This window comes from Rhodococcus sp. Q1 (genome assembly GCF_004153645.1).
Lineage (GTDB): Bacteria > Actinomycetota > Actinomycetes > Mycobacteriales > Mycobacteriaceae > Rhodococcus > Rhodococcus gordoniae.
In genome coordinates, this window is record NZ_SDMJ01000007.1 from 1 (window position 1) to 57,671 (window position 57,671).

The 57,671-nt window shown below is 67.9% G+C and carries 53 protein-coding genes and 2 tRNA genes (1 of these 55 running past the window's edge); 16 read left to right on the forward strand and 39 right to left on the reverse strand.

Annotated features, from left to right (window positions below; translation table 11 throughout):
- Positions 1-120: 120 nt before the first annotated feature.
- The 3 genes from EQ874_RS18610 to EQ874_RS18620 all read right to left on the reverse strand — a co-directional run bounded on the left by EQ874_RS18610 (position 121) and on the right by EQ874_RS18620 (position 1,888).
- Complete coding sequence (locus EQ874_RS18610; protein ID WP_026003667.1) at positions 121-318, reverse strand: hypothetical protein; 198 nt, start codon at positions 316-318, stop codon at positions 121-123.
- 244 nt (positions 319-562) lie between these two features.
- Positions 563-638: transfer RNA gene (locus tag EQ874_RS18615), tRNA-Thr, on the reverse strand.
- A gap of 62 nt (positions 639-700) precedes the next feature.
- Positions 701-1,888 (reverse strand): DNA polymerase III subunit delta', encoded by a 1,188-nt coding sequence (locus EQ874_RS18620; protein WP_129977718.1) that lies wholly within the window; start codon positions 1,886-1,888, stop codon positions 701-703.
- Between the two features lie 91 nt (positions 1,889-1,979).
- Between EQ874_RS18620 and EQ874_RS18625 the strand changes: the two genes are divergently transcribed.
- Complete coding sequence (locus EQ874_RS18625) at positions 1,980-2,372, forward strand: VOC family protein (protein ID WP_129977719.1); 393 nt, start codon at positions 1,980-1,982, stop codon at positions 2,370-2,372.
- A gap of 69 nt (positions 2,373-2,441) precedes the next feature.
- Here EQ874_RS18625 and topA read toward each other — a convergent pair whose 3' ends face one another.
- The 3 genes from topA to EQ874_RS18640 all read right to left on the reverse strand — a co-directional run bounded on the left by topA (position 2,442) and on the right by EQ874_RS18640 (position 6,463).
- The gene (gene topA, locus EQ874_RS18630; RefSeq protein ID WP_129977720.1) at positions 2,442-5,378 is read right to left on the reverse strand and encodes a type I DNA topoisomerase; all 2,937 of its coding nucleotides are present in this window, start codon (positions 5,376-5,378) and stop codon (positions 2,442-2,444) included.
- A gap of 117 nt (positions 5,379-5,495) precedes the next feature.
- Positions 5,496-6,101, reverse strand: coding sequence for a hypothetical protein (locus EQ874_RS18635; protein WP_129977721.1), 606 nt, complete (start codon positions 6,099-6,101; stop codon positions 5,496-5,498).
- Between the two features lie 158 nt (positions 6,102-6,259).
- Positions 6,260-6,463, reverse strand: a complete 204-nt coding sequence (locus tag EQ874_RS18640) for a cold-shock protein (protein ID WP_005515803.1) — start codon at positions 6,461-6,463, stop codon at positions 6,260-6,262.
- Positions 6,464-6,869: 406 nt separating this feature from the next.
- Here EQ874_RS18640 and EQ874_RS18645 point away from each other — a divergent pair, with 406 nt between their 5' ends.
- Positions 6,870-9,215 carry a DEAD/DEAH box helicase gene (locus EQ874_RS18645; protein WP_129977722.1) on the forward strand — a complete coding sequence of 782 codons (2,346 nt, stop codon included), beginning with the start codon at positions 6,870-6,872 and terminating at the stop codon, positions 9,213-9,215.
- A 7-nt stretch (positions 9,216-9,222) separates the two neighbouring features.
- On the opposite strand, the gene EQ874_RS18650 is transcribed toward EQ874_RS18645, so the two are convergent.
- The 11 genes from EQ874_RS18650 to ssd form a co-directional block, all read right to left on the reverse strand.
- Positions 9,223-10,893, reverse strand: coding sequence for an ABC transporter ATP-binding protein (locus EQ874_RS18650; protein ID WP_207213588.1), 1,671 nt, complete (start codon positions 10,891-10,893; stop codon positions 9,223-9,225).
- A 46-nt stretch (positions 10,894-10,939) separates the two neighbouring features.
- A complete protein-coding gene (locus EQ874_RS18655; RefSeq protein WP_242496808.1) occupies positions 10,940-11,881 on the reverse strand; it encodes an ABC transporter permease in 942 nt (313 codons plus the stop codon).
- Positions 11,882-11,886: 5 nt separating this feature from the next.
- Positions 11,887-12,810, reverse strand: coding sequence for an ABC transporter permease (locus EQ874_RS18660; protein WP_016934609.1), 924 nt, complete (start codon positions 12,808-12,810; stop codon positions 11,887-11,889).
- An 81-nt stretch (positions 12,811-12,891) separates the two neighbouring features.
- A complete protein-coding gene (locus EQ874_RS18665) occupies positions 12,892-14,463 on the reverse strand; it encodes an ABC transporter substrate-binding protein (protein WP_332307013.1) in 1,572 nt (523 codons plus the stop codon).
- A gap of 486 nt (positions 14,464-14,949) precedes the next feature.
- On the reverse strand, positions 14,950-15,309 hold the full coding sequence (locus tag EQ874_RS18670) for an Rv3654c family TadE-like protein (RefSeq protein WP_129977724.1): 360 nt from the start codon (positions 15,307-15,309) through the stop codon (positions 14,950-14,952).
- Positions 15,306-15,680, reverse strand: a complete 375-nt coding sequence (locus EQ874_RS18675; protein WP_242496809.1) for a TadE family type IV pilus minor pilin — start codon at positions 15,678-15,680, stop codon at positions 15,306-15,308. Before EQ874_RS18675 ends, EQ874_RS18670 begins: the two co-directional genes overlap by 4 nt.
- A 9-nt stretch (positions 15,681-15,689) precedes the next feature.
- The gene (locus EQ874_RS23370; RefSeq protein ID WP_129977725.1) at positions 15,690-15,908 is read right to left on the reverse strand and encodes a DUF4244 domain-containing protein; all 219 of its coding nucleotides are present in this window, start codon (positions 15,906-15,908) and stop codon (positions 15,690-15,692) included.
- A gap of 46 nt (positions 15,909-15,954) precedes the next feature.
- Entirely contained in the window at positions 15,955-16,530 is a 576-nt protein-coding gene (locus EQ874_RS18685) for a type II secretion system F family protein (protein WP_129977726.1), read from the reverse strand.
- Positions 16,527-17,330 (reverse strand): type II secretion system F family protein, encoded by an 804-nt coding sequence (locus tag EQ874_RS18690; protein WP_207213585.1) that lies wholly within the window; start codon positions 17,328-17,330, stop codon positions 16,527-16,529. The genes EQ874_RS18685 and EQ874_RS18690 overlap by 4 nt, the downstream gene beginning before the upstream one ends.
- The gene (locus EQ874_RS18695; protein ID WP_129977727.1) at positions 17,327-18,499 is read right to left on the reverse strand and encodes a TadA family conjugal transfer-associated ATPase; all 1,173 of its coding nucleotides are present in this window, start codon (positions 18,497-18,499) and stop codon (positions 17,327-17,329) included. The genes EQ874_RS18690 and EQ874_RS18695 overlap by 4 nt, the downstream gene beginning before the upstream one ends.
- Positions 18,496-19,566: a septum site-determining protein Ssd gene (ssd, locus tag EQ874_RS18700; protein WP_129977728.1), complete on the reverse strand. Its 1,071-nt coding sequence runs from the start codon at positions 19,564-19,566 to the stop codon at positions 18,496-18,498. Before ssd ends, EQ874_RS18695 begins: the two co-directional genes overlap by 4 nt.
- Positions 19,567-19,948: 382 nt before the next feature.
- Here ssd and EQ874_RS18705 point away from each other — a divergent pair, with 382 nt between their 5' ends.
- Entirely contained in the window at positions 19,949-20,782 is an 834-nt protein-coding gene (locus EQ874_RS18705) for an HAD-IB family hydrolase (RefSeq protein WP_129977802.1), read from the forward strand.
- Between the two features lie 412 nt (positions 20,783-21,194).
- Here the strand turns inward: EQ874_RS18705 and EQ874_RS18710 are convergent, their stop codons facing one another.
- The gene (locus EQ874_RS18710) at positions 21,195-21,944 is read right to left on the reverse strand and encodes an oxidoreductase (protein WP_129977729.1); all 750 of its coding nucleotides are present in this window, start codon (positions 21,942-21,944) and stop codon (positions 21,195-21,197) included.
- A 197-nt stretch (positions 21,945-22,141) separates the two neighbouring features.
- Here EQ874_RS18710 and acs point away from each other — a divergent pair, with 197 nt between their 5' ends.
- Positions 22,142-24,073 (forward strand): acetate--CoA ligase, encoded by a 1,932-nt coding sequence (gene acs / locus EQ874_RS18715; protein ID WP_129977730.1) that lies wholly within the window; start codon positions 22,142-22,144, stop codon positions 24,071-24,073.
- A gap of 65 nt (positions 24,074-24,138) precedes the next feature.
- Here the strand turns inward: acs and EQ874_RS18720 are convergent, their stop codons facing one another.
- Entirely contained in the window at positions 24,139-25,509 is a 1,371-nt protein-coding gene (locus EQ874_RS18720) for an MFS transporter (protein WP_064062807.1), read from the reverse strand.
- A gap of 205 nt (positions 25,510-25,714) precedes the next feature.
- Between EQ874_RS18720 and nhaA the strand changes: the two genes are divergently transcribed.
- From nhaA to EQ874_RS18735, 3 genes are read left to right on the forward strand one after another with little or no spacing between them, the layout of a single operon-like run.
- Positions 25,715-26,941 carry a Na+/H+ antiporter NhaA gene (gene nhaA / locus EQ874_RS18725; RefSeq protein WP_129977731.1) on the forward strand — a complete coding sequence of 409 codons (1,227 nt, stop codon included), beginning with the start codon at positions 25,715-25,717 and terminating at the stop codon, positions 26,939-26,941.
- A complete protein-coding gene (locus EQ874_RS18730) occupies positions 26,941-27,456 on the forward strand; it encodes a phage holin family protein (protein WP_016934631.1) in 516 nt (171 codons plus the stop codon). Before nhaA ends, EQ874_RS18730 begins: the two co-directional genes overlap by 1 nt.
- Positions 27,457-27,470: 14 nt before the next feature.
- Positions 27,471-28,406 carry an alpha/beta hydrolase gene (locus EQ874_RS18735; RefSeq protein ID WP_129977732.1) on the forward strand — a complete coding sequence of 312 codons (936 nt, stop codon included), beginning with the start codon at positions 27,471-27,473 and terminating at the stop codon, positions 28,404-28,406.
- A gap of 36 nt (positions 28,407-28,442) precedes the next feature.
- Here EQ874_RS18735 and EQ874_RS18740 read toward each other — a convergent pair whose 3' ends face one another.
- The 4 genes from EQ874_RS18740 to nth are packed head-to-tail and all read right to left on the reverse strand — an operon-like array spanning position 28,443 to position 31,789.
- Entirely contained in the window at positions 28,443-29,630 is a 1,188-nt protein-coding gene (locus EQ874_RS18740) for a MarP family serine protease (protein WP_129977733.1), read from the reverse strand.
- The gene (locus EQ874_RS18745) at positions 29,627-30,325 is read right to left on the reverse strand and encodes a CoA pyrophosphatase (RefSeq protein WP_129977734.1); all 699 of its coding nucleotides are present in this window, start codon (positions 30,323-30,325) and stop codon (positions 29,627-29,629) included. Before EQ874_RS18745 ends, EQ874_RS18740 begins: the two co-directional genes overlap by 4 nt.
- Entirely contained in the window at positions 30,322-30,990 is a 669-nt protein-coding gene (locus tag EQ874_RS18750; RefSeq protein ID WP_129977735.1) for a redoxin family protein, read from the reverse strand. Before EQ874_RS18750 ends, EQ874_RS18745 begins: the two co-directional genes overlap by 4 nt.
- A 4-nt stretch (positions 30,991-30,994) precedes the next feature.
- Positions 30,995-31,789: an endonuclease III gene (gene nth, locus EQ874_RS18755; protein WP_064062813.1), complete on the reverse strand. Its 795-nt coding sequence runs from the start codon at positions 31,787-31,789 to the stop codon at positions 30,995-30,997.
- Positions 31,790-31,861: 72 nt separating this feature from the next.
- Between nth and EQ874_RS22945 the strand changes: the two genes are divergently transcribed.
- A complete protein-coding gene (locus EQ874_RS22945) occupies positions 31,862-32,134 on the forward strand; it encodes a hypothetical protein (RefSeq protein ID WP_165369278.1) in 273 nt (90 codons plus the stop codon).
- 191 nt (positions 32,135-32,325) lie between these two features.
- The gene (locus EQ874_RS18765) at positions 32,326-33,000 is read left to right on the forward strand and encodes a Crp/Fnr family transcriptional regulator (protein ID WP_016934470.1); all 675 of its coding nucleotides are present in this window, start codon (positions 32,326-32,328) and stop codon (positions 32,998-33,000) included.
- Between the two features lie 60 nt (positions 33,001-33,060).
- Here EQ874_RS18765 and EQ874_RS18770 read toward each other — a convergent pair whose 3' ends face one another.
- From EQ874_RS18770 to EQ874_RS18780, 3 genes are all read right to left on the reverse strand, one after another.
- The gene (locus tag EQ874_RS18770; RefSeq protein WP_064062815.1) at positions 33,061-33,849 is read right to left on the reverse strand and encodes an MBL fold metallo-hydrolase; all 789 of its coding nucleotides are present in this window, start codon (positions 33,847-33,849) and stop codon (positions 33,061-33,063) included.
- 79 nt (positions 33,850-33,928) lie between these two features.
- On the reverse strand, positions 33,929-34,393 hold the full coding sequence (locus EQ874_RS18775; RefSeq protein WP_064062816.1) for a RidA family protein: 465 nt from the start codon (positions 34,391-34,393) through the stop codon (positions 33,929-33,931).
- Between the two features lie 3 nt (positions 34,394-34,396).
- On the reverse strand, positions 34,397-34,561 hold the full coding sequence (locus EQ874_RS18780; RefSeq protein ID WP_006552429.1) for a DUF4177 domain-containing protein: 165 nt from the start codon (positions 34,559-34,561) through the stop codon (positions 34,397-34,399).
- 47 nt (positions 34,562-34,608) lie between these two features.
- Between EQ874_RS18780 and EQ874_RS18785 the strand changes: the two genes are divergently transcribed.
- A complete protein-coding gene (locus tag EQ874_RS18785; RefSeq protein WP_064062817.1) occupies positions 34,609-35,628 on the forward strand; it encodes an ArsA-related P-loop ATPase in 1,020 nt (339 codons plus the stop codon).
- Positions 35,625-36,755: an ArsA family ATPase gene (locus tag EQ874_RS18790; protein ID WP_016934973.1), complete on the forward strand. Its 1,131-nt coding sequence runs from the start codon at positions 35,625-35,627 to the stop codon at positions 36,753-36,755. Before EQ874_RS18785 ends, EQ874_RS18790 begins: the two co-directional genes overlap by 4 nt.
- A gap of 46 nt (positions 36,756-36,801) precedes the next feature.
- On the opposite strand, the gene EQ874_RS18795 is transcribed toward EQ874_RS18790, so the two are convergent.
- Positions 36,802-37,125, reverse strand: a complete 324-nt coding sequence (locus EQ874_RS18795; protein WP_006552432.1) for a WhiB family transcriptional regulator — start codon at positions 37,123-37,125, stop codon at positions 36,802-36,804.
- Positions 37,126-37,418: 293 nt separating this feature from the next.
- Between EQ874_RS18795 and EQ874_RS18800 the strand changes: the two genes are divergently transcribed.
- On the forward strand, positions 37,419-39,845 hold the full coding sequence (locus EQ874_RS18800; RefSeq protein ID WP_064062818.1) for a transglycosylase domain-containing protein: 2,427 nt from the start codon (positions 37,419-37,421) through the stop codon (positions 39,843-39,845).
- 78 nt (positions 39,846-39,923) lie between these two features.
- Here EQ874_RS18800 and EQ874_RS18805 read toward each other — a convergent pair whose 3' ends face one another.
- A complete protein-coding gene (locus tag EQ874_RS18805; RefSeq protein ID WP_064062819.1) occupies positions 39,924-40,400 on the reverse strand; it encodes a GatB/YqeY domain-containing protein in 477 nt (158 codons plus the stop codon).
- A 66-nt stretch (positions 40,401-40,466) separates the two neighbouring features.
- Here EQ874_RS18805 and EQ874_RS18810 point away from each other — a divergent pair, with 66 nt between their 5' ends.
- Positions 40,467-41,420 carry a metallophosphoesterase gene (locus EQ874_RS18810; RefSeq protein WP_016934634.1) on the forward strand — a complete coding sequence of 318 codons (954 nt, stop codon included), beginning with the start codon at positions 40,467-40,469 and terminating at the stop codon, positions 41,418-41,420.
- Positions 41,421-41,474: 54 nt separating this feature from the next.
- Positions 41,475-41,548 (forward strand) — tRNA-Pro (locus EQ874_RS18815).
- Between the two features lie 52 nt (positions 41,549-41,600).
- Here EQ874_RS18815 and EQ874_RS18820 read toward each other — a convergent pair.
- Complete coding sequence (locus EQ874_RS18820) at positions 41,601-43,094, reverse strand: amino acid permease (RefSeq protein WP_064062894.1); 1,494 nt, start codon at positions 43,092-43,094, stop codon at positions 41,601-41,603.
- 365 nt (positions 43,095-43,459) lie between these two features.
- Between EQ874_RS18820 and EQ874_RS18825 the strand changes: the two genes are divergently transcribed.
- Positions 43,460-43,981 carry a YdcF family protein gene (locus tag EQ874_RS18825; protein WP_129977803.1) on the forward strand — a complete coding sequence of 174 codons (522 nt, stop codon included), beginning with the start codon at positions 43,460-43,462 and terminating at the stop codon, positions 43,979-43,981.
- Positions 43,982-43,991: 10 nt separating this feature from the next.
- On the opposite strand, the gene EQ874_RS18830 is transcribed toward EQ874_RS18825, so the two are convergent.
- The 10 genes from EQ874_RS18830 to EQ874_RS18875 form a co-directional block, all read right to left on the reverse strand.
- Positions 43,992-45,740 carry a cholesterol oxidase substrate-binding domain-containing protein gene (locus EQ874_RS18830; RefSeq protein WP_129977736.1) on the reverse strand — a complete coding sequence of 583 codons (1,749 nt, stop codon included), beginning with the start codon at positions 45,738-45,740 and terminating at the stop codon, positions 43,992-43,994.
- Positions 45,741-45,815: 75 nt separating this feature from the next.
- The gene (locus EQ874_RS18835) at positions 45,816-46,649 is read right to left on the reverse strand and encodes a metal-dependent hydrolase (RefSeq protein WP_016932507.1); all 834 of its coding nucleotides are present in this window, start codon (positions 46,647-46,649) and stop codon (positions 45,816-45,818) included.
- Between the two features lie 355 nt (positions 46,650-47,004).
- Entirely contained in the window at positions 47,005-48,465 is a 1,461-nt protein-coding gene (locus EQ874_RS18840) for a catalase (protein WP_129977737.1), read from the reverse strand.
- A gap of 94 nt (positions 48,466-48,559) precedes the next feature.
- Positions 48,560-48,994, reverse strand: coding sequence for a Fur family transcriptional regulator (locus EQ874_RS18845; RefSeq protein WP_064062821.1), 435 nt, complete (start codon positions 48,992-48,994; stop codon positions 48,560-48,562).
- A gap of 105 nt (positions 48,995-49,099) precedes the next feature.
- Positions 49,100-49,732, reverse strand: coding sequence for a hypothetical protein (locus EQ874_RS18850; protein WP_129977804.1), 633 nt, complete (start codon positions 49,730-49,732; stop codon positions 49,100-49,102).
- Positions 49,725-51,437 (reverse strand): GMC family oxidoreductase, encoded by a 1,713-nt coding sequence (locus tag EQ874_RS18855; RefSeq protein WP_129977738.1) that lies wholly within the window; start codon positions 51,435-51,437, stop codon positions 49,725-49,727. Before EQ874_RS18855 ends, EQ874_RS18850 begins: the two co-directional genes overlap by 8 nt.
- Positions 51,434-52,939: an NAD(P)/FAD-dependent oxidoreductase gene (locus EQ874_RS18860; RefSeq protein ID WP_129977739.1), complete on the reverse strand. Its 1,506-nt coding sequence runs from the start codon at positions 52,937-52,939 to the stop codon at positions 51,434-51,436. Before EQ874_RS18860 ends, EQ874_RS18855 begins: the two co-directional genes overlap by 4 nt.
- On the reverse strand, positions 52,936-53,514 hold the full coding sequence (locus EQ874_RS18865) for a TetR/AcrR family transcriptional regulator (RefSeq protein ID WP_064062824.1): 579 nt from the start codon (positions 53,512-53,514) through the stop codon (positions 52,936-52,938). The genes EQ874_RS18860 and EQ874_RS18865 overlap by 4 nt, the downstream gene beginning before the upstream one ends.
- Positions 53,515-53,653: 139 nt before the next feature.
- On the reverse strand, positions 53,654-54,715 hold the full coding sequence (locus EQ874_RS18870) for an aspartate-semialdehyde dehydrogenase (protein WP_064062825.1): 1,062 nt from the start codon (positions 54,713-54,715) through the stop codon (positions 53,654-53,656).
- A 2-nt stretch (positions 54,716-54,717) separates the two neighbouring features.
- Positions 54,718-55,983, reverse strand: coding sequence for an aspartate kinase (locus EQ874_RS18875; protein ID WP_016932516.1), 1,266 nt, complete (start codon positions 55,981-55,983; stop codon positions 54,718-54,720).
- Between the two features lie 444 nt (positions 55,984-56,427).
- On the opposite strand from EQ874_RS18875, the gene leuA reads away from it, so the two are divergent.
- Positions 56,428-57,671, forward strand: partial view of a 2-isopropylmalate synthase gene (leuA, locus tag EQ874_RS18880; RefSeq protein WP_129977740.1) — the 5' portion only. Its footprint extends 568 nt past the window's final position; only the first 1,244 of its 1,812 coding nucleotides appear in the window; the start codon lies at positions 56,428-56,430; its stop codon lies off the right edge, out of view.

Genomic DNA, 57,671 nt, shown 5'->3' on the forward strand with positions numbered 1-57,671 from the left:
TCGGCCCGGGTCGGTGTCCGTGTCGCTCTGACCTGGAATAAGTTACGCGAACATCTCCGAGAACACCAAATCGCCTGTTCAACGCGTGTTTCTGGGCCCGGAAAGGGTATCGGAAGGTGCTCAAGGCACCCAGTACTTGGCGGCAAGATGCTGGACGATCGGGTCGTCCTCCTCGGCCTGCTCGAGCATCGCGAGATCGCTGCGGATATCCATGAGCCGGGGGTCGTCCCCCTCGGCGTCGCCGATCGGCCGGCCTCCGTCCTCGGCGCGCTGCCGCAGGATCTTCTCCCGAACCCGGTCTTTCAACGACTCAGCCATGAGAGAAGCATGCTGCGCGGTCACCGCCTTGTCGAGGATTTCGACGCCGTGTCAACGGTCGCGGTCGCTCCGTCTCAACGGTCGCGGTTACGGAGGACCCGGATCGCCATGGGCAGCACCACAGCGAGAGCACCGATGATCAGGACCAAGGAGAACAGTTCCATCAACATGCCTCCATCATCCGCGCACGACGCGCAGGACGCAGAAAACGTCGAAGGCCCCTCACCGTGGTGAGGGGCCTTCGTGGAGCTGCCTGTCGGAATCGAACCGACGACCTTTTCATTACGAGTGAAATGCTCTACCGACTGAGCTAAGGCAGCGAGCCTTTCGGCGTCCGAAGTCTAGCGGACTACCCCCACCCCGATGCAAACCGGCACTTCGGCTACCGGAATGCTCCGCTCAGCCTGGCCGCGAGCGCCGCAAGAGCGAACCGGGGTTTGACGTTCTGAGCGAGCGCTTCCCGGCAGTCGAGGATGGCCTCGATGCACTCGAGCAGCGCTTCCGGCCGGGTTCTCGACGCGAGGTCGGCCGCGCGGTCCGACATGTCCGGATGATTGAGAGTGACCCGTGATCCGAAAGCGTGTACCAGCGCGTCCCGGTACAGGCCGGCGAGATCGATGAGGGCCCGGTCCATGATGTCGCGTTCGGTGCGCGTCTTCCGCGACTTCTGGGTGCGTTCGAGCTCCTTGAGCACCCCCGCCGAACCGCGAAGCGCGCCCGCGGCCCCCTTGCCGGTACCGCCGGCACCGAGCGCTGTCTTCAACTCTTCCGTTTCGCGTTCGTCGCGCTCGGCGCTGATCTCCTTCGCCTCGGTCTCGGCACTGCGGCCGAGTTCGTCGGCCGCGGCGTAGGTAGTGGCGGGCCGGAGGACCGCGCCTGCGACGGCCAGGGCACGCGCCCGGTTGTCGCGGGCGCCCTCGTCGACGGCGAGTCGCCGGGCCCGCCCCACGTGCCCCGCGCTGACGGATGCGGCCCACTGTGCCGTTTTCGGATCGATGTCGTCGGTGGCTTCGAGAACACGTGCGATGGCGTCGACGCTGGGCGTCACCAACCCGACGTGGCGGCAACGGGAACGCAGCGTCACCGAGATGTCCTCGGGATCGACCGACGGCGCGCACAGCAGGAAGACCGTTCGCTGCGGTGGCTCTTCGACCACCTTCAGCAAAGCGTTCGCGGCCCCCTCGGTGAGACGGTCGGCATCCTCGATCACTACGACCTGCCATCGCCCCGTGCTGGGGCGCCGCGACGCGACCTGCACGATGTCGCGCATCGACTTGACGCTGATCGTCAGTCCCTCGGGCACGACCCGCCGCACGTCGCCGTGCGTGCCGGCCATCGTGGTGGTGCATGCGTGGCATCGCCCGCAGCCGGGAGTCTTCTCGTCGGTGCACTGCAGCGCGGCCGCGAAGCACAGCGCCGCGACGGAGCGCCCGGACCCGGGAGGGCCGGTGAACAGCCACGAGTGGGTCATCGCCGACCCGGTTTCGCCACGACGGGCTGCGACCGCGGCAGCGACGAGTTCGGTTTCGACATCACGTTGACCGACGAGACGATCGAAGACCCCGGGCATGCGCTCAGCCTAACGATCGGCTCCGACCGATCCGGATCACGTGTCCGGAACATTCGAGACAGGCGTGGTTCCGGAGCCCTACCGTCGGGCCATGACCATTCACTTCTCCGCGGTGGGACTCGTCGTCGCCGACCTCGATCGGTCCTTCGCGTGCTATCGCGTGCTCGGCCTCGACCTGCCCGCCGAAGCTCCCGAGGTGCCGCACTTCGAGACCGTGCTCCCCGGTGGACTGCGCCTGATGTGGGACACCGTCGAGTCCGTCCGCAGCTTCGACCCGACGTTCGAACCGTCGCCCGGAAGCGGGGTGGCTCTGGCTTTCGACTGCAGCGCCCCGAGCGCGGTCGACGAGACGCACGCCGCCTTGATCGACGCCGGGTGCACCTCGACGAAGGCCCCGTGGGACGCGTTCTGGGGACAGCGCTACGCGAGCGTGCTCGACCCCGACGGCCATACCCTCGACCTGTTCGCCGCGCTTCCGGGGTGACGCCGGGCAGGCCCGACGGCCGTTCGCGATACACACCGTGAGGTCAACGGCGTGATCCGACGAGAACGGTCAGTCGGTCGTCTTCTTCGCTGCGGCCTTCTTCGTCGTCTTCTTGGCGGCCGTTTTCTTGGCCGCCGTCTTCTTGGCGGGGGTCTTCTTCGCCGCCGTCTTCTTCGCGGTCTTCTTGGCCGGGCCGCGCGCGCGACGGTCGGCGAGCAGTTCTGACGCCCGCTCGTCGGTGATCGTCGTGACCTCGTCGCCCTTACGGAGGCTCGCGTTGGTCTCACCGTCGGTGACGTACGGGCCGAAGCGGCCGTCCTTGATCACCATCGGCTTGCCGCTCACCGGGTCGGTGCCCAGCTCGCGCAGCGGCGGTGTGGCCGCGGCCTGCCGGCCGCGCCGCTTGGGTTCCGCGTAGATCTTCAGCGCCTCCTCGAGGGTGACGGTGAAGATCTGCTCCTCGTTCGCGAGCGACCGCGAGTCGGTGCCCTTCTTCAGGTACGGACCGTAGCGGCCGTTCTGAGCGGTGATCTCGTCGCCGGACTCCGGATCGGCACCCACCACGCGCGGCAGCGACAGCAGTTTCAGGGCGTCGTCCAGGGTGACCGTGGACAGGTCCATCGACTTGAACAGCGAACCCGTGCGCGGCTTCGGGCCGGCCTTCTTGGCGGCCTTCTTGGCCGGAGCCTTCTTCGCTGCCTTCTTCGCGACGGCCTTCTTGGTGGCGGTCTTCGTGCCGCCCTCCCCCTCGGACCCGAGTTCCTCGACGGGGATGGGCGTGACGTCGGGCTCGGGCTCGGGTTCCGGGTCGGGGATCAGTTCGGTGACGTAGGGACCGAAGCGGCCCTCACGCGCGACGATCTCGTAGCCGGTGGACGGATCGACACCGAGAACACGCCCTTCCTGCGGCGTCGAGAAGAGCTTCTCGGCGTACTCGAGGGTGAGCTCGTCCGGCGGAAGGTCGTCGGGCAGGTTGGCGCGCTGCGAGGTCGGCTCGGCCTCGGGATCGTCGGGATCGGTGATCATCCGTTCGAGATACGGACCGAACCGGCCCACCCGCACGTGGATCTCGCGACCCTCGGAGTCGTCGAACAGGCGGATGGAGTTGATCTCGCGGGCATCGATGTCCTCGAGGTTCTCCCCCACCAGCTTCTTCAGACCACCCTTGCGGGCGACCGATTCCTCGTGACCGTCGTCGCTGCCGAAGTAGAACCGCGTCAGCCAATCGGTGCGCTGCCGGTGACCGGAGGCGATCTCGTCGAGATCGTCCTCCATCCCGGCCGTGAAGTCGTAGTCGACGAGCTGAGCGAAGTGCGCCTCGAGCAGGCCGATCACGGCGAACGCCACCCACGAGGGCACGAGTGCACTGCCGCGCTTGTAGACGTAGCCGCGATCGAGGATCGTCTTGATGATCGACGCGTAGGTCGAGGGCCGGCCGATCCCGAGCTCCTCGAGCGTCTTGATCAGGCTCGCCTCGGTGTATCGGGCGGGCGGATTCGTGGAGTGACCGTCCGGATCGAGCTTCGTCGCGGTGACGGACGCGCCCTCGGACAGGTTCGGCAGACGCGACTCCGCATCGTCCGACTGTCCGCCGGCCTCCTCGTCGACACTTTCGACATAGGCCTTCAGGAAGCCCGCGAAGGTGATGGTGCGACCCGACGACGAGAAGGTGCACTCCTCGCCGGTGCCCGCGGTGCCGGTGATGCGCAACGTGAGCGTCGTGCCCCGCGCGTCGGCCATCTGGGAGGCGACTGTGCGCTGCCAGATGAGCTCGTAGAGCTTGAACTCGTCGCCGTCGAGACGCGAGTGCAGCTCGCCGGGGGTGGCGAAGACGTCGCCGGCGGGACGGATCGCCTCGTGCGCTTCCTGCGCGTTCTTGACCTTGCGGGTGTACTGGCGCGGCGTCGGGTGGACGAACTCGGCGCCGTACAACTGGGTGGCCTGTGCGCGGGCCGCCGCGATCGCCGACTCCGACAGCGTCGTGGAGTCGGTACGCATGTAGGTGATGTAGCCGTTCTCGTACAGGCGCTGCGCCGTGCGCATCGTGCGCTCGGACGAGAACCGCAGCTTGCGGCCCGCCTCCTGCTGCAGCGTCGACGTCATGAACGGGGCGTACGGCTTGCGCGTGTACGGCTTGCTCTCGGCCGACGACACCGTCAGCGCGGCACCGGCGAGTGCCTCCGCGAGGCGGCGGGCACGGTCCTCGTCGAGGACGACGACGCCGGTCGACTTCAGGTTCCCGTCGGCGCCGAAATCACGACCCGACGCGACCCGCGCTCCGTCGACGTTGACCAGGCGGGCACCGAACGAGCGGGGGCTTGCGCCGGCACCGGCGTCCATCGTGGCCGCGATGTCCCAGTACTCGGCGGACGTGAACGCCATGCGCTCGCGTTCGCGCTGGACGATCACGCGGGTCGCCACGGACTGCACGCGACCCGCCGACAGGCGGGGCATGACCTTCTTCCACAGCACCGGGCTGACCTCGTAGCCGTACAGGCGGTCGAGGATGCGGCGGGTCTCCTGCGCGTCGACCAGGTCGTTGTCGAGGTCGCGGGTGTTCTCGGCGGCCGCGCGGATCGCGGGCTCGGTGATCTCGTGGAAGACCATGCGCCGGACGGGCACCTTGGGCTTGAGGGTTTCGAGCAGGTGCCAGGCGATGGCCTCGCCCTCGCGGTCGGGGTCGGTGGCGAGGTAGAGCTCGTCGGCGTCCTTGAGCAGGCTCTTCAGTTCCGAGACCTTGGACTTCTTGTCGGCGCTGACGACGTAGAGCGGTTCGAAGTCGTGGTCGACGTCGACACCGAGGCGCGCCCACGACTCGCCCTTGTACTTGGCCGGGACGTCCGCGGCACCACGCGGCAGGTCGCGGATGTGCCCGACCGAGGCCTCGACGACGTAGTCGCGGCCGAGGTAGGGGGCGATCTTCCTCGCCTTGGTCGGGGACTCGACGATCACGAGCCGACGCGTGCCCGACGAACCGCCCGCAGTGCTCTTCTCCCGTGCTGCCACCGTGCCGCCCGCACCTTCCCTCATTGCCGACATGTCGCCTTGTTCGAAGACATGTATACCGACCCGCTCCCCAGACGCGGCCACACACAGGGTCGCACATCCTCGGGGAACGGCTCTTCACGAGTGATGATCACCCGGTTCCACGTACGGCCAGATCCGGCGTGCCGCGTCGGCGTCCGGAGGTGCGCCGATGTTCTCGACGAGCCTCGTCAGTCGCTTGCGACCGGAGATCCTCAACCCGGGACCACCGGTGCCGTGCGTACCGATGAGAGTCGGCGCGATTCCGGCGCGCATGAGCGCCTGCGCCAGGGAGGCGTGGGTCTCGGGAGCGGCCGGATCCAGACCGAGAACATACTGTGCTCCCTCGACCTCCATACGACCGGACGCGAGAAACCAGGCGCGCTGGGCCCGCGAGGACGGAACCCAGCCGTCCGGGACCGTCTTGGTGTGGTCACCGATCCACTGGGTGGCGAGCGGGACGAGAGAGCCGGCGGAGGCCGTGCCGACGGTGAACAGATCGCCGTCGGCGACGATGTCCGCCCCCACTCCTGTATCGGTCACGAGCTGGGCGATGGCACGAGCACGCCATTCGGCGTCGACCTCCACGGTCAGCACTGCGCCGTCCTCGGTGAGGCGCGCGCGTCCGTGCGCCGCGAGCAGACCGCTCAGGTCGGCCGGAGCCGGCGGCATCGTGTCGGCACCGAAGAAGGACAGTTGACTCACGGGTCCTCCTCTCGCGACTCCGCGAGCGCGACGAGCGAGGTCGTACGCTCCTTCGCGCACACCTCCCGGAAAATGCATCGTCCCCCATCACCTGAGGCGACGGGGGACGATCGGGCGAGGTTGTCGACCTTGCCCGGTTGCTCGCTCGAGCGGGTGGATCAGATTGCGCGCACGCCGGTGGCCTGCGGGCCCTTGGTGCCCTGACCGACCTCGAACTCGACTCGCTGGTTCTCCTCGAGGGTGCGGAAGCCGGAACCCTGGATCTCGGAGTAGTGAACGAACACGTCGGCGGAGCCGTCCTCAGGAGCGATGAAGCCGAAGCCCTTCTCCGCGTTGAACCACTTCACAGTGCCCTGTGCCATGCTTTTCCTTCTCTTTCTAACACCGGATTCGACGAACCGCCGGGTACGCGATCCGCCAGGTCCCGGTTCCGACCGCTGTACTTCTGGAGTCCCCCGTTGGAAGAGCTAAAGCACCGCGCTCGCAACCATCGATCCTGCGAGCGTGCACTTTTCCAAGTCTACGAACACAGAAGCTGCGACCGGGTGTCAGTCAACCACGTTCCGGGCACGCGCAACAGTAGGAATGGGCACAAACGTGCCAATCCTCTGATCTTGTTCACGTCTCGGTAGCATTACCCAGGGGTAGCTGTTGCTCCCATGTTACGGGCGGGCACTGATGCCACACTCGTCCCGGATCTCGGCCCCCACTCGTATCCGACAGACCTCGTATCCGACAGACCATCTCGTTCGACCCGCGGAGTACTGCGTGACCGGCTCGCCCTTCCTCCCCAGCGGCGACGCCACCCGCACCTACGGTCGCGAGCTACTCGAGCGGCTGCTCGCAGGCATCCCGTCGGGCGAGTCACCGCTGACCCACGTCGCGGAGATCCCGGCTCGGCCCGCCCGTCACAGCGACTGGCCGCAGTGGGCACACGACGACGTCGTCGCCGCGTTCCGAGGACAAGGCGTGGAGCGTCCGTGGCACCATCAGGCGAGTGCCGCCGACATCGCTGCCGGCGGCGAGCACGTGGTCGTCTCCACCGGCACCGCGTCCGGCAAGTCGGTGGCCTACCAGCTTCCCGTCCTCAGTGCCCTCGCCGACGACCCACAGGCCACGGCCCTGTACCTGTCGCCCACCAAGGCGCTCGGCGCCGACCAGTTGCGTGCGGTCACCGAACTGACCTCCGATATCGACGCACTGTCGACCGTGTGCGCGTGTGCCTACGACGGCGACACGTCCACCGAGATCCGGCAGTGGACGCGACGGCACTCGCGCTGGATCTTCACCAATCCCGACATGCTGCACCTGTCGCTGCTGCCCGCGCACGCACGATGGGCCCGGTTGTGGCGTCGTCTGCGATACGTCGTCGTCGACGAGTGCCACTCCTACCGGGGCGTGTTCGGATCGCACGTCGCATTGATCCTGCGCCGGCTCCGGCGCGTGGCCCGCCGCTACGGCGCCGATCCCGTCTTCGTGCTCGCCTCCGCGACGACCGCGGAACCCGGGGCCGCGGCATCCCGCCTCATCGGCGCTCCCTGCCGGGAGGTCACCGAGGACGGTTCACCGCACGGTCCTCGCACGGTCGCCATGTGGGAGCCGCCCCTGCTGCGCGAGGTGACCGGCGAACACGGCGCCCCGGTACGCCGGGCCGCGGGCACCGAGGCCGCGCGTCTGCTCGCCGACCTCGTCGTCGAAGGCGCCCGCACGCTGGCGTTCGTCCGGTCGCGCCACGGCGCCGAACTCGCCGCCATGGGTGCACGCCGGCTTCTCACCGAGGCGGCACCGGATCTCGTCGACCGGGTGGCGGCCTACCGGGCGGGTTATCTCGCCGAGGACCGCCGCGACCTCGAGTCGGCGCTGTCCGACGGACGCCTGCTCGGTGTCGCCAGCACGAACGCCCTCGAACTCGGCGTGGACATCGCCGGTCTGGACGCGGTGATCGTCGCCGGTTTCCCCGGCACGGTCGCGTCGTTCCGGCAACAGGGCGGTCGCGCCGGACGCCGCGGGCAGGGTTCGCTCGTCGTGCTGGTCGCGCGGGACGACCCACTCGACACCTATCTCGTGCACCACCCGCAGGCACTGCTCGACCGACCGGTCGAGGCGACGGTCACCGACCCGAACAATCCGTACGTGCTCGGTCCCCAGCTCCTCTGCGCCGCAGCCGAACTACCCCTCGGCGACGCCGAGGTCGACGAGTTCGGTGCGCTCGACGTCCTCACGGCCCTCGCGGAGCAGGGCCTGATCCGTCGCCGGCCGCACGGCTGGTTCGTCACCCCCGGTACGCAACCGCACGGCGATGTCGAGATCCGCGGCGGGATCGGCCATCAGATCTCGATCGTCGAGGGCGACACCGGCCGCATGCTCGGTACCGTCGACGCCGCCCGGGCGCCCGCGACCATCCATCCCGGCGCCGTGCACCTGCATCAGGGCGAGACATTCGTGGTCGACGAGTTGTATCTCGAGGACGGCATCGCCTTCGTGCACGCCGACGATCCGGAATGGTCGACGAGCGCTCGGGAGATCACCGACATCTGCTGCATCTCCGTCGACGAACGACGCGAGTACGGACCCGTCACGGTTGCGTCCGTGGGGGTCGAGGTGACGCACCGGGTGGTCGGCTATCTACGCCGCCTGCCGTCGGGAGAGGTGCTCGATCAGATTCCCCTCGACATGCCCGAACACACGCTCGACACCCGCGCGGTGATGTACACGATCGAACCCGACCTGTTCGGCAGGATCGGGGTGACGCCCGATCGCGTTCCGGGCGCGCTCCACGCCGCCGAGCACGCCGCGATCGGCCTGCTCCCCCTGCTCGCGACGTGCGATCGCGGCGATATCGGGGGCGTCTCCACCGATCTGCACCCCGACACCGGGCTGCCCACCGTCTTCGTCTACGACGGGCAACCGGGCGGTGCCGGATTCGCCGACCGTGGTTACCACCGGATCGTCGAGTGGCTCAGCGCCACCCGCGACGCGGTTGCAGCCTGCGAATGTGCCGCGGGATGCCCGTCGTGCGTGTACTCCCCCAAATGCGGGAACGGCAACGATCCGCTCGACAAGGCCGGGGCGGTCGCCGTCCTCGATGCCGTCCTCGCTGCGATCGGGGGATGACGCCGGCTCAGGCCACCGGCGCGCCCCCGGCCTCGGCCCGTTCGGCGGCCACCAGTGCGGCACGCTCCTCGCGCCGCCGCGCCTGCTCGGCAGGATCCGGGACGGGAACGGCCGCCAGCAGCCGCTTGGTGTACGGATCGGACGGCGAACGCAGGATGCGATCGGTCCGGTCGAACTCGACGAGTTTGCCGGCGCGCATCACGGCGATACGACGGGCCAGCACCTCGACGACGGCCAGGTCGTGGCTGATGAACAGACACGCGAAGCCGTACTCACGCTGCAGTTCCCGGAACAGCTCGAGCACCTTGGCCTGCACCGACACGTCCAGCGCGGAGGTGGGTTCGTCCGCGATCAGCAGTGTCGGTTCGAGAGCGAGTGCCCGCGCGATACCCACCCGCTGACGCTGTCCGCCGGAGAGCTGGTGCGGATAGCGGTTGCGCATGTCGCGGGGCAGATGTACCTGGTCGAGGAGTTCTTCGACCTTCTTGTTTCGCTGCGTGCGGTCCATCTCGGTGTGCAGCAGCATCGGCTCGGCGATGGACTGCCCGATCGGCCACCGCGGATTGAGCGACGAACCCGGATCCTGGAAGACGATGCCGATGTTGCGGCGCACCGGACGCAGGTCGCGCGCCGACATCTTCGTGATGTCGACACCGCCGACGGACAACGAACCCGAGTGCAATCCGACCAGGCCGACCGCGGCCTTGCCCATGGTCGACTTACCCGAGCCCGATTCACCGACGAGTCCGACGACCTCACCCGGTTCGATGTCGAGACTGACCCCGTCCACGGCGCGGAAACCGCTGTTGCGTCGGGCGCCGGGGTACTCGATCACCGCGTCTACGAGCCGGAGCGCGTGCTGCACGTCCGGAGTGTCGTCGGCACCCGCCTCACCGGCGCGCGAGCCGAGGTGAGGCACCGAGGCGAGCAGTTCTCGGGTGTAGGCATGCTCCGGCGTGCCGAAGATCCGATCCGATGTCCCCTGCTCGACGATCGCACCCTCGCGCATGACGATGATGCGGTCGGCCATGTCGGCGACGACACCCATGTCGTGCGTGATGAGCACGATCGCCGCGTCCACCCGCTCGCGCAGGTCGCGCATGAGCTGCAGGATCTCCGCCTGCACCGTCACGTCGAGAGCGGTGGTCGGCTCGTCGGCGATGAGCACCGACGGCTCGGATGCCAGGGCCTGTGCGATCATCGCGCGCTGACGCTGACCGCCGGAGAGCTGGTGCGGATAGTAGCCGACGCGCTTCTCGGGCTCGGGCATGTCGACGAGACGCAGCAGCTCGATCACGCGCTCCTTCGCCTCGGCCTTCGTCACGTCGGCGTGCGCGCGGATGGCCTCGGTGATCTGCCACCCGATCGTGTAGACGGGATTGAGAGCCGTCATCGGCTCCTGGAAGATCACGGCGATGTCCTTGCCGCGCACCGAGTTCAGCTCGCGTTCCGTCAGACCGACCAGCTGGCGTCCGCCGAGGGTGATGCTGCCGTCGACCCTGCTGTTGTCGGCGAGCAGACCCGGTACCGCCATGGCGGTCGTGGACTTGCCGGAACCGGATTCGCCGACGATCGCCACGATCTCTCCACGCGCCACCTCGAACGAGACGTCGCGCACGACGGTCCGCCACGTCCGGTCCACCTCGAAGTCGATGGTCAGACCGGAGACCTGCAGGATCGGGGCGCCGGGGGTGGTCTTCTCGCGCATATCGAGACTCATTGCGTCAGCTCCGTTTCGGGTCGAGCGCATCGCGCAGCGCATCACCCATGAGAATGAAGGCCAGCACCGTGACCGACAGGAAACCTGCCGGGAACAGCACCAGATGCGGCGAGGTGGAGAGATAGCTCTGGCCCAGATTGATCTGCAGACCCCAGGACATGGCCGGCATCTGCAGGCCGATACCGAGATACGACAGCGCCGCCTCGGCCGCGATGAACGTACCGACGGCGACGGTGGCGTACACCAGCACCGGGGTCAGGGCGTTCGGCAGGATGTGCCGGACGAGGATGCGGAAGGTCGACGCACCGAGCACCTGCGCCGCTTGGACGTACTCGCTGCCCTTGACGGCGATGACCGACGACCGCACCAGACGCATCGCGGTCATCCAGCCGAAGGCGATCAACGCCATCGCGACCGTCAGGGCCGTCCTCTCGCTGGTCACGGTCAGCAGCACGAGCGCGCCGAGCAGGAGCGGGATGCCGAAGAAGACATCGGTGAACCGCGCCAGCACACTGTCGAGGATCCCTCCGAAATATCCTGCCAGCGAACCGATCAGGATACCGATCACCAGCACACCGATGACTGCGAGCAGACCGATGGACAGCGACACGCGGGCGCCGTAGACGACGTTGGCGTAGTAGTCACAACCCTGCAGATCGGTTCCGAACCAGTGCTGTGCGCTCGGTGGGAGGCGGGTGTCCGACAGGTCGCAGGCCCGCGGATCGATCCCGCGGGCGAACACCTGCGGCACCACCGCCATCGCGACGAGGACGATGGTGATGACGGCTCCGAACCAGAAGAACGCGCTGCGACGCAGCTTCTTCCACGCGTTGCCCCACAGACTCGCCTGGCCGACGAGCTCGACGGCCTCACCGGTCACGACATTTCCCGGCTCGCCTTCCTGCACGGCGTGCTGGCGGGCGGCCTCGGCGTTATTGGAATCCATCACCACTACTCGTATCTGATCCGTGGGTCGAGGAAGGCGTACAGCACGTCCACGACGAGATTGAAGAAGATGTAGAAGAAGACCATCAGCGTGACGATGCCGACGACCACTGCACCTTCCTGGTTCTGCACAGCGTCGAAGATGGCGCGGCCGAGCCCGGGAATGTTGAACACCGACTCGGTGATGATCGCGCCGCCGAGCAACGCGCCGATGTCGGCACCGATGAACGTCACGACCGGGATGAGGCTGTTGCGCAAGGCATGTCGGGTCACGATGCGGCTGTATCCGACACCCTTGGAACGGGCGGTGCGGATGTAGTCGGCCGCCATCGACTCCGAGACCGCGGTACGCGTCAGCCGCGCCACGTAGGCCATCGACAGGGATGCGAGCACCAGCCCGGGCAGCAGGTAGCTGTACCAGCCGTCGTTGATACCGGCGATCGGGAACAGACCCAGCCTGTATCCCAGGACGTACTGCGAGACGAAGCCGAGGACGAACACCGGGATCGAGACGAGCAGCGTCGACGAGACGAGCACGAGGTTGTCGAAGAAGGAATTGCGGCGCAGCGCCGCGAGCACACCGGCCGTGACGCCGATGAGGATCTCGAAGACCACGGCCACGGCGGTCAGCTGGATGGTGACCGGCAGCCGCTGCGAGATGGTGTCCAGCACCGGCCTACCGGAGAAGTCGGATCCGAAGTCGCCCTGGAACAGTCCGCCGACGTACTTGATGTACTGAACGAAGAACGGATCGTCGAGGTTGTACTGGGCGCGGAGCTGCGCCACGACCGCGGGAGCGAGCGGGCGATCGCCCGCCAGCGCGCGAATGGGATCGCCCGGAAGGGCGTAGACCATCGCGAAGATGAGGAACGAGGCGCCGATCAGGACCGGAACGGTCAGCAGCAATCGACGCGTGATGAAGCGACCCACTGGGTTCTCCTATACGGAACAGAACGTCCTACGTGGGTGGTGGGGTGTCCCGTCTGCGCGGGACACCCCACCACTCGTCACTCAGCCGACCGTGACCTCTTCGGTCACGATGTCTCCGAACGCGTCGATCTTCACGTTGTCGACCCGGTCGCTCGTCACGGCCTGGTTCAGTCCGTAGAAGAGCGGCGTGGCGGGCATGTCGCGGAACAGGATGTCCTCGGCACGCTGGTATTCCACCGTGGCGTCGTCGAGGGTGTCGGCGTTGTTACCGGCCGACAGGGCCGCGTCGAACTCAGGGTTGCTGTAGAAGGACATGTTCGACCCGGCCGGCGGCATCGCGGCCGTGCTGTAGACGGGAGCCAGGAAGTTGTACAGCGACGGGTAGTCCATGATCCAGCCCATCCGGAAGGGACCGGTCATGCCCTTGTCGTCCTGCAGCGGCAGGTACTGCGCGAACTGCAGGTCGCCGCGCAGCACGTACTCGACACCGAGGTTGCTGCGGAACTGGTTGCCGACCGCGGTCATCCACTGGTCGTGCCCGGCTCCGGCGTTGAACCACAGATCGACCGGTCGACTGCGATCGAAGCCCGCCTCGTCGAGAAGTTTGTTGGCCTGCTCGACGTTCAGCTCGCACTTGGCGCCGCAGGCGTCCTCGCGGTACCCCTCGACGACGGGCGATCCGAAGGAGGCCGCCGGCGTGCGGGTGTCGGTGAAGATGGCCGTGGTGATGGCCTGACGATCGATCGCCATCGAGAATGCTTCGCGGACACGGGGATCGGCGAAACGCTCGTCGTAGGTCGGGAACGAGAGCGCGGTGATGTCGGGGCGGGCGCGCTCGACGTAACGATCACCGAACTGGTCGCGGGCGGTGGCCCAGGCGTCCGGCGGCAGATCCAGCAGCACGTCGAGGCCGCCGGCCTGGACGTCGGTGAAGGCGGTGGTCAGTTCGGTGTAGACCTTGAACTGTACGCCCTCGGCCTGCGCCGGGTTGTCACCGGCGTAGTCCTCGTACTTGGTCACGGTGAAGCCCTGACCGTCGACGAAGTCCTCGTCGGCCTTGAACGGGCCGTTGCCGATCGGACGGCGACCGAACGCCTCGGGGTCGTCGAAGAACACCTCGGGCAGAGGGTAGAACGCGGTGTACCCGAGGGTGACCGGGAAGATTGCGAACGGTTCCTTCAGCTCGACGGAGATCGTCGTGTCGTTCACGGCCTCGAGGCCCGACATGGTGGTCGCGGCGGGCTCGGCACCGTCGGCGGCCTGCAGCTCGTCGTATCCCTTGACGTTCTCGAAGAAGTACGAGGCGCCGTACGCGTTGGTGCTCAGAGCGGTGTAGTTCCACGCGTCGACATACGACTTCGCGGTGACGGGAGTTCCGTCGTGGAACGTCCAGCCCTCGTTCAGTTCGATGGTCCAGGTCATCTGGTCCTCGGACTCGACCGATTTCGCGACGCCGGTGTACTCCACCTCGCTGGTCTCGTCGTTGTAGCGCACCAACGGCGTGAACAGCGACTTGAGGACCTGATTACCCTCGCTCTCGGTGGTGTTGCCCGGAACCAGCGGGTTCTCGGGCTGCATGATGTGCAGGCTGTAGACGCCCTCGGCACCGGAAGCGCTGCCGCCCCCACATGCCGCGAGCAGGCCGGCAGCCACGAAGCCTGCCGACACGGCCGCGATTACGCGCTTGACCCTCAAGATCGATCCTTCCTCAGTTCCCGCGGGACGAGGTCGCCGTCCGCGCAGGCCGCGATGGTCCGCGGTGTCGGTGTGGGCCACAGTGCGAACGATGTGCAGCCCGGAATGTCGGAGGACTCTAGACACACTTCGAGAGTCCGTCACGCGGCGTCCCCGATCGGGGGACCGGAAAAGAACGAACGAAATACCTTCGTAATCAGACAGGAACACGCGTCGCCTGCCGGATACGTCGATGCGAAAGAGTTCCGACCACGGAACCGACCCTCATCCCCGCACTACATCCGCTCCCGCACCCCTTACCGCTGCCCGACCGGGAACCGGAATTGCTTCGTCCACCACCACTGTGTCCACAATCGCCTATGACGACCGTCACACATAATAAGCACAGGTAAGCAACGAGCGCGAATCCGCTGGATACGGCCGCGAGCGAGCCGCCGGCGGGCATCATCGGGCAGGACCGGCTCGCGCGACGGCCGTCGCCTCCTTCCCACCGAAGAGGGCCGACACCACAGCGGTAACTTCGACGAGGGCGTCCCACTCGTCGATCTCGCAGCGCCGCAATCGCACTCGCATCCGTATGGTGATCACCTCGCTCGCCTCGCAGGCCCCCACGACCCCGCGGTCCAGCGCCGAGGCGACCGCCACCGCCGCCAGGTCGGCCGCCGCCTGCGCACGATGACGTGCGACGACGACCGACCCGACGTGCAGCAACGTGGCCGTGATCGCGATAAGGCCGGCCATCACGGCGCAGCCGATCACACTCGCGCTCCCGTCGTCGCCGAGGAGGGACGGGCCCGACCTCATCGCGTTCCTACCGGCTCGCGCACCGCCACCGCCTCGGCCGTGAGGGTCAGCAACGGGAGCAGCGGGCTCTCCGCGGTCACGACCGCCACGATCAGATCTCCCTCCTCGCGTACCGCCACGCGTGCGTCCGGAGGCGCGACTCGCGTGGCCACATCGACCGCCCTCGCCTGATCTCCCCGCGCGGCGAGGCGTGCGGCTTCACGGGCGGCGTCATGGCACCGCACCTGGTACGCGATGCCCAGCACCGCGCCGAGGCACAGCACGAGCACCGTGACCAGGCTTGCGACGGCGAGAGCCGCTTCGACGGTGACCCCGCCTTCGTCCTCACGAACGAAGGCGCGTAACCAGCGTCGTCCGAGCATCTTTCGCATGCGTCGGTGTCACACCGCCGTGTTCAGGGCACGCTCGACAATGCCCGTCAACGCGGACACGATCGAATCGCCGGTCACCACGGTGTACAGCACCGCTCCGAAAGCCGCCGCCGCGATGGTCCCGATCGCATATTCCGCCGTCGACATGCCGTCGTCCTGCACGACGAGCCCGCAGAGACGACCACGCAAGCCACGTGAGAGCCCTGCGTCCGGTGTTCGTTTCCCCATCTTCCGTCCCTCCCATCCGTGCGGCGCGGACCGTCCGCGCCGACGTTCACATCAGCCCCGCACCCAGGACGTCCCGCGCCAGGCCGACGACGACCGGCACGATGCCCAGACATACGAAGGCGGGCAGAAAACACAATCCGAGGGGACCGCTCACGAGCACCCCGGCACGGTCGATCTCGGCGGCCACCCGGTCCTCCGTCTCGGCGCGATGCCGGACCGCGAGTTCGGCGACGGTATCCGACAAGGGCGCACCGGATTTCGCGGATCGTCGTGCCGCGCGCGCGAAGTCGTCCAGCGCATCGGTAGTTCCGGATCCCTCCCATGCCCCGGCCGGATCGGCTCCCAACGCCAACCGGTCGGCACCTCTCCGCAACGCCGCCGCGAGGTCGGGTGGAGCGGACTCCGCGACAACCCGCGCCGCAGAACCGGCGGGCATCCCTGCGCGCAGGCACGCCGCGAAGAGATCGAAGGCGGCGGGAAGCGCGTGCGGGTCGATGTCGGGTGGAGTTGTGTCAGTCTGATCGGCAATGGTTCTCGTGGAGAACAAGCGGGTCGCTCCGCGAGGCGTCGGTGCGACGACGAGCGAGGCCGCTCCCAGCAACACCGCCCACGTCGCGCTCATGTCCCCACCCGTGCCGCGATCCGGTCCGTCCACAACAGACCCGCACAGACCAGCACCGTGCCGACGACGAGCATGATTCCTCCGAGACCACCGGCGAGAAGGATGGTGAGCGGAGATGCACCCATGAGCTGCCCGAGACCGACCCCGAGCACCGGTAGTCCCGCCAGGACCGACGCCGTTGCCCTTGCACCGGCGAGCCCGGCCTCCGTGCGGGCGCGGATCCGCATGCGTGCGGCCAGATCGACTCGTGCAGCGCCGAGCAGCTCGGCGAGAGCCAGACCGTGACGGTCGGAGACCGACCACGCGTCGGCCACGCGAACCAGGCTGTCGGCGACACCGCTACCATCCGACGATGCTGCGGCCGAACGCAATCCGTGTGCGGCCGATCCGCCGAGCCGCGCCCGTGCCGCAGCGACCCGGAACGCCCCGGCGACGGGACCGGCCGTCTCCCGGGCAGCCGTTTCGCACGCGTCGGCGGGATGCGTGCCCACCCGCAGGTCGGCGATCACGGTGTCCAAGCCGGACAACAGCATTCGCCGATGATGATCGAGTTCGGCCGCGCGGTTCCGGGCTCGGCCACGCCACATCACGGTCGCGACGACCGTCGCAGCGGCCGCGGCCGGCGTGATCCCCGCCCACATCACGATCGTCGCGCCCACCGCGACCACCGCCCCGAGGACGAGAGCGCGCGGCACCGGACGCGGCATCGCCTCGGGTATTCCGCGTCGCAGCCGGCGACGGACCGAGAACGACGGCAGGACGACCATCGCTGCCGCAAGGCACAGAATCGCCGCGTTCACGGCGCGTCCCGTCGACGCAGTGTTCGTTCGAGGGCGTCCATGCCGTGCTCGCTGCCGCGATCGTGTGTCCATGCGGGGGTGACGATCACACCCGCGACCGCGTCGCGTTCGACCACGCCGATCTCCACGAGACGCCGCACTCCGTCGGTACCGCGGTGCACGTGCAGGACCACCTGCACCGCGGCGACGAGCTGACTGTGCAATGCGGGCCGGTCGAGGCCACCCAGCGCAGCGAGGGCCTCGAGCCGGGCAGGCACCTCGTCGGGCGAATTGGCGTGCACCGTCCCGGCGCCGCCGTCGTGACCCGTGTTCAAAGCGGTCAGAAGATCGACGACCTCTGCACCTCGCACCTCCCCGATGACGATGCGATCCGGTCGCATCCGCAGGGCCTGCCGCACGAGATCGCGGACGGTGACCTCGCCGACGCCCTCGACATTCGGTGCCCGCGCGACGAGCCGCACCACGTGCGGGTGGGCCGGAACCAGCTCGGCGGCGTCCTCGACGCAGACGATGCGTTCCGCCGGGGCGACCGCACCGAGGAGCGCCGCGAGCATGGTCGTCTTCCCTGCGCCGGTGCCCCCGACGACGAGGAAGGCCAACCGGGCACGCACGATGCGGAGCAACAACTGATAGGCGGCCTCGGAGACCGCTCCGCGGTCGCGCAGCGCGTCGAGCCCCTGGGTCGCGGGTCGCAGGACCCGCAGCGACAGGCACGTCCCACCCTGCGCGACCGGCGAGAGCACCGCGTGCAGCCGGACGCCGAACTCACCGTGTCCGGGCAGCCTGCCGTCGACCCACATCTGGGCGTCGTCGAGGCGGCGCCCGGCGAACAGCGCCAGTCGCTGTGCGAGTCGTCTGACCGCCGCTTCGTCGGGAAAGGTGACATCGGTCAGGCGCAGCCCGTTGCCGTGATCCACCCAGACGCGGTCGGGTGCGGTGACGAGCACGTCGGTGGTCGCCGGGTCCGCCAGGAGATCCTCGAGCGGACCCGCGCCGGTCAGTTCGGTCTGCAGATGTCGCAGGGCCGCAAGGAGATCGGAGTCCCCGAGCACCCCACCGGATTCGGCGCGCAGGGCGGCGGCGACGCGGGCGGGGGTGAGGTCTCCCGTCTCGTCGGCCAGCCGGTCGCGGACCCGGCCGAGGAGCTCGTCCCCGAGGATCCCGCTCATGCCGCCCGCCTCCGACCGGCGTGGTCGACACCGACGGCCGCCAGCACGTCGTGCGCCGCACCGAGCAGCGGCGACCGTGGCCGCAACCGCAGGCCGCCGCGTTCGAGCCTTTCCGTCAGGCCGGGCTCGGGACGCATCGAGGTGAGCACGTCCAGGCCCACCGCGTCGGCCACGTCGACGGCTCGCAGGCCACCGGGTGCAGGTCCGCGGACGACGACCCCTGCCGGTTCGCCACGGGCCGCGAGCGTGCGGGCGACCCGAGCAGCCGAGAGCACCGCGCCGATACGGGCCGGCACCACGAGAACGGTGAGGTCGGCCAGTGTGATCACCGCATCGGCGACGGGGTCGAAGCTACGTCCCACATCGCACACGACGGTCGTTCCTGCTCCTCGCGCCGCCTCGACGACCGACCCGGTGGCCCCGGCGGTGAGTCGTTCGTTGTTCTCGCGGTCGGTGGACAGGACTCCCACGCCGGACGACCAGACGGGCACGGCGTCGCGCAGGGCACGCGCCGAGATCCGTCCTCCGTCGACCGTGAGACCGGACCACCGCACACCGGGGTGCTCCTCGAGTCCGGTCAGGACATCGAGTCCCGCGCCGAACGGGTCGGCGTCGACGAGCAGGGTGTCGCGTCGCTCGTCGTGCCCCGCGGCCCAGGCCAGCGCGGCTGCGAAGGTCGACGCCCCCGCTCCGCCACACCCTCCGACGATCGCGAGGACGACACCTGCACCGGACGAGGGTTCGCCGGCGGCCGCGATGATCGAGAGCAGTTCCACCTCCTCGGACGGGAGCGCGAGGACGTGTTCGGCGCCGACGGTCGCGGCGGCCTGCCATTCCGTCAGGTCGGCGGTTCCGCTGCACACGAGGATCACGCCGGGGCGGCGCGGATACCCACCCGCGCACGACACGGCAGCAGCGGCGTCGAGGACGACGATGGGCGCGTCGGTCCACGCTCTGCGTGGCACCGGCACGGACATCTCGTGCAACGTGCGGTCGGCCGCCGCGACCACGCGACGGAGGTCGGCGATCAGCGCGGGATCGTCGACCAGTCCGAGGATGTCGTTCATGCTCGACAGGCTGCCGCGCCGCGGAGTCCGGGACGCCGCGAGAACGGCGCCGGAAGCCCTACCTGTGGATGAATCGGGGGCCTGTGGACAACCGGCGCATCCGCGACATTCGCAGGTCGATGCGCAGGATCCGGGGTGTAAGGACGGTACGGGGATCGGCAGGTAACGACCTCCGACAAAGCGACAGCCCTCGCCAGGGGGGAGGAGGCGAGGGCCGTCTGCGTTCAGCCCCGGGGGGTCGGGCTGACCACAACCCGAGTATCGACCCGGGCATTCGCGATAGTACACCGTTAGGCGCGACTACTTGCAACTTCAAACACCGGCGCGCCGGGCACTTCGAAGTCCGCGCACACCTATTGTGGTGATCGTGACCGACACGTCCGTGAATCCGTCCCGACCGGCCCCGTCGACGGGGGGCTCACCGGACGCGGCTCGCATCGCAGCGTTCTTCGATCTCGACAAGACCGTCATCGCCAGGTCGAGTGTGCTGGCCTTCACCCGCCCGTTCTTCGAAGAGGGTCTCCTCAGTCGTCGGGCCGTGCTGCAGAGCACCTACGCCCAGCTCCTCTACCTGCTCTCGGCGGCCGATCAGACCCGGGTGGACCGGATGCGCGAACACATCGCACACATGTGCAAGGGCTGGGACGTCGAGCAGGTCGGATCCATCGTCGAGAAGACCCTGCAGGACGTCGTGACGCCGCTCGTCTACGCGGAGGCGAAGGATCTGATCGCCGACCACCGGGCCCGTGGTCACGACGTGATCATCGTGTCGGCGTCGGGTCAGGAAGTGGTCACTCCGATCGCGCGGACACTCGGTGCCTCCCACAGCACGGGGAGCCGGATGCGCATCGTCGACGGACGATATGCCGGCGAGCTCGAGTTCTACTGTTTCGGAGAGGCGAAGGCGGTCGCGATCCGCGAACTCGCCGATCGATACGGCTACGACCTCTCCCGCAGTTACGCGTACTCCGATTCGGCCACCGACCTGCCGATGTTGCTGGAGGTCGGCCATCCACGTGCGGTCAACCCGGATCGTCCGTTGCGTCGGGCGGCCACCGAAAATGGTTGGCCCGTTCTGATTTTCGCCCGTCCTGTGCCGCTCGGACGGCGCGCCCGCCCCTCGCCGCGTGCCCTGGCGACGCTCGCCGTCACCCTCGGCGCGACCGCACTGATACTGGGTGCCACGCGTCGCCTGGTCAAACACCGGATGTGTTGACACTCAGGGTCACTCGCCGTGAGAGCAGAGCGAAGTGATGACCTCGGGGGCTTGCCCACATCTCCCGGACGGGGTAGAAAGGAGTTACGGAAGGGCGGAAGGCCAAGACCGAATCGGAAGAGAAGATTCGATCTCCCGACTGTTCTTCCCAGCACGGACACCGAGTACCCACGCGAAGCCGATGCCACTATAAGGGCACAAGTGTTGTGGGCCTGCGAGTTCCGGATTTTCGAAGACAAGTACCCCGCACCCGTTGCGAGGACGAATCGACGATACCCGGATCATCGCCGAGGCCGTTGAATCACAACCCATTTCAGCACGCATGGTAACTCGGACCGCCCGTGCTAGCGGGTGGCGGAATCGATCTCGATCGATATGCCACCCGCTTTCGCGTGTGGGGACACCTCCCCACTCACCCGGCAAAAGCCTCCGCGATCGACGTGGCCTCACGGGCACCGGCCTCGAGCGACCCGCAGCAGAACAGCACCCAGCCGCCGACACCCTCCACGGTTCCCGCCCCGAATCCGGTGACACCGTCGCGGTAGGCCTGCAGGCGGCGCATCCAGTGCACCTCGGGCACGCCGAGATTGTGCGTGTCGAGTCCGGACGCCACGCACACCAACCGGGACGCCGCCCGCGCTACGACACCGTCGGCGACACCGAACGGCTTCAGGACGGACAGTTCGCCGTGCACGACCGCCGCGAGAACCGGCGCCGGCGCATTCGTCCCGCCCGTGACGAGTTGCGCGAGCCCGTCGAGACGCTCGGCGACCCCCGGTTCCGTGCGCGGACGACCCAGGTCCTCCGCGTCCTCCACCAGATCGGCCGCGGCGAGCAGGTGGAGACGGGCGAGCGCCTGCAACGGAGCGCGACGCCAGGTCGCGACCATGGTGCCGAGCGCATCACCGTCGAGCGCCTGCGCGACCCGCAGCGCTCCGGCCAGGACCGGGTCTCCGCTCTCGCCCGGTCGGGGAAGTTCCGTCGACCCGCCGTCGATCGACGCCGAGGCACGTGCAGCCCGCACCGATGCCTCCGCAGCGGTGTTCGCCCACCCCCGCCGGTTGGTCCGATGCCGGTGCACCTCGGCGAGCGCGTCGCGGGCACGGTCTGCGGCGTCGCGCACGCCCGGAAGGTCGACGAGAGGCTGAAGAGGGTCGGTCACGTCGACGACGGTACCGGCGCCCACGCGTCGGGCGGCCGAGAGGTTCACCGGTCGTGCCGGAATACCGTTCGTCGCGCGAATTCGACCGATGAGCGAAAGTGACAGGGTTGCATATCCATGCAACGGTGCGGCGCCGGTCACAGATGATTACGCTCACAAGAGCCCGAATGGAACCACCCGGAAAGAGGCCCCGCATCATGACGAGCGCAGCCCAGGAGCACGAATCGAAGGCGTACCCGCCGAGCCCGGAGTTCACCGCCACCGCCAACGCCGGTCCGGAACTGCAGGCCGCGGCCGACGCCGATCGGCTCGGATTCTGGGACGAGCAGGCGAAACGACTCGACTGGGCGCAGCCCTGGACTCAGGTGCTCGACTGGTCGGACGCACCGTTCGCGAAGTGGTTCGTCGGCGGCACGCTGAATGTCGCCTACAACTGCGTCGACCGGCACGTCGAGGCCGGTAACGGCGATCGGGTCGCCATCCACTTCGAGGGCGAGCCGGGCGATTCCCGGTCGCTGACCTACAACGATCTGCTCGCCGAGGTCTCCCGCGCCGCGAACACCTTCACCGAGCTCGGCCTGGTCGCCGGCGACCGCGTCGCGATCTACATGCCGATGATCCCCGAGGCGATCGTCACGATGCTCGCGTGCGCGCGCCTCGGTCTGACTCATTCCGTGGTGTTCGGAGGATTCTCGTCCCACGCCCTGCGCTCGCGCATCGACGACGCCGAAGCGAAGCTGCTCGTCACGGTCGACGGCCAGTGGCGCCGCGGTCAGGCAGCGCCGCTCAAGAACGCCGCCGACGAGGCCGTCGCCGACGCGAAGTCGATCGAGCACGTGCTGGTCGTCGCGCGCACCGGTATCGACGTCGAGTGGACCGAGGGTCGTGACCTGTGGTGGCACGAGACCGTCGAGAAGGCGTCCCCGGAGCACGAGGCGCAGCCGTTCGACTCCGAGCACCCGCTGTTCATCCTGTACACCTCGGGCACCACGGGTAAGCCGAAGGGCATCATCCATACCTCCGGTGGCTATCTGACCCAGGCTTCGTACACCCACCACTACGTCTTCGACCACAAGCCCGGCAAGGACGTCTACTGGTGCACCGCCGACATCGGCTGGGTCACCGGCCACAGCTACATCGTCTACGGCCCGCTGAGCAACGGTGTCACGCAGGTCGTCTACGAGGGCACCCCCAACTCGCCGAACGAGCACCGGCACTTCGAGATCATCGAGAAGTACGGGGTGTCGATCTACTACACCGCCCCGACGCTCATCCGCACCTTCATGAAGTGGGGTCGCGAGATCCCCGACGCCCACGATCTGTCGTCGATCCGTCTGCTCGGCAGCGTCGGCGAGCCGATCAACCCGGAAGCGTGGCGCTGGTACCGCGAGGTCATCGGCGCGGATTCGGCCCCGATCGTCGACACCTGGTGGCAGACCGAGACGGGCGCGATCATGATCTCGCCGCTGCCCGGCATCACCGCCACCAAGCCCGGCTCGGCTATGGCTCCGCTACCCGGCATCTCGGCGAAGATCGTCGACGACGAGGCCGAGCCTCTCGGTCCGGGCGGTAACGGTTATCTGGTCCTCGACGAGCCGTGGCCGGCGATGCTGCGCGGCATCTGGGGCGACGATCAGCGTTACCGCGAGACCTACTGGTCGCGCTACGCCGAGCAGGGCTGGTACTTCGCCGGCGACGGTGCGCGTTACGACGAGGACGGAGCGCTGTGGGTGCTCGGTCGCGTCGACGACGTCATGAACGTCTCCGGCCACCGCATCTCCACCTCGGAGGTCGAGTCGGCGCTCGTGTCGCACCCGTCCGTCGCCGAGGCCGCGGTCGTCGGCGCCGCCGACGAGACCACCGGTCAGGGCATCGTCGCGTTCGTGATCCTGCGCGAGCATGTCGAGAACACCGGCGACACGCTCATCAAGGAACTGCGCGATCATGTCGCGGTGGAGATCTCCCCGATCGCCAAGCCGCGCCAGATCACCGTGGTGCCGGAGCTGCCGAAGACCCGCTCGGGCAAGATCATGCGCCGCCTGCTGCGCGACGTCGCCGAAGGCCGCGAGCTCGGCGACACCTCGACGCTCGTCGACCCGGCCGTCTTCGACGCGATCCGCGGCAAGTAGTCCCGAACGACGCGAAAGGCCCCTTCCGGATCGGATCCGGAAGGGGCCTTTCGCGGTCTGTGCGACTACACCTCGTCGAGCGACCGGTCGCGGGTCTCCTTGACGACGAGCAGCGCGACGAAGGTCGTCGCCGCGGCGATCAGCAGGTAGATGCCCACCCACCCGACGCCGTAGCTCGTGGCCAGCCACGTCGCGATGAAGGGGGCCACCGCGGCACCGAGGATGCTCGACACGTTGTACGAGATTCCGGAACCCGTGTAGCGGACGTTGGTCGGGAACAGCTCGGGCAGGATCGCGCTCTGCGGTCCGAAGGTCAGACCCATCAGCAGCATGCCGACGATGAGGAAGAACAGCATGCGGCCGGAGCTCATGCCGCCGCTCGACAGCAGGAACTGGAAGCACAGGCCGAACACCATGATCGCGCCCGTGACGACCAGCAGGGTCGAGCGGCGACCGTAGCGGTCGGCGAGCCACCCGGCGGCGGGAACCGCCGCGGCGAAGAACAGCACCGCGACCAGCTGCAGCACGAGGAAGTCCGCGTACTGGAAACCGGCACCGTGGCCACCTTCCTCGGGGGTCTTGCCTGTTCCGAAGCTCAGAACCCAGGTGGTCATGATGTAGAAGAGCGTGTACGTCGCGAGCATGACGAAGGTGCCGATGATCAGCTCACGCCAGCTGTTCTTGAACACCTCGGCGAGCGGCGTCTTGACCTTCTTGCCCTCGGCGACGGCCTTGGCGAAGACCGGCGTCTCCTCGAGCTTGAGCCGCACGTACAGCCCGATGATCACCATGATCGCGCTGAGCAGGAACGGAATGCGCCAGCCCCATTCGAGGAAGGCGCTCGACAGGTCGGGGTCGCCGTTGTCGTGCCCGAGCAGCAGCGTGATGATCAGGAACAGGCCGTTGGCTCCGATGAAGCCGATGGGTGCGCCGAGCTGCGGCCACATCGCCGCCCAGGCACGTTTGCCGGGCTCGGCCGTCTCGGTGGCGAGCAGGGCCGCGCCGGACCATTCCCCGCCCAGGCCCAGTCCCTGGCAGAAGCGCATGAGGGCCAGCAGGGCCGGCGCGATGAGCCCGGCCTGATGGTAGGTCGGCAGCAGACCGATGAGGAAGGTCGCAATCCCCATCGTCAGGAGCGAGCCGACGAGCGTGACCTTGCGGCCGATGCGGTCGCCGAAGTGCCCGAAGACGACGGATCCGACCGGGCGGGCGACGAAGGCGATACCGAAGGTCGCCAAGGAGGCGAGCAGCGCAGTCGTGCTGTTGCCCTGCGGGAAGAACAGGTGCGGGAACACCGAGACGGCGGCTGTCGCATAGATGTAGAAGTCGTAGAACTCGATGGACGTGCCGACCATGCTGGCGACGACGATCCGCCGGCGCGGGACACCCGCGACGATCGAGGAACCGCCGTCCTCCACTCCGACCGATGTGCTCACTGAACCAACTCCAGAACTTGTAACCAAATGGTGAGAAAAAATCCCAACTACTAGGAAAAGTGAACACCCCGGTTTCCGTCTCCCGCAAATCGGACACACTGGGTCTGCCCGACCCGTACCCCGTTAGACTCCTGACGGGGTGTGCCGGGAAGTCTGGTCGGCGACGGCTCGGCCGTGCCCGCATTCCCCCGACCGAAAGACACTCGTGTCCGACACCTCTTCGCCCACCTGGACCGCACCTCTGGGTCGCTTCCTCCGCACCGAGACGGTGGGTGGTTCGCTGCTGCTCATCGCCGCAGCGATAGCTCTGATCTGGATCAACTCCCCGTTCGGGGACTCCTACATCGCGCTGCGGGACTTCACCTTCGGCCCGGAATCCCTGCACCTGCACCTCTCGGTGGGCGACTGGGCCAAGGACGGCCTGCTCGCCGTCTTCTTCTTCGTCGCGGGCCTCGAGCTCAAACGCGAACTCGTCACGGGTGAACTCGCCGACCGCAAGAAGGCGATCCTGCCCGTGATCGCCGCGGCCGGCGGCGTGATCCTGCCCGCCCTCATCGCGGCCCTCGTCGGCTGGGGTGCACCGGGAATGGACCGGGGCTGGGCGATCCCGGTCGCCACCGACATCGCCTTCGCGCTCGGCGTGCTCGCTCTCACCGGTTCCCGCATCCCCACCAGCGCCCGAGTGTTCCTGTTGAGCCTGGCCGTGGTCGACGACCTCATCGGCATCGCGCTCATCGCGATCCTGTTCACCTCGGGCCTCGCCGTCGCGTGGTTGCTCGCCACGGTGGCCGCAGCGGCCGCGTACCGGTTCGCGCAGCAGAAGCGCGTCACCACCCCGTGGTTGTACGTACCGCTCGCACTGTTCACCTGGTACGCCATGCACAGCGCCGGTATCCACGCGACCGTCGCCGGGGTCCTCCTCGGCCTGCTCACACGTGTACGCAACGATCCCGGCGAGGACTACGCACCCGCCGAGCGGCTGGTCCATCGCATCCAGCCGTGGTCCGCCGGCCTGTGCGTTCCGCTGTTCGCCCTGTTCGCTTCGGGCGTGCCCATCGGTGCGCAGATGCTCGGCGAGGTGTTCACCGATCCTGTCGGCCAGTCCGTCGTCCTGGGGCTACTCGTCGGAAAGACCGTCGGAATCTTCGGCGCGACCTGGCTCGCGATCCGGTTCGGTCTCGCGACCCGCCCGACCGGGCTGATGTGGGGCGACGTGTTCGCGCTCGCCGTGATCGGCGGCATCGGATTCACGGTGAGCCTGCTCATCGCCGAACTCTCGCTCGGCGACATCCACGGCGGCGAGCCCGCCGAGATCGCCAAGGCCGCCGTGCTGGTGACGTCTTTGATCGCCTCCGTCATCGGGTCGGCGCTACTGTTACGGCGTGGGCGCGCCCACCGCCAACGGAACGAACCAACCGAAGGGGTCGAGTAGTGAGCGTGACGAACGCGAATCGTCCGGAGAACGGAGTCCCGTCGAGCATCTCGGGCATCCCGTTGACGAAGGTGGACGCTCCGACGCCCCGCGACGCCAGTGTGGGCGAACTGGTGCGCGATGCGGCGACACAGCTGTCCACCCTGTTCCGCGCCGAGGTCCAGCTCGCCAAGGCCGAGGTGACCGGTGAGGTCAAGAAGGGCGTGCAGGGCAGCCTGTTCTTCATCCTCGCGCTCGCCGTGCTGACCTTCAGCTCGTTCTTCTTCTTCTTCTTCCTCGCCGAACTGCTCGACATCTGGGTGGCGCGCTGGCTCGCCTTCCTCATCGTCTTCCTGATCATGGTGGTGGTGACCGCCCTGCTGGCCTTGATCGGCTATATGCGGGTGCGCAAGGTGCGCGCACCCAACAAGACCATCGACTCGCTCAAGCAGACCGCGTCGATCCTCCCGAACAGCCAGGACGGACACGACTCGGCCGGCCCCCGCCACGCCGCGCCGCGTCACGCCACCCGCTGACCACCGGATCGTCAGTGCCCTTCCCCGACCCGTCCACGGTCCGATATCCCGGACCGTGGACGCATCGAGACATCCACGCCAACGGCATCCGATTCCATGCCGTCGAAGCCGGCCCGCACGACCCGGACACACCGCTCGTGGTGTTCGTGCACGGCTTCGCCGACCTGTGGTGGTCGTGGCGCCACCAGCTCACCGCCTTCGCGGAGCTCGGCTACCGGGCCGTGACCGTGGACCTGCGCGGTTACGGCGACACCGACAAGCCGCCGCGCGGGTACGACGGATGGACGCTCTCGAACGACATCGCGGGTCTGATCCGCGCGCTCGGCCACACCGAGGCGATCCTCGTCGGTCACGCCGACGGGGGCCTCGTGTGCTGGGCGACCGCGGTGCTCCATCCCACTCTCGTGCGGGCGATCGCGGTCGTCGACTCCCCGCACCCGATCTCGCTGCGCGATGCGACGCTGCGCGACCGCGCGCAACGCAAAGCCCTGCTGCCGACCTTCCTCGCCTACCAGCTGCCGTGGCGCCCCGAGCGGAAACTGGTCCGCGACGACGGCCGGGAGATCGAACGGCTGATGCGCGTGCGCTGCGGCCCCGACTGGCGGCGCACCGGCGAGTTCGCCGAGGTCGTCGACCGGCTTCGTTCAGCGATCCGCATCCCGGGCACGGCCCACCTGACCCTCGAATACCAGCGCTGGGCGTTCCGCAGTCAGTGGCGTCCCGACGGGCGCCGGTTCATGAAGGCCATGGACGTCGAGCTCACACTGCCGATCCTGCAACTCCACGGCGCACTGGATCCCTACGTCCTCGCGGCGACACTCCGCCGCTGCGTGCGGCACGCCCCCGGTCGGATCCTGAAATTCGTCGACGGGGCCGGCCACTACGCCCACCAGGAAAGGCCCGACGCGGTGACGGCGTTGCTCGCCGACTTCATCCGCACGCTCGACTGAATCCGCCCCGGGTGGGCGGCCGGACGATGCGGGCCGTCAGACGATGCAGGCGCCGGTCGCGACCGGCTGATTCCTTCCGGCCATCGCCAGCTGCCGGCTCACCTCTGCACCGGTGAGGACGAAGCCGGTATCGGTGTCGTCGACCGCCGCCCCGAAGACCATCCCGAGGACGTTGCCGGACGGATCGACCAGCGGACCACCCGAATTGCCCTGACGGATCGTGCCGCGCACCGTGTACACCTCACGTTCGACGGTGCCGCCGCGGTAGATGTCGGGGCCCTGCAGATCGAGTGTCTCGCGGATCCGCGCCGCACTCGCCGTGTACGGCCCGCCACCCGGATAGCCGAGCACGATCGCGTCGTCACCCGACTCCGCGGCCTCCGACTCGAAACGGAGCGGCTGCGCGGTCAGTCCCGGCACCGCGAGGATCGCGACATCCACTTCCGGGTCGAACAGCACGACCGTCGCGTCGAGCGGTCCGCTCTCCGTATCGACGGTCACCGCCGCGGTTCCTGCGACGACGTGCGCGTTCGTCATCACCCGTTCGGGTGCCACGACGAAGCCGGATCCCTCGAGCGCCTTCTGGCAGCTGGGCGCGACACCGTTGATACGCAGCACACTCGTCTGCAGCCGGGCCGGCACCGATCCTTCGAGCAGAGTGCCGTCGGGTACTTCCACCTCGGCGATCGGGGTGCGCCCGAACGGTCCGATCACCTCGGGCAGGCCCGATGTGTCGAGCAGCGCCGAGAACTCGTTGGGGATGGCGCGCATCCAGTCGGGCGCGACATCGTCGACCGTCCCGAGCACATCGGAACCCCGAACGGCCGCGGAGACAGCGGGCTGGGTCGCGGCGGTCAGAGGGATGGCGAGCAGCCACGCGGCGACGAGCACCGCGACCGACTGCAGACCGGCGCCGACGACACTGTCCACCGCCCGCGCACCCGGACTGTGGATGCTGCTGCGCGCGGCACGGCCGAGCACCATGCCGGCCACCTCGCCGATCACGACCAGCACCACGATCAGGGCGATCCCGGCCAGGATGCGCATGCGGGCATCGTCGATGTGCACGAGCACGTGCGGGGCGATGAGGATGCCCGCGACCGCACCGAGCAGCACGCCCAGGAAGGCCAGAGCCGAGGCGACGGCTCCCTGCCGGAGCCCGGAGGACGCGGCGATCAGGACGATCACCACGATGATCAGATCGATCCAGCCCGATCCGGTCATGATTCGACCACCCCCGTCTCCACTTCGGTGAGCACGACGTCCAGATCACGGACATCGTCGTGATCCCACTCGATCTCCCAACCCGACACCGCGAACAGACCCGCGAGCACGCCCGCGGTGAAACCCCAGACCAGCATCCCGTCCACCTGGAAGGCCGGACCCTGATAACCCAGCCGGTGCCGGACCTGGAACCGGTTGTCGGGGTCGAGCAGTTCGTGCAGCGACACCCGGACCACGCGGGTGGCCTCCCGCGGGTCGACCACACCGACGGGACTCGGAGTCTCCCAGTAGGCGACCACAGGTGTCACCTCGAAGCCGGAGGGTGGGATGAACAGTTCGGGAAGCACCGCGAGCGGCCGGATGCCGGACGGGTCCAGGCCTGTTTCCTCCTGTGCCTCCCGCAACGCGGTGTGGATGGCTCCGTAGTCCTCCGGGTCGGCAGCGCCCCCGGGAAAGGCCACCTGTCCGCTGTGCTGCCGCAGCGTCGCGGCCCGCTGGGTGAGCAGGACGTCGGCGTCGGTGGGCAGTCCGCCGCGGGCGATGGGGTCGGTCGCCGGCGACCCGCCGAACAACACCAGGACCGAGGCCTGCCGCACCCGCGCGTCACGGGGTGCGCGACGGTTCAGGATCGGGTTGAGACCGTGGGGGTCGGCCGGGGACACCGAGGCGACACGCCGGAGCCATTCGGGGATCATGCGGCCACCCCCAGATGCTCCTCGACGAGCGAGGCGACCTCGTCGGCGGACCGGAACGGTATCGGCAGTACCGCGGCGACCGATCCGTCCGCGCGGAGCAGCACCGTCACGGGAAGGACCGCAGGCGCGCCGACGGCGGCCTGCACCCGTCCGGATCCGTCCTGGACACCCGGCAACCGCACGGCGTAGTCGGCGAGTTTGGAGAGCGCGTTCGACTCGTTGGGATCGGTGTGGACTGTGACGACCGTGACCGCGTCGCCCACGCGGGCGGCGTACTCCTCGAGCACGGGAAGTTCCTCGGCGCAGGGGCCGCACCACCAGGCCCACAGGTTCACCACGGCAGGCCTGCCGGCCAGGGCGGCCGCGAGGTCCACGGAGGATCCGTCACCGACACATTCGAAGACCAGTCCGGCGAGCGGACCGGCGGCAGGCCCGGGCACGCCCGGTCGCGGACACGACTCCAGTGCGGCGGCCTCCCGCAACGGTGCGAGGGCCTGCGCGTCGTCCTGGGGACGCCGGTCCACGGACGCGGCGGACGGCGTGGCCGGTCCGGATCCGGCGGCGGACGGAGTGTCGCCGCGGTCGCGCGGCCAGATCGCCACGATCAACGCGATGACGACGACGAGGGCTGCCAGGCTCCAACGGCCTGCTGTGGAAGGACGCACTCCGTCACCGCCCGGCCAGCTCGAGCAGGTGCTCGGTCTCCGGTCCCTTCACCAGCGCGGCCGCGGTCTGCGGATCGGTGGGCCCGGTCCCGTAGGACGGGCAGTCCTTCGCGAGCACACACACCCCGCACGCGGGCTTGCGGGCATGGCACACCCGCCGGCCGTGGAAGATCACCCGATGGGACAGCAGCGTCCACTCCTTGCGTTCGATGAGTGCACCCACCGCATGCTCGATCTTGACGGGATCGGTCTCCTCGGTCCATTCCCAGCGGCGCACGAGCCGCTGGAAGTGGGTGTCGACGGTGATACCCGGCACATCGAAGGCGTTGCCGAGGATGACGTTGGCGGTCTTGCGGCCGATGCCGGGCAGCGCGACGAGATCCTTCAGGCGGGCGGGCACCTCGCCGTCGTGACGTTCGAGCAACGCCTGCCCCAGTCCGATCAGGGAGTTGGCCTTGTTGCGGTAGAAGCCGGTCGAGCGGATGTACTCCTCGAGCTCGGTGCGGTCGGCTTCCGCGTAGGCGCGGGCGTCCGGATACCGGGCGAACAGAGCCGGAGTCACCTGGTTGACCCGCACATCCGTGCACTGCGCCGACAGGATCGTTGCGACGGCGAGTTCGAGCGGAGTCGTGAAGTCCAGCTCGCAGTAGACGTGCGGAAATGCCTCGGCGAGGCGCCGGTTCATCCGTCGTGCGCGACGGACGAGGGCGAGGCGCGACTCCGGTCCGCGAGCCTTTCCGTTCACTCGGCGCGGGGCCGTCTCGGGGCTCTCGGACTGGGTGGCATGCACCTGATCCACTCTACGTAAACACTCCCCCCAGGATTCGGCCCCGTGTCTCTTCCGAGATCTTTCCGGTGTTTACTTCCGGGTATGCAAGCTCTTGCTGTCGTCCTCTTCCCGGTGCTGCTCATGTTGTTCGCACTGTCCATGGAACGTGTCGAAGCGCGCTTGAGTCGGTTGTCCGTCCGTGAGCAGGAAGTGGAGGAGTTCCTCGACAAAGCGGACCACGCCGATGTCGCGGCACTTGCCCGGGAAGGTTTCCCCGGGGCCCTGGCCCGCTTCCAGCGTCGCCGCCGCCGCGGACCGAGCGTCGACGGATCGGATGATTCGGACGGCCATCTCCGCACCCGCCGCGCCAGCTGATCGACTACCTGCCGGTAGCCTCGAGGTACCGATGATCGGGTTCGTCGACCGTTTCCGTGGTATCGGTCACTCGTCCGTGCAGCGCGCACGATAGACTGGGCGCTCGTACGCCTGACAGGTGACCTGCCCGGGAAGTCCGTCGACGTGCAGACCCGGCAGTAGATGACGAATCATTCCCAAAAGGAGCGCACGTGGACGAGGTCCTGGCCAGAGCAGGCATCTTCCAAGGAGTCGAGCCCTCGGCGGTTGCGGCGCTGATCAAAGAGCTTCAGCCTGTAGATTTCCCGCGCGGCCATGTCATCTTCAACGAGGGTGAACCCGGCGACCGGCTGTACATCATCGTCTCCGGCAAGGTGAAGCTCGGGCGTCGTTCGCCCGACGGTCGCGAGAACCTCCTGACGATCATGGGCCCGTCCGACATGTTCGGCGAGCTGTCGATCTTCGACCCGGGTCCGCGCACCTCCACCGCCACCACCGTCACCGAGGTGCGTGCTGTGAGCATGGACCGCGAGGCGCTCAAGGCGTGGATCGACCAGCGCCCCGAGATCGCCGAGCAGCTCCTCCGGGTGCTCGCCCGACGTCTGCGTCGCACCAACAACAGCCTCGCCGACCTGATCTTCACCGACGTGCCCGGTCGAGTCGCCAAGGCGCTGCTGCAGCTCGCACAGCGCTTCGGCACCCAGGAGGCCGGCGCCCTGCGTGTCACGCACGACCTGACGCAGGAAGAGATCGCACAGCTCGTCGGCGCGTCCCGCGAGACCGTGAACAAGGCCCTGGCCGACTTCGCGCACCGCGGCTGGCTGCGCCTCGAAGGCAAGAGCGTGCTGATCTCCGACTCGGAGCGTCTGGCGCGTCGCGCTCGCTGACCCACGGATCACCGAAAGGCCGGGCCGCTCGCTGCGTCCCGGCCTTTCGTGTGTCCTGTCTCAGCCGTGGCTGCGCAGGTAGTCCAGCTGCACGTTGACCGACTTCTCCGCCGCACCCCACAGCGACGGGTCGACATCGGCGTAGACGTGCTCGACGACCTGCCGCGCCGACGCGTCGGTGCCGAGGGTGCGCAGCGCACCTCGCACCTGTTCCAGCCGCCCCTCCCGGTGCGTGAGGTACTCCCGCGCGATCGTCTCGAGGTCGGGCAGCTCGGGACCGTGCCCCGGCAGCACGGTGTAGCCGCCGCCCAGACCGATGAGCGACCTCAGCGAGCTCAGATAGTCGCCGAGGTCGCCGTCCGAATCGTCGAGCACGGTCGTGCCGCGTCCCAGGATGGTGTCGGCGGTGAGCACACTCCGGTCGTCCTCGATCACGAACGACAGCGAGTCGGCGGTGTGCCCCGGCGTCGCGACCACCCGGATGCGCAGTCCCGCCGCCTCGACGACGTCGCCGCCGGACAACTGCTGCCCACCGCCGTGGCGGTGTTCCGGCAGGACCGCGTGCACCGGGCAGTCCGCGAGCTGCGAGAAACGCTCGGCACCCTCGGTGTGGTCGAAGTGGCGGTGACTGATGAGTGTCGCCGCCACCGGTACCCGCGCGATTCGCTCGAGATGTCCTTCGTCGAGGGGACCCGGATCGACCACGACACACTCGTCGCTGCCGGGAGCCCGGAGGATCCAGGTGTTCGTTCCCTCGAGAGACATGATCGAGGGATTCTCGGCCAGGATCACCGCGGCGTTCTCGGTGACCTGCCGCAGCTGCGCGTAGGCGGGGTGGACCAGCGCCATCACTTGTGCCTCTCGTGTCGAGTCCGTCGGAAGCCGCCCTCGCCGCCTGCCGCCGATGCCGCAGCCGGAGGAGGTGGCGTCAGCGTACTTCCACCATCAGCTCGACCTCGACGGGAGCGCCGAGAGGCAGCTCCGCGACACCGACCGCCGAGCGGGCATGCGCCCCGACCTCGCCGAAGATCTCGCCGAGGATCTCCGACGCGCCGTTGATGACGCCGGGTTGCCCGGTGAAGCCCTCCGCGGACGCGACGAAGCCGACGACCTTCACGATGCTCGCGATGTTGTCGAGCCCGACGAGACCGTCGACGGCGGCGAGCGCGTTGAGCGCGGCGGTCCGGGCCGCGATCTTCGCCTCCTCCGCCGACACCTCCGCGCCCACCTTGCCGGTGTGCGTCAGCTTCCCGTCGACCAGCGGCAACTGACCGGAGGTGTAGACGACGTCGCCGTTGCGGACGGCGGGCACGTAGGCCGCCACCGGCGCGGCGACCGGCGGCAGGGTGATGCCGAGTTCGGTCAGGCGTTCGCTCCAGGTGTGGTGCGCCACGGATCAGCCCTTCGGACGCTTGAGGTAGGCGACGTGCTGTTCACCGGTGGGTCCGGGCAGAACGGTGACGAGCTCCCATCCGTCGGCGCCCCACTGGTCGAGGATCTGCTTGGTCGCGTGCGTGAGCAGCGGCACGGTTGCGTATTCCCATGTGGTGGTTTCACTCATGTCCTGACCCTATCCGGCACCGTTCACCGTCCACGACTTATAGGCTCGTGATCGTGGCATCTCCGACATCACATTCCGGCGAGTGGCCGACAGGCGCCGCCCAGGCGCGACTGCACTTCGTGTCCGGCAAGGGCGGCACCGGCAAGTCCACCGTGGCCGCTGCGCTCGCGCTGGCGCTCGCCGCCGGGGGGCGCAAGGTCCTGCTCGTCGAGACGGAGGGACGCCAGGGCATCGCCCAGCTGTTCGACGTACCGCCGCTCCCGCCGGTCGAGACGAAGATCGCCACCGCGCCGGGTGGCGGAGAGGTGTCGGCTCTCGCGATCGACATCGAGGCGGCCTTCCTCGAATACCTCGACATGTTCTACAACCTCGGATTCGCAGGTCGCGCGATGCGCCGGATGGGGGCGATCGAGTTCGTGACCACGCTCGCGCCGGGTCTGCGCGATGTGATCCTCACCGGCAAGATCAAGGAGACCGTGGTGCGGACCGACGCGTCGGGCACACCCGTCTACGACGCGGTGGTGGTCGATTCCCCGCCCACCGGCCGCATCGGCAGCTTCCTCGACGTCACCAAGGCCATGGCCGATCTCGCGAAGTCCGGTCCGATCCGGTCGCAGAGCGAGGGCGTGGTCCGGCTGCTGCACTCCGACCAGACCGTCGTCCACCTGGTGACCCTGCTCGAGGCACTGCCGGTGCAGGAGACGGCCGACGCGGTGGACGAACTCGAGGCCGCCGATCTCCGGATGGGAACGGTGATCGTCAACCGCACCGCCCCCGAACACCTGCCCGAGGAACTCGTCGACGACGTCGCCGCCGGACGCATCGAGGGCCCCGCGATCCGGTCGACCCTCGAACGGGTGTCCATCAAGCTCTCCGACGACGATTTCGCCGGCCTGCTGACCCAGACCATCGAGCACGCCGCGGTGCTCCAGGCGCAACAGGTGAGCGCCGCTCAACTCGACGAAGTGAAGGTGGCACGCATGTCCCTACCGGCCCTCGCCGACGGTGTCGATCTCGGTGGCCTCTACGAACTCGCCGACGTCCTCGCCGAGCAGGGTGTCCGATGAGCGCACCGATCCGGAAGGCCCTCGACGTCGGCCGCATCCTGGACGACCGCTCGTCCCGGGTGATCGTGTGCTGCGGGTCGGGGGGTGTCGGTAAGACGACCACCGCTGCGGCACTCGCGCTGCGGGCCGCCGAACGGGGCCGCAGCGTCGTGGTGCTCACGATCGACCCGGCGCGGCGACTGGCACAGGCTCTCGGGGTCGCGTCGCTCGACAATTCACCGCAGAAGGTGGAGCTCGGGCCGGAAGCGAAGGGCGAGCTGCACGCGATGATGCTCAACATGCGTCGCACCTTCGACGACATGGTGCTCGAGCACTCGACACCGGAGAAGGCCCAGCAGATCCTCGACAACCCCTTCTACCAGACCGTGGCATCGTCGTTCTCCGGCACGCAGGAGTACATGGCGATGGAGAAGCTCGGTCAGCTCTCGCAGAGCGACGAGTGGGACCTCATCATCGTCGACACTCCGCCGTCCCGTAACGCGCTCGACTTCCTCGACGCTCCTCAGCGGCTCGGCGCGTTCCTCGACGGCCGGATGATCCGGCTCTTCACAGCTCCCGGGCGAGGCTTCGGCCGATTGGTGACGGGTGCGATGGGGCTCGCGCTCAAGGCGGTCTCGACGATCGTCGGGAGCCAGATGCTGTCGGACGCGTCGGCCTTCGTGCAGTCGCTGGACTCGATGTTCGGTGGGTTCCGGGAGCGCGCCAACCGCACCTACCGTTTGCTCCAGCAGCCGGGAACACACTTCATGGTGGTCGCGGCGCCGGAACCCGACGCTCTGCGCGAGGCGTCTTTCTTCGTGGAGCGACTCTCGGGCGACCGCATGCCGCTGTCGGGCCTGGTGCTCAACCGCACCCATCCGACACTGTCGGCACTTCCGTCCGATCACGCGCTCACCGCGGCGGATCAACTCGCCGAGGAGGAGGGGGTGGACGCGCACGCCGCGGAGGCCGTTCTCCGCATCCACGCTCATCGGGCCGTGATCGCCAAGCGGGAACTGCGGTTGCTACGCAACTTCACCGCGGCGCATCCCACCGTTCCCGTCGTCGGGGTGCCCTCGCTGCCCTTCGAGGTCTCCGATCTCGAGGCCCTACGGGCCGTGGGCGAGCAATTGACCCGCGAGGCGTGATGTCTCGCGGGTCATGATCTCGGCGGTTAGTACCGGGAGGTGGTGACTAGACCGCGCTCTGGTGCTGCCGCTGCGCCTGGAAGAAATCGGCCCAGGACTCGACCTCGGGGTGCTGCTTGAGGAGTGCACGACGCTGCCGTTCCGTCATGCCTCCCCACACACCGAACTCGACACGGTTGTCGAGGGCGTCCGCCCCGCACTCGAGCATCACCGGGCAGTGCCGGCAGATCACCGCGGCCTTGCGCTGCGCTGCGCCACGCACGAACAGTTCATCGGGATCGACTTCGCGGCAGCGAGCCTTGGAGACCCAAGCGATGCGCGCTTCGGCCTGATCGACGTCGAGTCGGGTCGTCGGGGTGGTCATGTGCATTCAGTTGCCCCTTTACATTCCGAACGCCGGTTCGCGGTGTTCGAGGTCTGCGCCGCCCGTGTGCCGCGACGGCGCGAAACCTGCCCGTCAAGGTGTTATCTGCGTCACACTGATGTCTCAATCTAGGTAAACTGATGCCCACGCGCAAGGCGAACGAAACCTTTTCTGGTACGTACGTACATAGTTGCACGTCGGAGGCGTTTTCACCGGGTCTGTCGAGCCACGCCCGCTCCCTCGGAACCGCCGCCCGGTCCCCCGCCACGTACTGTGTAGGCGTGTCGATCCGAAGAACGGTGGCGAAGCTCGCCGGTTGCACGGCCCTCGGCGGCGTTCTCGTAGCAGGGATGCTCTTCCCGGCAGCGGGTGGATTCGGGTACCTCTCGAACCGCGCCGCGGACACCGTCGACAACAGTTCCGCAGAGCTCGTCGAAGGTGTCGTCCCTGCCGTGACGACCATGGTCGACAAGGCGGGTGAGCCCATCGCGTGGCTCTACGACCAACGCCGATTCGAGGTGCCGAGCGAGCAGATCTCCAACGAGATGAAGCTCGCGATCGTCTCGATCGAGGACAAGCGGTTCCCCGAGCACCAGGGCGTCGACTGGCAGGGCACCATCCGCGCATTCCTCACCAACACGACGAGCGGTCAGGTCGAGCAGGGCGCTTCCACGATCGACCAGCAGTACGTCAAGAACTACCTCCTGCACGTGATCGCGAAGACCGACGCCGAACGCCGCGCGGCGATCGAGACGACCCCGGCCCGCAAGATCCGTGAGATCCGCATGGCGCTGACGCTCGACGATCAGCTCACCAAGGACGAAATCCTCACCCGCTATCTGAACCTCGTCCCCTTCGGCAACGGATCGTTCGGCATCCAGGACGCCGCCCGGACCTACTTCGGCATCGACGCGAAGGACCTGAACATCCCGCAGGCCGCGATGCTCGCGGGCATGGTGCAGTCCAGCTCGGCGCTGAACCCGTACACGAATCCCGACGGCGTGCTCGCCCGGCGCAACATCGTGCTCGACACCATGATCGACAACATCCCGGAGCGCGCCGACGAGATCCGCGCCGCGAAGGAACTGCCGCTCGGCGTGCTGCCCGAACCGAACACGCTCCCGCGCGGCTGCATCGCGGCCGACGACCGCGGCTACTTCTGCGAGTACGCGCTGCAGTACCTCGAGAACTCCGGCCTGTCCCGTGAGCAGATCGACCGGGGCGGATATCTCATCCGCACGACCCTCGATCCCGAGGTCCAGGACTCCGTCAAGGCATCGCTCGACCGGTTCACCAGCCCCACCGTCGACGATGTGGCCTCCGTGATGAACGTGATCGAACCGGGACAGGATTCGCACAAGGTCCTTGCCATGGGGTCGAGCCGCAAGTTCGGGCTCGACGCCGAGGCCAAGGAGACGGTCCAGCCGCAGCCCTACTCGCTGGCGGGTCACGGCGCCGGGTCGATCTTCAAGATCTTCACCGTCGCGGCCGCTATGGAACAGGGTCTGGGCACGTCCGCCGTGCTCGACGTCCCGTCCCGCTACAACGCCCGTGGTCTGGGCGACGGCGGTGCCCGTGGCTGCCCGGCCAACTACTACTGCGTCGAGAACGCCGCGCCGTACCCGTCGCAACTGTCGGTGACCGACGCGCTGGCGCAGTCCCCGAACACGGCGTTCGTCAAGCTCATCGAGGCCACCGGCGTCGACGCGGTCGTCGACATGTCGGTGCGGCTGGGCCTGCGGTCGTACCTGCAGCCCCGCACCTCCGGTTTCGGCGACCAGTCGATGGCCGAGATGCAGAAGGACCAGCACCTCGGCTCGTACACTCTCGGCCCGACGTGGATCAACGCGCTCGAGCTGTCGAACGTCGCGGCGACCCTCGCCTCGCACGGCAAGTGGTGCCCGCCCAGCCCGATCGAGGGAGTGTTCGACCGCGAGGGCAAGCCCGTCCCGATCACCCAGCAGGCCTGCGAGCAGGCCGTCGAGCCCGGACTCGCCGACACTCTCGCGACGGCGATGAGCAAGGACACCGCCGGCGGCGGCACCGCTTCGGGTGCCGCGGGTTCGGTGGGCTGGAACCTGCCGGTCGCGGCGAAGACCGGTACCACGGAGTCGCACATGTCGTCGGCGTTCCTCGGCTTCACCAACCGGTTCGCCGGGGTCGTCTACACCTACGGCGACTCCCCCACCCCGGGGCAGATCTGCTCGGGTCCGGTTCGCCCCTGCTACGACGGCAACCTCTTCGGTGGCACGGAGCCGGCTCGGACGTGGTTCTCGGCGATGCTGCCGGTCGCGAACAAGTTCGGTCCCGTCGAGCTCCCTGCCCCCGACCCGCGGTACGTCCGCGGTGCCGGTAACGCTCAGGTCCCCGACGTCACAGGCCTGTCGAAGGACCGCGCGGTGCAGCGCCTGCGCGACGCCGGTTTCTCGGTGTCGGAGGCGACGATCGCCGGTGAGGAACGCGCCGGAACCGTGACGGGCACGTCCCCGAGCGGCTCGGCGGTGCCGGGTTCGACGGTGACCTTGTTCATCAGCGACGGATCGGTCCGCGTGGCTCCCACCACCAGCGCCACCCCGGCGCGTCCGCGCGATCGCGAGGTTCCCGACACGACCCGCCCGTCGACCCGCGCGCCTGTTCCGGAACGTGAGCTGGAGCAGAGCGAGTCGAGTCCTCCCGCGGACGAGGACTCCACTCCCACGACGACACCGAGTCGCCCCGACAACTGAGCCGCAGGGCATCCACGGCCGTGCAGTTCTCGTCGCCCCTTCCCGGTGAAGGCCCGCGAGAACTGCACGGCCGTCCGGCTACAGGCGTGAACGAACGGCTGCGGACAAGCGCTTGCCGTCGGCTTTTCCTGCCGCGATCTCGGTGGCGGCCTTCATCACCTGGCCCATGTTCTTCGGGCCCGGACGCGTTCCGAGTTCCTCGGCGACGCGCGCGAGTGCGGTGTCGACGACGTCGACGAGTTCGGCATCGGTCAGCGGCGTGGGCAGGTATTCGTCGATGATCCGCGCCTCGGCGTGCTCCTTGGCCGCGAGCTCGCCGCGTCCGTTCTCGGTGTAGATCTCGGCAGCCTCGCCGCGCTTCTTCGACTCCTTCGCGAGAACCTCGAGCACGTCGTCGTCGGAGAGCTCACGGGCCTCCTTGCCTGCCACCGCCTTGTTCCGGACCGCCGCCAGCAGCATCCGGAGCGTCTCGGTCCGCAGCTTGTCCTTGTCCTTCATCGCAGCCGTCAGGTCTGTCCGCAGTCTGGATTCGAGGGAGGATGTGGTGTTGCTCATGCCGGAAACGCTACGCGGGGCAAGCGAACCGCGTGCAGTGACCACACACGGCGGTACGCTGGAGAAGTGCCTGACCTGTCTGCAATTCGCCGTGTAACCCTCGGTGCTGCCGGCGCCGCCGCTCTCGGCCTCGGTTACGCCACGCTGATCGAACGGAATGCGTTCACCCTTCGCGAGGTCACGGTGCCGGTGCTCGCACCCGGCGCGTCGACACTGCGGGTGCTGCACATCAGCGACCTGCACATGACTCCCGACCAGAAGCTCAAACAGAACTGGTTGCGTGAGCTCGACAGCCTCGAGCCCGATCTCGTGGTGAACACGGGCGACAACCTCTCGCACCCGAAGGCCGTTCCGGCCGTCGTCCAGGCCCTCGGCGGGCTTCTCGCCCGCCCGGGTCTGTTCGTCTTCGGGAGCAACGACTATTTCGCTCCCGTGCTGAAGAACCCGCTCGCCTACTTCGACAAGAACCACGACCGGGTCTACGGTCCTCCGTTGCCGTGGGGCGACCTGCGCGCGGCGTTCACCGAGCGGGGCTGGCAGGACATGACACATGTGCGCCGCGACATCGAGGTGGGGGGTGTGCGCATCGCTGTCGGCGGTGTCGACGACCCGCACCTCGACCGCGACCGGTACGAGACGATTGCCGGTGCGGCCGATCCGTCGGCCGATCTGCGGCTGGGCATGACGCACTCCCCCGAGCCGCGGGTGCTCGACCGTTTCGCCGAGGACGGCTACGACCTCGTTCTCGCGGGCCATACCCACGGTGGTCAGCTGTGCCTGCCGTTCTACGGCGCGTTGGTGACCAATTGCGGAATCGACCGGTCGCGGGTGAAGGGCGCGTCGCGGTGGGGCGCTCACATGCGACTGCACGTCTCCGCGGGCATCGGCACGTCGCCGTTCGCTCCCGCGCGGTTCTTCTGTCGTCCGGAGGCCACCCTGCTGACCCTCGTTCCGGCCTCGCGCGACACCACGCAGCACACCAGTGGCGACGCGGCAGAGCGCGCAGGGTTACGTCGCTGACCAGCCGATTTAATCTTCTGCGGGCTCGTGTTGTAAGCTGACCGAGGTTCAATACGGGGTGTGGCGCAGCTTGGTAGCGCGCTTCGTTCGGGACGAAGAGGTCGTGGGTTCGAATCCCGCCACCCCGACTCGTGGAAGAACTCGTCAGGGCACTTTCTCCTCACGGAGAAGGTGCCCTGACTACGTTTGCGGGTCGGTGCGAACCCGAGACGGGGTCGCGAGGACGGAGTGGTTCCGGCTGTAGACGAAGTAGATGATCAGGCCGAGAAGCATCCACAGCACGAAACGCAGCCATGTCTCGACGGACAGATTCACCATCAGCCACACGCACGCGATCACCGCGAGAATCGGGACCAGCGGCACCAGCGGCACCCGGAACCCGCGTTCGAGATCCGGTCGTGTCCGCCGCAGCACGATCACACCGATCGACACGAGTACGAACGCGAAGAGCGTGCCGATGTTGACCATCTCCTCGAGCGTGCCCAGCGGCACGAGACCCGCGAGCAGCGCGACGACCACCGTCACGAGTACCGTCGTGCGCACCGGGGTTCCTCGACTGCCCGTGTGGGAGAGCCCGCGTGGCACGAGTCCGTCCCGCGCCATGGCGAACAACACCCTCGTCTGACCCAGCATCAGCACCATCACGACCGTCGTCAGACCCGCGAGGGCACCGATCGAGATCAGGTTCTTGGCCCAGTCCATCCCGTTGAGCGCGAACGCTGTCGCCAGCGTCGACTCGTCCCCTTCGAGGGCGGTGTAGTCGACCATGCCGGTGAGGACGAGGCTGACGGCCACGTACAGCACCGTCACGATCGCGAGCGAGCCGAGGATGCCGATCGGCACCGCCTTCTGCGGATGACGCGTTTCCTCGGCCGTGGTGGCGACGACGTCGAATCCGATGAACGCGAAGAACACCAGACTGGCTGCGGCCAGCAGCCCGTACCAGCCGAAGGTACTGCCTCCTGCGCCGGTGGCGAACGAGAACAGGGACTGATGCAGTCCGTCACCGGTGTCGCCGGCTTCCGAGGGTGGGATGAACGGCGAATAGTTCTCGGCCTTGATGTAGAAGGCGCCGAGAGCCACCACGAACAGCACCACCGCGATCTTGATCGACGTGATGACCAACGAGACCCGGGACGAGAGTTTGGTACCCGTGGCGAGCAGCACGCCGATCACGGCGACGATCAGGATCGCACCCCAGTCGACTTTCACCGGCCCGATCGTGAAGCTCGAGGACACGGTCATGACCTCGTGGAGGTAGAGCGACCACCCCTTCGCGACCACCGCCGCCGCGAGGGCGAATTCGAGGATGAGGTCCCATCCGATGATCCACGCGACGAATTCCCCGAAGGTCGCGAACGAGTAGGTGTAGGCGCTGCCGGCGACAGGCACGGTCGAGGCGAATTCGGCATAGCAGAGGGCGGCGAGAGCACACGCGATCGCCGCGAAGACGAAGGCCAGTGACACCGACGGGCCGGCGACGTTGCCCGCGGTCCGGGCGGTGAGCGTGAAGATGCCGGCGCCGATGACGACTGCGACTCCGAACACGATGAGGTCCCAGGCGGTCAAATCCTTGCGCAGCCTCGAATCGGGTTCGTCGGTGTCGCGGATGGATTGCTCCACCGACTTGGCGCGAAGCAGTCCGGTCCTGGGGGGCCTACCGATCCGAGTCATCGCGATCCTCTCCCGGAAGGAACCCACCGCTTCGGGCACGAACCGAAGTGGCCGGCCGCCCTGTCGCAGGGTGTATGAGCAGAATATGCCGCTCGCTCCCGGATCGATGCCTCTCCACGGGAAAAACGGACGTCGCACCCTCGTAAAAGTTCTTCGAGTTTGTTTCAGAGGTAAAAACAGACTTGCCTCACTTAGACTGAAACGCGGCAGTGCACCCGCGAGACGTCCCGGCTCCGGTCGGGGGGAACGGAAATCGGCGGATGACGCGACGACACAGGGCCTCCCGGGAGAACACGCCGGAGAACTCCGGTGGTTCCACGCTGACGACCAGGCGCCGCTCCCGACGACGGTGGCTCGCCGTCCTCCTGCTCACCGTGTGTGCCTTCGTCGCCGCGGGCGTGCCCGTCTACGTGGCCCCGCAGATCGAAATCGAGAACCTGAGTCCGTACCGCCGAGCGGATGCGATCTTCGTCCTCGGCGGAGCGATATACGAGCGCTACCCCTATGCGCTCGAACTCGCGCTCGACGGCTTCGCGCCCCAGGTCGTCGTGTCGAATCCCAATGGAGCGAAAGATGTCTGGCTGACGGACCTCTGCAACCACCCGCGCTACGAATTTTCCGTCACGTGCTTCGAACCGGACCCACCCACCACGCGCGGTGAGGCGATGGAACTGAGCCGTCTCGCCCAGCAGCACGACTGGAAGAGCGTCATCGTCGTGACGTTCGTGCCACACGTCTCCCGGGCGCGTTTCATCCTCGAGCGCTGCTTCGACGGCGAACTCATCATGGCCGCCAGCCCCGGCGACATCGCCCTGTCGTACTGGGCGTGGGCGTACGCCTATCAGACCGCGGGTTACCTGCGGGCCTTCTCGCACACGGGATGCTGACGTCGGACGATCAGGGCAGCAAGCGGTCGAGGAACCGGTTGCTGAACACTCGATGCGGGTCGTGCCGTTCGAAGGCCGCGAGCGCGGCGTCCCAGCCCTGCCCGGACGGCAACCCGGTGCGGTACATGGCCGGCACCGTGCTCCCGAGGAAACCGGGATCGCGGTAGCCGCCTTGTTCGTCGAACGCCCACCCCTTCGACCATTCCGACCGGAACGTCGCGTAGTCGCCCGAGTAGTGGGCGGCCATCCACTGTTCCATCTCCCGGAAGAAGGCCGGCATTCCGACGGTTCCGGGGATGGAGACCACGTTGAGCCAGATCGCGGTGTCCCAGTCGGGCCGGTCGGGACGAGGGCGCACCGGCGACAGGTCGGGCACTCCGGCGGCGTCGACGAGCACTTCGTCGACGTCGTCGATCTTGCACAGCCGCACCTCGAAGGGCATGTTGACGGGGTACTGCCCCTGCGAGGCGTAGTGCGTCATCCGTTCGTGCAGCCACGTCGTGAATTCGTTGATGACGCGGGCGATGTTGTCGCGCCGGGTCACGACGACGCCCCCGCCCGCGACGACCCGCAGGGTCGTCGCGCGGAGGTAGAACAGCAGGTCCTTGGACCATCCCCACAGGTCGCTCGTGCCGGTCGCGGCGAGCCCCGCCGCCACCGCACCGAACTGTGATGCGCCGAAGGCCGGTGTGACGCCCTGGGCGCCGCGCACGACCTGCCCCAGCAGGTCGGTGAGCTCTTCGGGGAGGCTGTCGGAGAAGAAGTAGTTGTACGGGCCCCGCACCTCGCGGGAGGCGGCGGGCTTCTCCGGCGACATCGACCAGATCTTGAGCCACGGCGTCTCGGTGAAGGGGAACCAGATCGCCTCGACCCGCCCGTGTTCCTCGACGTAGCGCTCGAAGGTGCGTCCCGGCGAGCCGGGCGGCGCGAACAGTTCGCGCCACGGGATGTCGGTGAAGCTCTGGCAGCGCACCCGGTAGTTCGCCCCGGCCTGCAGGGTCACCGAGGTGACGAAGGTGCGTCCGAGATGGGCGAGCAGTGGTCCGATCTCCGGTTCGGCACGCCGGAATTCGCGCAGTTCGTAGGCACCGGCCGACGGGTTCCACACCACGGCGGTCAGGGCCAGGACGAGATTGGAGAGGGATCCGAACGACTGGCCCGGGATCACCGTCTCCCCCGCTGCGGGATAGGTGGCGCCGTGGGCTCCGATCGACAGTGCGCCCGCGATGGAGATGTCGCCGATGGCGGGCGAATTGGCCCAGCCCAGTCCGTGCGCTTCGAGCGCGGTGAGGATCGCTTCGATGCTCGCCCCGCCGCCTGCCGTCACGCGCGGAGGTGCGGCGGCGGAGTCGACGACGACCTGATTCAGTTGCGACATGGTGTCGACCAGCACGACGTTGCCGATGTCCTGGCCGGCTTCGAGGGTGAGCGGGCTCCAACTGTGCATCGATCCACGAGGGCGGATGCGGAAGCCGTGGACGTGTGCCCAGTTGGCGAGGCGGACGACGTCGTCGGCGGTGCGCGCGGTCGCGGTCCACACCGCGTCGAACCGGATGGTCTTCGCCCAGTTGACGAACTGTTGCTGCGAGAGCGGGATGTCGGCCGGGAAATCCGGTGGCGCCGGGATGGTCGCGGCCGGGTCGCCGAGTGGCACCGCACCTGCGAGAGTCCATCCCGTGCCTGCGAGGACAGCGGCTCCGGCGGCCGCTCCGAGAAGACCGCGACGGCTGAGTGTGGGGCCTGAGGCTCGATCGCTCACGGGGCGGGTTCCGTTCTGTTCTGCGGGCACGGACTCCGTAAAAATAGAACAAGTTCTCTTTTCGTTCCAGTACTGCTACCGGTTTGCGCCGCCCTCGCTCCAGAACGACAGTCCCGACGCCTCCAGCGTGCCGAGGATGTGTTCGGGAGCGCCGTCGACCGACCAGATCCCCATCGCGACCGCCGCCACGGTCAGAGCGGGACCGAGGATGCCGAGCTCGAACGGGCCGCCCGCACGGATGGACAAGACCGAGGGCAGCTTGATCTCCCACCAGCGCGACCCGCGCCACGGCACGAACGGCGCGAGGAAGGGGATGCCTTCCTTGGTGATGGCATCACCGAGACAGTGCGTGGCGCACCCGAGGGCCACCGCCACACCCAGGCCCGTCGATGCGACCTCCTGAGGGAACCACGTCCACGACAGGATCGACAGCACCGCAGCGCTCAGGGTGACGATCACCCACCCGCGCTTGTTGGCCCACGACCCGAACAGTCCCCGCAGAGCGAGACCGAGGGTGACGAACAGGACCCCGATGATCGCTTCCCTGCCGAAGCTCGCGACGAGTGCCGAGACTCCGGCGCCGAGCAGCGCCGCGAACAGTGCGGTGTGCGTCATGGTGCGGTGCCCGCCACGTCGCTTCCGGTCGCGGCTTCCCTTGGTGAGCGAGTAGTAACCGAGCGAGACCGCGTCGACGCCCTTGGCGCAGATCTGGCTCACAGGCCCGAACGACCTCGCGACCGTCGACTGTGCCGTGTCGAGATCCGGCAGCAGGGCCGCCCCCGAGCACACCGCCGCGAAGGCGAAGGTCTCCGCGGTGGACGCGGGCGCACCCCAGTCGGGAGGAAGCAGATCGGCGACGACGAGCCCCACCAGCGCTCCGGAAACTGCATGGGTAGGACCCATCACCATGTCGGGCAACACCTTTCGAAGAACGACCGCGGACCCGCCCCGACGGGGACACCGCCGGTCCGGGTCTCCAACCTAACAACCACAGCCGACACAGCTGTCACACGCATGTTCGAACGAGCGATATGGTGCCCGGATACGGACGGGGCCGCCCACCGGAGCGGTGGACGGCCCTGTCATCCGTGCCGGATTCCTCGTCCGCGAGGAAGATGGAGTTGTACCGTCGGCGCCGCGAACGGCGCATGACCGAAGGTCCGGAGGGAGAGCGACATGGATACCACGCTGATCGTGCTGGCGCTGGCAGCGCTGATCTACTGGTGGGGGCTCCTCTGATCCCGCCGGCTCCCCCGGCGACGGATCAGGCTCCGGCGCGCACGCCCGCCTCGACCCGCTTGCCGAGTTCCTCGTCGACATTGCGCCAGTACTCGAAGATCCGCTCGTAGAGCGCCTCCGAGGTACCGCCGAGGACGTGACCGACGATGTTGTTCACGAGCCGCTCACGTGCCGCGTCGTCCATCACCTCGCGGACGAGAGTGCCCGCCTGGGCGAAGTCGTCGTCCTCGCGGTGCTGCACGTATCCCGCACGCACGGCCTCGGTTCCGAAGTCCCACAGGCCTTCGTCACCGGCCCGCCCGGGGTCGGCGTGCGGGCCGCCGAAGCTGTTCGGTGCGTAGACCGGCGTCTGCGGGTCGCCGAAGGTGTAGGCCATGCTGCCCTCCTTGCTGTAGGAGTCGACACGGGCGGCCTTCGCGGAGTTCACCGGCAGCTGTGCGTGGTTGACGCCGATGCGGTAGCGATGGGCGTCGGCGTAGGAGAACACGCGGCCGAGCAGCATCTTGTCGGGCGAGAAACCGATGCCCGGCACGATGTTCGACGGCGCGAACGCGGCCTGCTCGATCTCCGCGAAGAAGTTGCGCGGGTTGCGGTTCAGGGTCATGGTGCCGACCTTGATCAACGGGTAGTCCTTCTGCGACCACACCTTGGTCAGGTCGAACGGGTTGAACCGGTAGTTCTCCGCCTCCGCGACCGGCATGATCTGCACGTGGAGCGTCCAGCTCGGGAACTCGCCGCGCTCGATCGCCGTGTACAGGTCGGCGCGGTGGTAGTCGGGATCGGAACCGGCCAGGCGGTCGGCCTCGGCCTGGGTGAGGAACTCGATGCCCTGGTCGGTCTTGAAGTGGTATTTCACCCAGAAGCGCTCACCGGCGGCATTGATCCACTGGTAGGTGTGCGAGCCGAAGCCGTCCATGTGCCGCCAGGTGCGCGGCAGGCCGCGGTCGCCCATCAGCCAGGTGACCTGGTGCGCCGTCTCGGGACGCAGAGTCCAGAAGTCCCACTGCATCGTGTGGTCGCGCAGGCCGGAGCCGGGCAGGCGCTTCTGCGAGTGGATGAAGTCGGGGAACTTGATGGGGTCCTTGATGAAGAAGACCGGGGTGTTGTTGCCGACGAGATCGTAGTTCCCGTCCTCGGTGTAGAACTTCAGGGCGAAGCCACGCGGGTCGCGCCAGGTGTCGGGGCTGCCCTGCTCACCGGCGACGGTCGAAAAGCGGGCCAGCATCTCGGTTGTCGCACCGGGCTGGAACAGCTCGGCCTTGGTGTAGGCGGAGACGTCCTCGGTGACGACGAGCTCACCGAACGCACCGGCGCCCTTGGCGTGCACGACGCGCTCGGGTACGCGCTCGCGGTTGAAGTGCGCGAGCTTCTCGACCAGGTAGTGGTCGTGGAGCAGGATCGGGCCCTGGGTGCCGGCGGTCAGCGACTCGTCGTCGCTCGCGACGGGGATACCGACGTTGTTCGTGGTGAAACGGGTGTTCGTCATGGATGACCTCCGAATACGTGGGTTCGGGTTCTCGGGACACGAACCCGGCAGCTCGACCCGTGGCGGGCCGGGCCACCGGCGAAGTGAGCGGGAGCTAGTTCTCGCGACAGGAGGGGCACAGGCCCCAGAAGGTGACCTCCGCTTCGTCGACGACGAAGCCGTGGTCGTCGGACGGCGTCAGACAGGGCGCGGCCCCCACGACGCAGTCGATGTCGACGACCGTGCCGCATGCGCGGCACACGAGGTGGTGATGGTTGTCGCCGATGCGGGTCTCGTACCGTGCGGGCGAACCGGCCGGTTCGATCCGGCGGAGCAGCCCGTTCCCCACGCATGCCTTGAGTACGTCGTACACAGCCTGCGTCGACACCGAACCGAGTTCGTCGCGCACATGTGCGGCGATCCGGTCTGCATCCGAATGAGGATGCTCGGCAACGGTTCTCAGTACGGCAACGCGGGGAGCGGTCACCCGCAGACCCACGGAGCGCAGTTGCTCCTGGGGGTCGAAGTGATCCTCACGTCCTTGTTGCACGACCCCAAGTATGCCCCTTTTCTGGAATAAGTCAAGAAAAGGATCGATGCGGCCGCCGGTGGACCGAACACCAGGTCCATCAGCGCACGCACGACACCCGGTGACCTACACCCGGTGCACGACCCGTGACCGGCCCGTCGACATCCGCCCGGAGGTGATGACGATGCCGTGGTGGGTGCCCGGGCGCAGCCAGCGGCTCAGCGTCGGCCCCTCCGCGGCGACGATGACCCGCGCATAGCGGAACCTGCCCCGCAGCCGGGCCGTGGCGCGTCGGACCGCACCACCGGGAATCGGCTGGGCGAAGGTCAGCCCACCCGCGATCGGCAGTTCGGGCCCCTTCGGAACGGTCGACGTGGCGACACTCCACCGCGCGCCGGTCGCGGAGAAGTCGCCGAGGACGTCTCCGTCGAACTTCGCAAGCACCTTCGGCAGCTTCCAGTGCTCGCGACCTCCGTGCACCGACGGCTCGGAATCGACGGCGATGAACGGCACCGCCATCGCCGGGATCAGGCCGCGACGCAGAACCGGACTGGCGAGCACCTCGCGGTACGGTCCGACCGGCGAGTCGAGATAATCGACCGCCATCGCGAGCGTGACGGGCAGTGTCGGCCCGGTCGGGCCGTATTCGGCGGCCTCCGGCGTGCTGCGATGCCACCACAGGGTGGCCCGCACGGCGGCCGGCCAGGGCGGCGGCGGTGAGACCGGGTACTCGGTGCGGTCATCCCTGCTCTCAGGCACTGTCCAGAGCACGGGTGCTCTCCTTTCGCACGGGGGTGATCGGGAGCCTCAGCGCCGCCGGAGCATCGACGGGCACGGCCGGTCGCACGGGCCGGACGGGCTGCACGGGTTCGTACGCGGAACCGAGCGGCGGCCGGTTGTCCTTCTGCCCCTTGTTCGGCCACAGCGCCATCGCACGCTCGGCCTGCGCGGTGATGGTGAGCGACGGGTTCACGCCGAGGTTGGCGCTCACCGCGGACCCGTCGACGACGTGCAGCCCCTCGTGTCCGTAGACGCGCAGATACGGATCGACGGTGCCGCTACGCGGTGAATCCCCGATCGCACAGCCGCCGAGAAAATGCGCCGTCATCGGGATGTCGAACAGGTCGGCGATCGAACCACCGGCGTCACCGCCGATCTTGTCGGCGACGCGGCGAACCGCCTCGTGGCCCACCGGGATCCACTCGGGGGGCGGGGTGCCCGGCCCCGGTTTGCCGGTCAGTCCCCGGCCGACCGGTGTGCGGCGCGTCGCGAGCTCGAGCGAGTTGTCGTCGGTCTGCATGACCAGGGCGATCACCGTGCGCTCCGACCAGTTCCGCACCGACAGCGAGCGGAGGAAGGCACCGGGATTCTTCGCGGCGACACCGAAGAACCTCAGCAGTCGCGGCATACGGGTGCCACCGTCCACGAGCAGCGTCTGGAGCAGGCCGATCAGATTGCTGCCCTTGCCGTACCGCACCGGCTCGATGTGCGTGTGGTCGTCGGGATGGAAGGACGACGTGATGGCCACGCCCTGCGTGTAGTCGACGACACGATCCTGCGCGGTCGCGGCGAGCACCGCCTCGGAGTTGGTCCGCACCACGGTGCCCAGAGCAGGCGACAGGTTCGGAAGATCACCCGTCTCCCGGCTCGCGAGCAGCAGGCGAGCCGTACCGTAGGTACCGGCTGCGACCACCACCTGGTCGGCCGTGAAGACCTTGTGCTGCTTCCTGATCCCGTCGGTGCTGCGGGTGTGGACCTCGTATCCGCCGCCCGGACGGGGCACCACACGGGTCACCGTGGTGAGTGCGTGGATGTGCGCACCGGCCTTCTCGGCGAGGTAGAGATAGTTCTTGACGAGCGTGTTCTTCGCTCCCACACGGCAACCCGTCATGCAGCTGCCGCATTCGGTGCATCCCGTGCGGTCGGGGCCCGCTCCGCCGAAGAACGGGTCGGGAACCGTCTTGCCGGGCTCGTCGAAGAACACACCGACCGGGGTGGTCGTGTAGGTGTGGCCCACACCCATCTCCTCGGCGACCTGGCGCATCACTTCGTCGGCGGGAGTGGTGCCGGGGTTGGGGCGCACCCCGAGCATCCGGGCCGCCTGGTCGTAGTAGGGCGTCAGTTCCGCTTCCCAGTCGGTGATGTGACCCCACTGCGGGTCGCGGAAGAAGGGCGTCGGGGGCTTGTACAGGGTGTTGGCGTAGTTCAGCGACCCGCCGCCCACACCCGCACCGGCCATGACGAGCACGTTCGGCAGCAGGTGCATACGCTGCACCCCGTAGCACCCCAGCTGGGGCGCCCACAGGTACTTGCGCAGCCGCCAGCTCGTCTCGGGTAGCTCGTCGTCCTCGAAGCGCCGTCCGGCTTCGAGAACTCCCACCGTGTAACCCTTCTCGGTGGCGCGCAGTGCTGCAACGCTGCCGCCGAATCCGGATCCGATGACGAGGACGTCGTAGTGGGTCATGCGCTCGCCCCTCCCGTCGCTCGGTGCTCGGTGTAGCTCTCCGGGTCGAACTGCTTGGTCCGCGCCCGGTACTGCCATGTGAAGGTCGGCCACATCACGGAGTTGCGGCCCTTCTCGTCGATGTACCAGCTGCTGCAGCCACCCTGGTTCCAGACCGTGTCGTCCAGTGCCGGATCGAGGTCGGCGGTGTAACGGCGCACCGCGTCGTCGCGCACCTCCACGGCTGCAATTCCCCGGCGCTCCATCGTGCGCAGCGCGTCGGAGATGTAATCGGCCTGCGATTCGAGCATGTACACGATCGAGCTGTGACCGAGGTTGGTGTTGGGTCCGTACATGAGGAACAGGTTCGGGAAGCCGGGCACGGTGATCCCGAGATAGGCCGACGGACTGCCGTCCCACGTCTCGGCGAGAGTGCGGCCGTCGCTCCCACGGATATGGTGCGCGACTGGCGGTTCCGTCGGCGTGAAACCGGTGCCGAAGATGATCGTGTCGACGGGGTATTCGGTGCCGTCGTCGTCGACGACACCGTTCTCGGTGACCGCCGCCAGACCGGAGGACACGACGTCCACATTCGGCCGGGTGATGGCGGGGAACCAGTCGTTGGACAGGAGGATCCGCTTGCAGGTGATCACGAAGTCCGGTGTCAGACGCCTGCGCAGTTCGGGATCGCGCACGCTCCTGCGCAGTACCTGCCGGGCCCGAACCTCGAACAGCGGCAGGAAGCACTTACGGGCGAAAGGCTTCGTCATTCCGACGACGTAGATCTCCTTCTGCCCGTAGACCCCTGCGCGCACGATCTTCTGGGTGACGGGGAGACGCCGGTAGAGCGTGCGGACCGACCGCGCGATGACGTGGTCGTGCTTGGGCATCACCCAGGAGGCGGTGCGCTGGAACAGCGTGAGGTGCTCGACGCGATCGACGATGGCCGGCACGAACTGGACGGCCGAGGCTCCCGTACCGATGACGGCGACACGCTCGCCGGTGAGGTCGTGGTCGTGATCCCACTCGGCCGAGTGGAACTTCTTGCCGCGGAACAAGTCCAGTCCGGGCACCTTCGGGTGGACGGGCGTGGAGAGAGTGCCGGTCGCGGCGACGAGCACGTCGGCGGTCAGATCGCCGCGGGAGGTGGAGATCCGCCACACGGCACGCTCGGCATCCCACTGCGCCTCACGCAGTTCGCATCCGAACATCGTCCGGTCGGTCACACCCTGCTCACGGGCGACGCGGCGGAGGTACGCGTAGATCTCCTCCTGGGTGCCGTGCGCTCGCGACCAGTCGGGTTCGGGCGCGAAGGAGAACGAGTACAGCGCACTCGGAACATCGCATGCGGCACCGGGATAGGTGTTCACACGCCAGGTTCCACCGACATCGTCACCGCGCTCGAGGACGAGGACGTCGGCATCGAGGTTCTCGCGCAACAGCGTTGCGGCCATACCGATACCGCCGAAGCCCGCGCCGACGACGAGCGTGTGCACGTGATCGGGAAGCAGTGCGAGACTCATTTCATCACCAGCGCCTTCCAGACCGGGAGCAGGCGCTCCCGGAATTCTCGATCGGATTCGGGGGTACGCATCAGGGCCGAGACGGCGAAGCCTCGGGCGATTTCGATGCTGAGGTCGATGTGGTCGGGCGAGACCCGGTCGCCCATGATCTGGAGGCATCCGGTGCGAAGAGCGTCGGAGACCTTGCGCTCGAGCGGGATCATGGCCTCGTGCAGGGACGGATCGGTCCGTGCCGCGACCCACAGTTCGAGCGCCGCGGCGAAGAGCGGCCCGGAGAAGGCATCCATGAGGGCCTCGAAGCCGTGCTCCGGGTCGGGCCGCGTCTCGAGGATCTCCCGCAGCCGCTTGTCGACGAGGTGCCCGACCGCCGCGACGACGAGACTCTCCTTCGTCGGGAAGTGGTGGAGCTGGGCGCCTCGCGAGACTCCGGCACGTTTGGCGATGCCCTGGGTGCTGGTGCCCGAGTAACCGTGTTCGACGAGCGAATCGACCGCAGCGTCGAGCAGCTTGCCTCGCGTCGCGGCTGTGCGTTCCGCCTGGGTCCGACTACCGTTCGGCGCAGTGTCCTCGATCACGCTCCGAAGCGTAATGGGAAAACAACAAACAGTCCAGACTGCTTGTAAATAACGTCCGGAGTGCAGGTCACCCGAAAATCGACGGAGCGGGCGGACCCGGAAGAGGTCCGCCCGCTCCGTCGAGAAGCTCGGAAGATCGCTAGACGAGCAGCTCCGCGATCTGGATCGTGTTCAGGGCAGCACCCTTGCGCAGATTGTCGCCCGAGACGAAGAGCGCGAGACCGCGCCCCTCCGGAACACCCGGGTCCTGGCGGATACGACCCACGAGCGAGACGTCGTCACCCGCTGCCGCGAGCGGGGTGGGCACGTCCACGAGTCGGACGCCCGGCGCGTTCGCGAGCAGTTCCTGCGCACGTTCGACCGACAGCGGCCGCTCGAACTCGGCATTGATCGACAGCGAGTGACCGGTCACGACGGGAACACGTACGCACGTGCCCGACACGAGCAGGTCGGGCAGACCGAGGATCTTGCGCGACTCGTTGCGCAGCTTCTGGTCCTCGTCCGTCTCACCGGATCCGTCGTCGACGATCGAACCCGCGAGCGGCACCACGTTGAACGCGATGGGGGCGACGTAGTTTTTCGGGGCCGGGAAGTCGACCGCGTCGCCCGCATGGACGAGCTTGTCGGCCTCGTCGGCGACGGCACGCACCTGGCCGACGAGTTCCTCGACGCCTGCCAGGCCGCTACCGGAGACGGCCTGGTAGCTCGACACGATCAGGCGCTGGAGCCCGGCCTCGTCGTGCAGCGCCTTGAGCACCGGCATCGCAGCCATGGTGGTGCAGTTCGGGTTGGCGATGATGCCCTTCGGGGGGTTCTTGACCTGCTCCGGGTTGACCTCGCTCACCACGAGCGGGACCTCGGGATCCTTGCGCCACGCCGACGAGTTGTCGACGACGATCGCACCGGCCGCCGCGAACCGCGGCGCCTGCTCCTTGGAGAGGGTGCCACCGGCCGAGAACAGCGCGATGTCGATGCCCTTCAGATCCTCGTCGGAGGTCGCGGCGACGTCCTCGACGACGATCTCCTCACCGCGGAACGGCAGCTTCTTGCCGGCCGAGCGGGCCGACGCGAAGAACCGCACCGTGTCGGCGGGGAAGTTGCGCTCCTCGAGCAGAGTGCGCATGACGATGCCGACCTGACCGGTGGCACCTACGACTGCGACGGTCGTCCCCGTCGCCCGGCTCGCGTGATCGGTGGTCATTGTTACCGCCCCGTTCCTGCGTGCACGACGGCTTCTTCGTCGCCGCCGAGCTCGAATGCCGCGTGCAGCGCGCGCACGGCGTCGTCGAGTTCGTTGTCGTCGACCAGCACGGAGATGCGGATCTCCGAGGTCGAGATCAGGTCGATGTTGATACCGGAGCCGGCGAGAGCCTCGCAGAACTTGGCCGTGACACCGGGATGGCTCTTCATACCGGCACCCACGAGGGAGACCTTGCCGATGTGGTCGTCGAAGAGGACCTGGGTGAAGCCGATATCGCTCTGCTGCTTGGTGAGCAGTTCGACCGCACGCGGCCCGTCGCTCTTCGGGCAGGTGAAGGTGATGTCGGTCTTGCCGGTCTCCACCTTCGAGATGTTCTGCAGCACCATGTCGATGTTGATCTCGGCGTCGGCGACGGCACGGAACACCTTGGCGGCGTAACCGGGAGTGTCGGGGATTCCGACGACGGTGATCTTGGCTTCGCTGCGATCGTGCGCAACGCCGGTGATCAGGGCCTCTTCCACAGGAATGTCCTCCATCGATCCGGACACGATGGTGCCGGGCTTGGTGGTGTACGACGAACGAACGTGCACGGGCACGTTGTAGCGGCGGGCGTACTCCACGCACCGCAGCATGAGAACCTTCGCGCCGCACGCGGCGAGCTCGAGCATCTCCTCGAACGAGACCTTCTCGAGTCGCTGAGCGTCCTTGACGATGCGCGGGTCCGCGGTGAACACGCCGTCGACGTCGGTGTAGATCTCGCAGACGTCGGCCTTCAACGCGGCGGCGAGTGCGACGGCGGTGGTGTCCGAACCGCCACGACCGAGAGTCGTGATGTCCTTGCTGTCCTGGCTCACACCCTGGAAGCCGGCGACGAGCACGATGCTGCCCTCGTCGAGGGCGGTGCGCACACGGCCGGGGGTGACGTCGATGATCTTCGCCTTGCCGTGGCTGCCCGTGGTGATCACGCCGGCCTGCGAACCGGTGAACGACCGGGCCTCGGCGCCGAGCGAGTGGATCGCCATCGCGACGAGGGCGTTGGAGATGCGCTCACCGGAGGTGAGGAGCATGTCCATCTCGCGGGCCGGCGGGACCGGGCACACCTGCTGCGCGAGATCGAGGAGTTCGTCGGTCGTGTCTCCCATGGCCGAGACGACGACCACGACGTCGTTGCCCGCCTTCTTGGTCTCGACGATCCTTTCAGCGACGCGCCGGATCCGCTCGGCCGTCGCGACCGAGGATCCTCCGTACTTCTGGACGACGAGTGCCACGCTGGCCAACCTCCGAGTTTCGGGAACAAGTCCAGTGGCCCAGCTTACCGACCGCGCCTTTCGTCGCCCCGGGGCGTCTCAGGAAAGTGTCGTGTGCAACAGCATGACGGTGTGGTCGCTCCATCGGGACGCGGCGAAGTACGGGTCCGATTCCGTGGGCCGGGGATGGATGAACGGGGCACGATCCCATCGACTCGCCGATCACCCGTCATGTCCGGCGAGTGTGTATCGATCGGGTCACGAGCCGGCGATCCGGTCGGGTGTGGGCGGTGCCACTTGGGTGCTGTGGGGGATGTCGCGATACACTTCTCCACATGCAGCGCGTGCTTCTCCTCGGCCGCCGCGGCGGGATCTGACCAGACCGGCTTCCCGTCGCGGGGTTTCGACGCGCCGGTCGATATTCGATCTGGGCCTACAGGTCCCTTTTCTCTTTGGAGTTACGTCATGTCACCCGCCGACGCTTTCACCTCCGGCTCGCGCACCATCACGCCGCCGAGCAAGCCGGGCCCGGCCGACCAGCCGTCGTGGAACAAGCAGAAGAACTCGTCGATGCCGGCCTACCGGTACCGGCCGTTCGCCGAGGAGGTCGAGCCGGTCTCGCTGCCCGACCGCACCTGGCCCGACAAGATCATCGATCGCGCTCCCGCCTGGTGTGCCGTGGACCTGCGCGACGGCAACCAGGCCCTGATCGACCCGATGAGCCCCGCTCGCAAGCGGCGCATGTTCGATCTGCTCGTGCGCATGGGATACAAGGAGATCGAGGTCGGTTTCCCGTCCGCGAGCCAGACCGACTTCGACTTCGTCCGCGAGATCATCGAAGACGGCGCGATTCCCGACGACGTCACCATCCAGGTCCTGACGCAGTCCCGTCCCGAACTGATCAAGCGCACCTTCGAGGCCTGCGCCGGGGCACAGAACGTGATCGTGCACTTCTACAACTCGACGTCGATCCTGCAGCGGCGCGTGGTGTTCCGGGCCGACAAGGAGACGGTGAAGAAGATCGCCACCGACGCGGCCGAACTGGTGCTCGAGGAGGCGAAGAACCACCCCGACACGAACTGGCGCTGGGAGTACTCCCCCGAGTCCTACACGGGAACCGAACTGTCGTACGCCAAGGAGGTCTGCGACGCGGTCGTCGAGACCCTCGGCGCGACCCCGGAGAACCCGGTCATCATCAACCTGCCGGCAACGGTCGAGATGGCCACGCCCAATGTGTATGCCGATTCGATCGAGTGGATGCACCGCAACCTGGCGAAGCGCGATTCGATCATCCTGTCGCTGCACCCGCACAACGACCGCGGCACCGGTGTCGCGGCGGCCGAACTGGGTTACCAGGCCGGCGCCGACCGTATCGAGGGCTGCCTGTTCGGCAACGGTGAGCGCACCGGCAACGTGTGCCTGGTGACCCTGGGCATGAACATGTTCAGCCGCGGCATCGACCCGCAGATCGATTTCTCGAACATCGACGAGATCCGCCGCACCGTCGAGTATTGCAACCAGCTGCCCGTCCCCGAGCGCCATCCCTACGGCGGCGACCTGGTCTACACCGCCTTCTCCGGCAGCCATCAGGACGCGATCAACAAGGGTATGGACGCGATGAAGGTCGACGCGGAGGCCGCCGGCGTCGACGTCGACGACCACACCTGGGCCGTGCCGTATCTGCCCATCGACCCGAAGGATGTCGGCCG

Excerpts from the sequence above, each read along its gene's own strand:
- EQ874_RS18610 (WP_026003667.1), bottom strand. The coding sequence starts at position 318 with ATGGCTGAGTCGTTGAAAGACCGGGTTCGGGAGAAGATCCTGCGGCAG.
- EQ874_RS18620 (WP_129977718.1), bottom strand. The coding sequence starts at position 1,888 with ATGCCCGGGGTCTTCGATCGTCTCGTCGGTCAACGTGATGTCGAAACC.
- EQ874_RS18625 (WP_129977719.1), top strand. The coding sequence starts at position 1,980 with ATGACCATTCACTTCTCCGCGGTGGGACTCGTCGTCGCCGACCTCGAT.
- EQ874_RS18640 (WP_005515803.1), bottom strand. The coding sequence starts at position 6,463 with ATGGCACAGGGCACTGTGAAGTGGTTCAACGCGGAGAAGGGCTTCGGC.
- EQ874_RS18655 (WP_242496808.1), bottom strand. The coding sequence starts at position 11,881 with ATGGATTCCAATAACGCCGAGGCCGCCCGCCAGCACGCCGTGCAGGAA.
- EQ874_RS18670 (WP_129977724.1), bottom strand. The coding sequence starts at position 15,309 with ATGAGGTCGGGCCCGTCCCTCCTCGGCGACGACGGGAGCGCGAGTGTG.
- EQ874_RS18675 (WP_242496809.1), bottom strand. The coding sequence starts at position 15,680 with ATGCGAAAGATGCTCGGACGACGCTGGTTACGCGCCTTCGTTCGTGAG.
- EQ874_RS23370 (WP_129977725.1), bottom strand. The coding sequence starts at position 15,908 with ATGGGGAAACGAACACCGGACGCAGGGCTCTCACGTGGCTTGCGTGGT.
- EQ874_RS18685 (WP_129977726.1), bottom strand. The coding sequence starts at position 16,530 with ATGAGCGCGACGTGGGCGGTGTTGCTGGGAGCGGCCTCGCTCGTCGTC.
- EQ874_RS18695 (WP_129977727.1), bottom strand. The coding sequence starts at position 18,499 with ATGAGCGGGATCCTCGGGGACGAGCTCCTCGGCCGGGTCCGCGACCGG.
- ssd (WP_129977728.1), bottom strand. The coding sequence starts at position 19,566 with ATGAACGACATCCTCGGACTGGTCGACGATCCCGCGCTGATCGCCGAC.
- acs (WP_129977730.1), top strand. The coding sequence starts at position 22,142 with ATGACGAGCGCAGCCCAGGAGCACGAATCGAAGGCGTACCCGCCGAGC.
- EQ874_RS18740 (WP_129977733.1), bottom strand. The coding sequence starts at position 29,630 with ATGACCGGATCGGGCTGGATCGATCTGATCATCGTGGTGATCGTCCTG.
- EQ874_RS18745 (WP_129977734.1), bottom strand. The coding sequence starts at position 30,325 with ATGATCCCCGAATGGCTCCGGCGTGTCGCCTCGGTGTCCCCGGCCGAC.
- EQ874_RS22945 (WP_165369278.1), top strand. The coding sequence starts at position 31,862 with ATGCAAGCTCTTGCTGTCGTCCTCTTCCCGGTGCTGCTCATGTTGTTC.
- EQ874_RS18770 (WP_064062815.1), bottom strand. The coding sequence starts at position 33,849 with ATGGCGCTGGTCCACCCCGCCTACGCGCAGCTGCGGCAGGTCACCGAG.
- EQ874_RS18780 (WP_006552429.1), bottom strand. The coding sequence starts at position 34,561 with ATGAGTGAAACCACCACATGGGAATACGCAACCGTGCCGCTGCTCACG.
- EQ874_RS18790 (WP_016934973.1), top strand. The coding sequence starts at position 35,625 with ATGAGCGCACCGATCCGGAAGGCCCTCGACGTCGGCCGCATCCTGGAC.
- EQ874_RS18795 (WP_006552432.1), bottom strand. The coding sequence starts at position 37,125 with ATGCACATGACCACCCCGACGACCCGACTCGACGTCGATCAGGCCGAA.
- EQ874_RS18805 (WP_064062819.1), bottom strand. The coding sequence starts at position 40,400 with ATGAGCAACACCACATCCTCCCTCGAATCCAGACTGCGGACAGACCTG.
- EQ874_RS18820 (WP_064062894.1), bottom strand. The coding sequence starts at position 43,094 with ATGACTCGGATCGGTAGGCCCCCCAGGACCGGACTGCTTCGCGCCAAG.
- EQ874_RS18835 (WP_016932507.1), bottom strand. The coding sequence starts at position 46,649 with ATGGTGATGGGTCCTACCCATGCAGTTTCCGGAGCGCTGGTGGGGCTC.
- EQ874_RS18840 (WP_129977737.1), bottom strand. The coding sequence starts at position 48,465 with ATGACGAACACCCGTTTCACCACGAACAACGTCGGTATCCCCGTCGCG.
- EQ874_RS18855 (WP_129977738.1), bottom strand. The coding sequence starts at position 51,437 with ATGACCCACTACGACGTCCTCGTCATCGGATCCGGATTCGGCGGCAGC.
- EQ874_RS18860 (WP_129977739.1), bottom strand. The coding sequence starts at position 52,939 with ATGAGTCTCGCACTGCTTCCCGATCACGTGCACACGCTCGTCGTCGGC.
- EQ874_RS18870 (WP_064062825.1), bottom strand. The coding sequence starts at position 54,715 with ATGACCACCGATCACGCGAGCCGGGCGACGGGGACGACCGTCGCAGTC.